The organism is Pedobacter sp. R20-19 (genome assembly GCF_000708265.2).
Taxonomy (GTDB): Bacteria; Bacteroidota; Bacteroidia; order Sphingobacteriales; family Sphingobacteriaceae; genus Pedobacter.
In genome coordinates this window covers 1-57671 of the sequence record NZ_JCKI01000006.1, presented here as the reverse complement: position 1 = coordinate 57671, position 57671 = coordinate 1, and the positions used below count along the sequence as shown (strand labels likewise).

Here is a 57671-nt window from a genome sequence, read left to right as displayed (position 1 = left end):
TATCACCATTGGGGTTAACGTGTGTAGGAATGGGATTGGCATAACTGAAAGGCTCCATATACTTTTTAAACTGGTAATTTGAAGTGGCGCCACCATCTTTGGTAAAACTCCGCTCAGTGCCAAAAAACATAAATTTGTCGCCTGGTTTTAAAATGGTTACCTCACGACGCTGATCTCCTGTTTCAAAAGAATCATAAAGTTCTTTAGTTGGCAGGTAATAACCCCAGCCGTTATAAATCCCCCAAGCCTTGTTGGTTAGCATTACACCCGGTAACTTACTGCCCCAACCTGTTCCACCGCCGTTTGGTGTACATACTACCGACCAAATGTATTCTTTAGACCAATTATTTGAGGCTTTAAATACATCGGCAAAATTAGTTAGCAAGTCATGCTGACCAGACCCAATCACCATATCAGCATATTTTGCTGCATTGGCGTAATCTTTTTTGAACAGGTATACTTTTGATAAATATGCCCAGGCAGCAGTTTTGTGTGCTTTACCATAATCTGTAGATTTCATTGCTGAAAAATTAGGCAAATTATCTGCGGCTTTCAATAATAATGAAATGATGTAATCATAGTTCTCTGTTACATTTTTTGCCCTTGGGATGGCCACAGATGCATCAGCATCCGGAGTTACAATGGGTACACCAGCTTTATCATTACCATAATTGGAAGCCAGCTGGAAATAAACCAACCCGGCGTTAAAATAAGCATCACCAACAATTTGTTTTTTCAATGTTTCATCCATTGCAATGGCTGGTACATGCGTAATGATATCATTTGCCCTTTTAATAATGGCATAACGCATACTCCATTGTGATTCGGTATAACCACCGCCTACATAACTCCGGTTAAAGTTTTTAATATTGTCTGCTTCCGGTTTGTTTCTACCCGTAACCATGTCATCGCTGGCATTAATAAACCAAAACATGCCACGACCATAAAAATCTTCTGCATTATAATTCTCATACATTCCGGCTTCGGCCTTGATGGCATCTTCCTTTGTTTTCCAGAAATTTTGTGCCGATGGAGATCCCTCTGGCGTGATATCCAGTTGTTTGGTGCACGAGGCGAAAGCCATAATAACAATCAGTGCCAGGTATTTTATATTCGTTTTCATTAAATTATAAATTAAAGATTAACACTTAAACCAAAGATGAAACTTCTTGCTTGCGGGTAACGCCCCACATCAAGGCCATTATTATCCATCCCGATTTCCGGATCGAAGCCTGAGTACTTGGTAATGGTAAATAAATTGTTGGCAGTGGCATAAACCCTTACCGCCCCGGTTTTAAGTTTGCTGGTGAGTGATTTTGGTAAACTATATCCAAGTGTTACATTGCGGATACGCAGATAAGATCCATCTTCAATATAGAAATCAGAAGCATTAAAGTTTCCATTGTTATCACTTGTAGAAATGATAGGCACTTTTCCGCCTGGATTTTCTGTAGACCACGCATCTAAAATACCAACCAGCTTATTGTAAGAAGGTCCGCTGGCACTATAGGTTGTTCTCTTTACCGCATTGAAAAGCTTATTTCCTTGTACCCCCTGTGCGAAGATATTGAAATCGAAATTTTTATAACTGGCGTTAAAGCTTAGTCCATAAGAGAAATCAGGATAGGCGCTCCCTGCGAAGTAACGATCTTTGCTATCAATTGATCCATCACCGTTAAGATCTGCAAATTTAAAATCGCCAGCTTTAGCATTTGGCTGAATTTTCTGTCCATTTGCATTTTTGTAATTATCGGCTTCTGCCTGGCTTTGAAAAATACCTTCCGTTTTTAAAACGTAATAGCTATACAAAGGCTGGCCTACAGTAATAGCCAGTGGAGCAAGCTCATTTCTAAAATTGGTACCTACAGCGATATTGGTTAATCCTGGCGCCAATTCCTCTACCTTATTATTAACTTTAGTTAACGTTGCATTTACAGAATAGGTAAATGCGGTGTTTTTAGCACTATTATAAGTTAAACCAAGTTCAATGCCTTTATCTTTTACTAAGCCTGCATTGATGGTTTGAGAAGTTAACCCCGCAGTGCCTAGCAAAGAACGGGTCAGAATCATTTTATCCGTTTCCTTAATAAAATAATCTGCCACCAAACTTAAGCGATCAAGAACTGTTACATCCAAACCTATATTGGTTTGTTTACTCTCTGCCCAGGTTAAATTTTTGTTGGCAAGAATAGTTTGAACATAACCGTTTTGCAGGGTTGGTGTTTGACCGAAATAACTTTGCGTTGCAGCCAGTAACGGATTAACCGCTGATGAAGATAAACTCCCCAGGTTACCTAAAATACCATAGCTTCCTCTTAGCTTTAATTCATTTAACCAGTTGGCTGATTTTAAAAACGCCTCTTTATTGATAGACCAGCCTGCTGAAACAGAACCATAATTTCTAAACCTGTTTTCTTTGGCAAGCATAGATGAACCATCTCTCCTGCCGATAAATGACAGTAAATATTTTTCCTTATAATTATAATTGGCCCTTAAAAACAGTGATGAAATGGCTTTAGCATCATAATAACTGGTAGAAGGTTGAATAATGGTGGCATTGGTTAAATAACGGTATTGATTAGACTCATCATCAAAGCCAGATCCGGAGGTATACAAACCATTGCTTTTAGTTTTCTGAAAGGTATAACCACCCGTTAAATCAATTTGATGAACTCCAATGGTGGTTTTGTAATTTAATACCTGTTCTGCTAAAAAATCATTTACCGCATCTGCTCTTTGTACCAAACTATTGCTTAATACTGGCTTTCCAACTTCCGGGCGTTTTGGTGTAAAACTTTTAAATTGGGCATCTGATTTGGTGATGCTCAGGTTTGATCTAAAACTTAAACCTTTAGCCAGCTGAAGGGTAGCATAAGGATTAACCACCAACACGTTGACAGGGTTATTGATGTCAATTCTTTTTAATTCGGCTACCGGATTAATAATATCTCCATAATCACCTGCATATTGTCCGCCAGGTAAACCCGCAAAGCTGCCATCAGCATTGTAGGGCGTACCATTCGTAGGATAATAAATGGCCGATAAAAGGGCACCTGTATAATCACTGCTGGTATTGGCTCCATTGCCATTGGTACTACTATAAGATAAGTTTTCACCCACTTTTAACCAGGGCGTAAGTTCATGTTCAGAATTGACTCTGAAATTATAGCGTTTGGTTTTGGTATTCAGTACAATCCCTTCCGCATCACGGTAATTGAAACTTAAATAAAAGGTAGATTTCTCACTTCCTCCGTTAATGGCTGCATTATAATCCTGAAGCAAGGCATTTCTAAATACCTCATCCATCCAATTGGTTCTGGTAGTTTGTCCGTCAGGATATTTAGTAAGATCAAATGCCGGCAAAATGGTAGTTCCGCCATTTTTTGCAGCAGTTGCAGCCACTTGAGCACGTTGTTGGGCATTTAAGGTTTCCAGCTTTTTCCAGGCACTTTGTTCTCCAACTTTGGCATCAAAGCTGATTTGCATTTTGCCTTTCTTGCCTTTTTTAGTGGTAATTAAAACCACGCCACCAGAAGCACGTGCACCATAAATGGCGGCAGAAGCATCTTTCAAAACAGAGATTGATTCAATATCATTTGGATTCAGATTTGGTGTACCGAGAAAAATAGATCCATCAATAACATAAAGAACACTTTCTCCATTAATCCCGCCTGCTCCTCTGATATTTATTCTGGGTGATGAAGTTGGATCGCCACCCTCATTGGTTACAATTACGCCTGGAGATTTACCTGCCAGCACTTCTCCAACACTATTTACAGATCGTGATGAGAGTTTATCCAAAGAAACCAAACTCACTGCACCTGTTAATGTTTCTTTCTTTTGGGTTCCGTAACCTACCACCACAACATCTGCCAAGGTTGATCTTTCCTCACTCAGTGTAATGTTAATAGAAACGTTATCACCTACTGTTACCTCTTTGGTACGGTAACCGATCATGGAAAAGGAAAGCACCGTTTGTGCGCCTACCTCAATCCGGTATGCACCATTTGCATCAGTGGTGGTACCACTTTGGGTGCCAACAACTTTAACGGATACACCAGGTAAAACCAAACCTGTTGAATCTTTCACCACACCTGTTATAATCCGGTCAGGTTTAATAAAAGTAGCATTATTCAAAATAACGTAGTTGCCCTTTTCTTCTACGCTTAGCCCTAACTTATCCAGCAAAGAACGTACGGGTTCCATTTGGAAATCGCCGCTGAGCTGGGTATTTGATTTTTGAAGAAGATCAGGATTATAAACAAAGCTTAAACCTGAAATACTTTCGATTTCACGAACAATTTCATTGAGTTTACGGCCTTTGCTGATCTTAATGTTTACTTTACTTTTGGCCAATCGCTGGGCCATGCTGGGCGAAGCCAAAAGTGAGCTGCAGAATATGCAGATGATTGAAAATGTTAGGCATGAATATTTCATGATCTGATAAAGAGATAAGGTCCTCCTGGACGAGGTTGTTTTCATTTGTTTGTTTGCTTATAAGAATTAAAATAGTATTGAATAAGTCTGTTGAATGCAACAGACAGTTTATGAAAGATTTAATTGTACATTATCGATAGATTTTAAATGTTTGGTGATTTTGATCTGAACTGAATTTGAGGTGGTGTAATGAGCAAATGATGTCGAGAATTTCTTCAGGTCGCTGTGCACTGTTAAATGTTGCCGTTGTTTTTAAGTTCACTAAGGCAGTTTGATGCAGCTGAATTTTAATGTTATATAGGTATTCCATCCGCCGGACAACCTGCATTAGTGTGGCTCCATTGAAATTGATTTCAACAGTGCGGACCTCACGAACAACATTTAAAATAGATTTACCAGTTACCTTATTAAATAAAAGTTTTTGATTTCTGGTTAGTGTTCCCAGCAGTTTATCATCATTTTTGATGGCCACCTTACCTGTTGAAACGGCAACTTCTACTTCTTTTTTTGCATGGTAGGCACGGATGAGAAATGAAGTTCCCAATACGGACACATTTAAATGGTTGGGAAGCTTCACCTGAAAAGGTCTTTTTTCATCATGCGAAATGGAGAAAAATGCTTCTCCTTCTATAATAGATACCTCACGAGAATTGGCCTGGAATTTTTCAGGGTAAGTGATTTTGGCTAAAGGGTCTAAAGTGATTTCCGAACCATCACTCAGTATAATTTTTTTACGCTCCCCCGCTTGGGTTGAGGCCGTGATTTGTTTGTTAGGGATTTCATACCCAGTATGCTGTTGCCAGAGCCAGAAAGTAACAGAAGCAATTATTACTATGGCTGCGGCAATTTTAATCCAGTGTTCCAATAAGAAAGGTTTCCTGGTTTTCTGATAATTAATAGCCGATTGCAGTTTTTGAAACATCTTTTCACTGATGGCTGATTTTTGCTCAGCTGTAGGTGCCTTTTGATCTGTACCTAAGGCATCATACCATTCCGTTACCTGATCACACTCTTCAGGACTTGCCTCACCGTCCAAATATTTCGTTAAAAGTTGTTTTGCCTTTTCTTCGCTCATTTGTATAGATGTCGTTTCAAAACGAAAAGGGTACTAACCAAAAATGTTATCAGTAAGTTAAGTTTCGGTTAAGGCCGAAAAAACCAGAAAAAATCAGGACTGGAGTGAATTAAAGCCAGAAAAACACGATGATCAACAAATAGGATAAGTTCTCCCGAAGTATTTTCATTGCTGAGGTAATCTGGTTTTTTACCGTCTGTACAGAAACATTAAGTTCAGTTGCAATTTCCTTGACTGTTTTATCCTGTTCCCTGCTCATCGAAATCACCAGACGCATCCGCTCTGGCAAGAGTTGCATTATAGCCTCCACTTCTTTTGTAGTATCCTGAAAGATTAAATGTTCGTCAGGAGCAATCTCCCTCTTTTGATTCATCAGGATAGCATACTCCGCCTGATGACCATCTTTAATAGAACTGGATCTGTAATAATCGATAACCCTATTTTTTACCGCTCCATATAAATAGCCTGAAAGATTATTGGTCAAATCAAGTTTTTTACGTTTTTCCCATAAAGAGATGAAAATTTCCTGCGTCATATCTTGCGCAAGTGTTTCATCGCCCAGCTTTTTAAAGGCCAAATCAAATACCTTTTCCCAATGGGCGTGGAATATTTGCTCCATTGCGAAAGGATCATCGTTTTTTAATGATGCAATTAATATGTCGCTCAATACTTTTAGTTTGGTGCAGCAAAGCTAGTGAGCTAATATTCACTCCATATTAACTCATTATAAAGACTAATGCACCAAATCATTTACGAACGGAACTTATTTTGATGAGTATCTGTATAACAATTTCAAGACTATTTACATCTTAAATAAAACATAAAACAATGATTATCAATGAAAAATAAAATAATTTAAACATTATTTAATTATAAATGTTGGCTCTTTAAATCGAAAATAATCTCGGTTATTATATTTATTATTAAATCATTTATCATGAAAAAAATTTTTATCTCAAGTTTATTCTCAGTAGCATTATTTATGGGTGTTGCTCAGGCACAAATTCAAAAAGGTAATGTGATGGTTGGAGGAAACCTGGCAAATATCAATTTAGGTTTGGATAACCCTAAAGTTTTCAGTGTAGACATTACACCTAAAGCAGCTTGGTTTATCCAAGATAACGTTGCATTAGGTGGATATGTAAACTTTGGTTTAAGCACTACTAAAAATGCACCAACTACAACTAATTATGGTGTAGGTGCATTAGGCCGTTATTATGCTGGTAAAGATGTTGAAGTATTAAACCACGGGCGTTTCTTTGCAGAAGCAACAGTTGGTGTTGGTGGTACTAGCGTAAGCAGAGGTGGTGCTAATACAAATGGCTTAAACTTAAGCGTTGGTCCTGGTTTTGCTTATTTCATTACACCAAACATTGGTTTAGAAACCTTGTTAAAATACAATGGTTTAGTAGGATTTGGTAATACTACAGCTCAAAACAGCTTAAACCTTTCTTTTGGTTTCCAGGTTTATTTACCTGGACAAAGAACAGCTAACAAAGTAAAAGGCGATATTCGTAATTAATAACGAATAATACTACAGAAAAAGCCGGTATCGATCAGATTCCGGCTTTTTTTGTATTTGCCAATTTTTTAATGAACATTCATTAACCCTCAGCATTTATAATAACATTTGAAATGCGTTATTAAATCTCCAATTCCAAAACAGCTAACAATTCCTTTTCATCATCTTCCTCTAACTGAACGATGGCATGCAGCAGGTTAAAAATACCTTCCTTTTCATTAGTCTTTAGCGCCAGATCAAATAAGCGGATCATCATTTTCTTTTGATCGATGCTTAAACTGCTAAATAATTTCGGTTCTACTTCATATAATACTTTAATTAGATTAATTAATTTGGGCTTAATAACCATTTGCTCCCGATCAGTTATATCTTTTGGAAAGATTCCATCCTGCTCAAAGCTATTTATTAAACGATCAGCATATTCCCGCAAAAAGGGCTTACGCTTATTTTTCAGGTAATCATTTAGTTCTTTAATTAAAAAACGATATTCAGGAGCAGATTTTGCGGCACCAAACAACGCTACTTGGCCTTCATTTTCAAAACTTTTAAAATCAAAATCCCTGAAAAAGTCACTGTTAATGTAAACGCTATGAAAATAATCATCACTTTTTTTATTTAGTGTGGTATAATCCTTATAAATCTCTTCACCACCTGCCAGAAAATAGTATTTAGAAAGTTCTTTATGCAAACCTTCTTTCCAGTGTACATATTTGATATGAAATCTAAATCCAGTATCTGGGTAAACGAGTTCAAATTCCTCCATACTTTTAATATTTGAAGAGAAATCCAAAACATTTCCATTGATCAGTACCTGCATTTTTTTATGCCTGTTCAATTCAATAAACCAACAAAATTCATTAATTAAAAAGGGAATCACACCTTGCTCCAAATCAAGCTGACCAATATGCAGGTTCGTAAACGTAACTACAGTACCCGTTATTTGAGTTGTATTTGGCACTTCAACCGCTTCATAATGATTTAATCCACCAGCATTAATTTGTATGGTTCCCTGATGAAAACCTTTCTCATCCTGGTAAGTGGTATTCCAGGTAGCATTGTAGGCAAAAGTGAAAAAGGTAAGTCGGCCAACACCATTTCGCCCATGCATTTTAGAAGTATGCTTAGGGGCAACAATCTGAATGGCCTTTTCGGATTCAAAAAATGGATCAAACTTATGTTTCAACTTATTAAAATTAATACCATAGCCATTATCTGCAATTTGAAGACTATCCAGCCTTCCAAGTTCATTGGTTACATAATCAATCTTAATGACATCAGCATTGGCATCAAAACCATTCCATATATATTCTGCTATCGCTTGCTTTTCATTATAATTTCGCAGTACCTTTTGAATACCCTTTGCGGTAATGTTAACTTTTTCAGACATTTATTACTAAATTAATTAGCAAATATAATCAAACATTCATATAAATTAAGCGGTTTATCTATATTGAATTTGTTTACCATATTTCGTCAGGTTATTTATTGCAAAGTTTTTAAAAAAGGCTCTATGACGTTACAGTGCCATATGATGGTTGGTTTTCTTAGATAAAAGCCATCATTTTTTTTAAATAAAAGCTGTCTGTTTTCTTTTTTTATATTTATTATTGTAGATTTTATTCAAATATTTTTCCCCCAATGAACATTGAGAATATTTATGGTGACCAGAAGTGGGCCTCCTTTGGTGGGCAATCTCCATTAATTGCTGTTTTTAAATCTTTTCATCACCTTAGTCCCGAAATTGAAGAGGTGATCAATGACCAAACTTTTCCCGTTAATTTCGCAAAGAACAAACACATCGCATCTCCTTTAAAGCGAAATAAATATATTTACCTGATTCTGCAAGGTGCTGTTCATGGTTATATTAAAATGGGTAGCAAGAAAATTACTACCTGGATTGCTGCGGAAAATGAGCTTGCTGGCACCATCAGAAACTTATGGGAGGATGTAATTACTGATGAATATATAGAAACCATTGAAAACGTAATAGCCATTGCCATTCCTCATAGTATGTCGAAATTATTGTATGAAAATTATCCCATTGCCAACTATGTAGGCAGAAAGATGACTGAAATCTATATTAAAGGTGCATCTGAAAGAGCCTTTATTGTCAGATTACCAACGGCATTGAAACGCTACCAAAGGTTATTGGTTTCTTATCCACACCTGATGAATAGGGTTCCGTTAAAATATATTGCCTCTTTTATTGGTATGCGTCTTGAAACACTCAGTAGAATGAGAAGTAAAGTATAAACGCATTACACATTTTTTAAATTCAAAATATAATGAATATTATCCTTGCCTCAACCTCTACCCTTTTTGGTGGAACTTACCTGGCTTATCTCAAAAAAGAGATTGTTAATCTTTTTACGGGAATTGAAGAAATTATCTTTATTCCATTTGCCAGACCAGGCGGAATTTCATGTGATGAATACACAGATAAAGCCAGAACTTTTTTTGCTGAACTTCAGATTAAGGTCCGCGGATCGCACGAATTTGATGACCAGATCAGAGCCATCCAGGAGGCCAAAGGCTATTTTACCGGTGGCGGAAATACATTTTTACTGGTTAAAACGCTCCATGAAAATGGTTTGATGGAAGTTTTAAAAAGCAATGTAGAAAATGGTAAAGCCTATTTGGGCTGCAGCGCTGGAAGCAATATTGGTGGACTTAATATGAAAACCACAAATGATATGCCTATTGTTTATCCGCCATCTTTTGATTGCATGGGATTGGTTCCCTTTAACATTAATCCTCATTACCTTGATCCAAATTCTGATTTAAAACATAATGGCGAAACCAGGGAAACCAGAATTATGGAATTCTTAACCCAAAACGACATTAAAGTAATTGGTTTAAGAGAGGGCAACTGGATCAGAAGGATAGGTGACCGGATCAGCACAGAAGGTACTGAAAAAACACGAATTTTTGAGAGAAATAAAGCTCCTTATGAAATTGAGCCTGGCACGGTTCTTTAATTTTCTAGCATACTATGGAGTGGGTATTTAACACTTGGTATGACTAAAACTTCAGGTATTGATTACATTTTAAATGACTGGAAATAAACAATATAAACTTTGCTTTTAATATCGACTTTCTGTAAATTGGTATAACCAAATATAGAAATCATGAAAGTGCTCAAGAAAATTGAAAACTGGGGAGATCAGCATCATCCCCAATGGATTGATTATTTCAGAATATTGTTAGGCATCATTCTCATCTGGAAAGGAGTTGATTTTTACATCAACATGGAAGCCTTTAACCATTTAATGCGAGGCGCTATGCTGGGTACGGCATTTAGCATTAGCCTGGCAGCTCACTTTATTATTTTAGTCCACATTATTGGTGGCGTTGCTATTGCGCTGGGTACGCATACCAGATTATTTTGCCTGGTTAATTTGCCCATATTAATTGGAGCCGTATTTTTTATTAATATCTCCGCGGGTATATTTAAACCATACTCCGAATTCTGGTTTTCATCACTGGTATTAATCGGATTAATTTGTTTTATAATCGAAGGCAATGGGGTATTGGCTGTTGATAAAACACAAGCCATTCCACAATAATTGAAGTTAAACAAGATCTAAATCACCTTAAAAAGTGAATGATACCGCATTATTTTGCAAATTTGACTTGATTTTTCAATAAAAATTAAACGCTAACTTAATGGTTAACAGGCACTAATATTTTTTATTGAATATTAAAGGTAAAATCATTTGCAGATTACGATCAACTTTGTACTTTTGCAGCGGAGAGCTGGCAGAGTGGTCGAATGCGGCAGTCTTGAAAACTGTTGACTGTAATAGGTCCGGGGGTTCGAATCCCTCGCTCTCCGCGGAACAAAATTAAAAGCCTGAAATTAATGATTTCAGGCTTTTTCTGTTTTTGAAGATACCAATTTTTGTGCGAATTCCCATCCTATAGGTGAGTGATTCGGTGAGTCAATTACAAAACAGAAATGACTCAACGAATAGCGTTTAAAAACCTGACATTGAATAGGTTATAAGACTAAACATCTTGATTTCTAACCACTGTAAAGCTAAGTTTGCATCGTTGTATCAAGGCAAACAAGGTATTTAGCACGTTTTTGCCGCTCTCATGTTCCTTGATTGCTTTTACAATCTGGGATTCCGTAAACTTAATTCTTTTCATATTACCAATTAAAATTAATAGTTTTTCCAATAGCCTCGCTGCGCTCGGTCTAGAATTCTACTTTTAACTGGTCTGAATTTTGGGAAGTGCACAAATCCATTGGAAACATAAAAATGGCAAAGAGTTTATTAATCACTTACTTCGCCGTGAGAATAAAACAAGAAGTGGGGCATCTTGTAGTAGATTAGAAAAAGGAACGCACCAAGACCTAACAAAAATGTTAAATATCATTAAAAATGAAATACCTGTTGAATTCGAAATTTATATTGTTCAACCTGGACTTTCGAAAGCAAATGCATCTGAAGATATTTTAACGCTTTTAGCTGTAACTGATACCTATATGAAAGAGTTTGCAGATATTAATCTGAAAGTGATCTCAAGCTCATAAACAATTATAAGTTTTTAATTATGAAATTAAAAACTTAGTGATAATCAAAATAAATTTCAGAATAAATAGTTTATCATCACTATTTATTCTGATCAAGGCGGGGAAATAGTCCATTTTAACTATTAACAATAGCTTGTTCAATGTCTTCTTTGATGAAAATCCATTCTTTGTTTCTCAGGCAAATTGGATCTGGGTCGGCATCGGCTCCTTTAAATTCGGTAAATTTTTGATGGATTAATCCCTCATCATGTGTCCACTCGAAACGTTGCCGATGCAGATCTTTCATGTGATTAATACTATATTGGTTCAAGGCTTCGTGCAAGTCCCAGAAATCTTTCTTTCTTCCGCCTCTTTGAACTACATCTACTTTCATCGCAATAATTTCTTCTACGGTAGCTAATCTTAAACCGTCTTCTGTTATGGCCTGCTGAAAAAAGGGATCCATGGAGTAGTATACATCAAGTTTCACAGCATTATCCTTATCTGTTCCAATCAGGTAGGATTTTCCCATACCGGGGTTACCACCAAAATTTCCTTCTACATATCCAAAGGATGCTTTTAGAAAGTCTTCAATACGATCAAAATCAATGGAGCGATAAGAGGCATCGGTAAACAAATCGATATCCACCGACATTCTATGTCCTAAATGCAGGCTTAAAGCAGTGCCACCTACGAGCCTGAACTTAAGGAATTCCTCAGACTGCATCAATATAATCAGGGTGTTTTTTAACAGTTCATTTACAGTGTTCCAATACAACATACTATTTTAGTTTTTCATGCAGCATTACTGGAATACTATTGCCATTAATGTTGGTGCTACCTGTAATTGCCTTTACTTTGTCTTTTCCATAAAAACTTAGTATTTCTTTTTTTTCATGGTTATTCCCACGTTCAAATATGCGCTGAATAACATATTTATATTGTTTCTCCCAGTCAATTTTATTGATATCTGTATCCCAAAAGAGTATTTTTCGAATAATGGATAAATCTGGATGCTCTTGGGATTCCTCTTTCTGTTTTTCCTTTTTGATTTCGTAATATGCCTGTAGAATAAGCATTGTGCCTTCTTCCAATCCCAGTGCTTTATCAATCTTTAAAGATAATGCAGGCGTCATTCCACGCTTACCTTTAGTCACCTCATTTAGTGTCTGCGGATATTCGTGGAGCGAAAGTGCAAAAGGGCCTTTTTTGAGTTTTCTCTTTTTAAGTTCTCGTTCCAGAATCATTCCAGGATGTATTCCTCTATATTTTTCGAGTGTCGCTTCCATGCTACAAATATAAACATATTTTAATAAACAAAATTGTTTATTAAAATATGTTTATATAATTATGATATATCTAAATCATAGAACTCATCAAATTTCAATAATTATAGGGCAGCCCTTCAATATGGTGCTTTTTAAAAACTTTTGATAGTTTCTCAGATCTAATAGATAATTTCATTTTCTGTCGCGGTAAATTACTGATAAGCAGCCAATAATTAGATATTAGAGGCCAACATAGATGATGACACTCTAACACCATCCTACATACTCATCAATCACCATTAGTCGCTCTTTTAACCTAAATATAGTATCCAATTACGCAGCGGATAAAACATTTTGGCTAATCAATAAGGTTTCAATACGATGAATTACTCAGAGATAAAAGATTATTTAGATAAATAAAAATAGAATAGCGCCTTAACGATCTGGCTCATCGATCGCTTTCCTGTCACCCAATCCGATATGCTTTCCCGATCAACCCCCGTGTCAAAAGCAATTTGTTTTATTCTAACACCCTTTTCTTGCATTTTCTTTTCTATCCACAATGTATTAACTACGTTAGCCGGAGATGGAAGATGTGTTTGTGTGGTTACAGCAACCTTAAAATTGGGCAATATTTTCTTAAAAAGATCCTGTGTTCTTTTAACAAGCGTAGCCTCAGTCGCGTACTTTCCAGAAAGGGTTTCGTTTTGGGTGGTTTGTATTTCTAACGTATGATCACCAACGGCCTCAATAGTAAAAATAATATTAGACTGCGTTTGATGTCTTGCTGCTGCCCCCTCGAGTTTAAGAATAGCTTCAGGGGTTAAAATACTTTCAAGCTTCTTGATATCTTTAATCATTTAATTTTAACCAGTTTTACTCCATATGGTTTTATATTTCTTTTAACAAGGAGGAAGGCTTCCGCTGCTCCCCTAATTATTTAAGGGATACTTTTGATCATCGTTTCTTGGAAAGAAAAAAGAACTGTATCAGAAAACAAAAGTAAATCGGCAAACTTCCATTGGAAAAATAAACCCAAACTTTATTGTTTTTGCAATACGATATATTTATCACCGCAATCAGCCAATTGTTGGTAATAGTTCATTGAATTGCCATAATTTTGAATGGTAATTGCGTTCTCCTGAATGGCACCCTGAATCCCAACAGGCAACGCTAAATCCTTTTCTTTAGGTTCGCCCTCATCATCTAATGCCCCTTCATATTCGCTCCATTCTATACCTTCAAGAGTGATGAAATAACCATTTCCACTCTTATCCGCTTCAAGTGAAAGCTTACCCTTTAATGTTCGGCTTTCTGATTGAAATGTATAGCGATACTGATCAGAAGTCTTTTCGATGGTAATTTTCATCATACATTTCTCAGCATTTTCATACTTATTGATAACCACGTAAGTTCCTTCAATTCCTTCCGGAGATGCGGCTTGAGATACAGATTCCTGAGAAACAGCTTCACCAATTTTTCCAGATCTGGAGGAAGGTTTATTGGTAAGCGTGCTGTCCTTCGCTATGGGGCTACCTGGAGGGGTATAAGGTTTCTGATTGTTCTTACAGTTGGATAATACCGCAAGCAGGAAGAACATTAATAGAGTGCAGAAGATTTTATTTTTTAACATATGTAGGTCTGAAAAAGGAACTCCTTAGCACAACTAAATTAGTTAAATGATTGCCGATATGCTAAAGGTGTTTGATTTGTTTTAGCTTTAAATAGCTTACTAAAAGATTGTGGATACTCAAAACCCAATTGATAGGAAATCTCGCTGACAGACAAAGTGGTTCCTGTTAAGCTATCTTTAGACAAGTCGATGATTTTATTTTGTATGAGCTGCTGAGTAGTAATTCCTGTAAGCTGTTTTAATAAATCACTCAGATACCTTGTTGATAGGTTAAGCTGCTCTGCCAGATAACCAGCCGAAAAGTATAAAAGGTGATCAGAACAAAAGTAGCTCAATGTCGGAACATTGTATTCGAAAATCAGTGTTGAAACCAATATGATGATCTCAAAAAATGAAGCAATGTACTTCCACTTTAATAAGCCAATACCGAAAGCGGGGTTAAATACAATTGGCCTAAACCTCATTTAAGGGCGAAACGATTATTGGATAACATAATCAATCACATCTGTTTCAGATAGCCGAAAATATCCCAACGCATAATCACCGGCCACATCTTTATTGTAGATATTCCCTTTCGCATTAGCGGCAATCGCCTGAAATGGATTTGCACCGGCAACATTTTGAAGCGATAACCTCATATAGTTGAAGTAGGGTTTAGATATGCCCTCTAACCTGATCTCAACCACATCACCACGTTTTAAACGCTCTTCTACAATACTGGCAGACATTTGAACACCCTTGTAAAATTTATCCTCAAAAACAGACAGCTGAGGGATTGGAGTATACGGCGATTTAAAAACAGTCAGGTACTGATTATCGGTATTTGAAATATCAGTATATAGCATCGTAACTTCCATTTCATCTCCGGCAAAACCACCATCCTCATTCTGTATCACCTTTGATATTTCCGGACATTCAATAAGCCTTTCAGTTGCCGAATATTTCTCCCCTTTATAAGTGATGTTCAACTCATAATTTTCGCCAAGCCTGGCATCAAAATCCTCACAAACGTATTCACCAGGAACTGTCTTTGGAACGAAATTAAAGACTAAACCCGCACTGTTTTTTACAGTGACGCTGCTGGCATCAGCAACGGGTGAAGCCTGACTGGCATAATAGGGAGTGGATAGGGATAAACGAATAACCTGATGATTCCCCAAAGTACCCTTAACCCAATTGATATCGGCCTCCACCACTAATTTAGGAACTGCAGTTTCCAGGTCTAATATAACAGTCTTCTCACATGACGAAAAAAGGATCAGGTAGAAAAACATAAGGGCGATGAAAGTGGAAGGTATTGGTTTCATTTGAATTTGAAGTTATAAGTAATAGCTGGTACAATACCAAATATGGAAAGCCTTACCGATTCGCTTTGGTAGGTATCCTCATTCTGACCAAAGTTTATGGAAGACGTATTTTTTCGGTTATACAGGTTATAAACGCTTAAAACCCATTCGCCCCTAATCCTTTTGATGGATGTGGGGTTTGGAATATAAGACACTGAAAGGTCTAAATGATGGAAGTCGGGCAATCGATAGGCATTCCTCTGACCATATATCGGAACTTCTATTCCGGCATAGTTAAACTTGCCCACCGGATAACTGGTTGGCCTGCCCGTTTGGTAAGTAAATGTTGCGCCAATGGATAGTTTATCGTTAAGTTTATAAAAAGAGGTCAGTGAAAGCTGATGAGGTTTATCATAATTAGTGAGGTACCACATGCCATTATTAATCCCTGGCTCATTAGGCTTTGCACCTTTCGTTTGTTGCTCCGTTCTGCTTAAGGTATAAGAGAGCCAGCCGGTAAGCTTTCCATAATTTTTTCTGAAAAGGAATTCCACCCCATAGGCCCTAGATTTACCATTCAGGGTCACTTGCTCGAGTGCATCATTTCCTACAAGATTGGCACCATCAATATAATCCAATCTGTTTTGGATTTTTTTATAATAGGTTTCCACCTCCATCGAATATTGATTATTATTGAAATTACGGAAATAACCTACCCCTATTTGATCTGCAATTTGAGGTTTGAAATATCTATCACTGGGCACCCAAACATCTACAGGTGTTGGTGAGTTACTATTGGAAATCAGGTGCAGATATTGAGCAATTCTGTGGTAACTGAATTTGATGCTCTGCTGAGTATTCAACTGCACCGATGCAGCAAATCTGGGCTCAGGGTATATAAATTGATCCACTATTTTACCACTGGCAAAAGCCTCTACCGCAGAGGGCTCCGCAGCATTGTAAATGCCAAGCTGCTGATCATATACTACCGGACCTGAATCGTACAAATTGAGATTGCGTCCCCCCATCCTGAAGAATGAACTGATGCGAAGGCCGTAACTGAGACTTAGCCAGGGATTGATCATCTGCTCAGCCTGGATGTAAGCCGAAGGTTCATAGGAATTTTTATCCACAAATTTTAAGGCATTCACTGGCGATCGGTCACCAAAGGGTACAATTTCCCCTGGCTTAATGCGTTGATAGATCACGTTCAAGCCATAACTTAGCTTAAAGCGGTCTGATGCAGTATGTACAATGTCATACTGAAACTTTGTACCATTTATGCCAGCGGTCCAGTCTAACCCAATCGCATTGATCCTTAATCTGAAATCATATCCTGAATATACAGCAGTCAGCGTGCCAGTGGTTTTTTTCGAAAAGTCATGTACCCAGCTGCCATTGATAAAAGCATTGCCATAATTATTAATAAAGTTATCACTAATCCCTAAGGCATCGCTTCCAAGGTAGCCGGAGAGTGATACACGGTTATTAAGGCCAGGCCTATAATCTATTTTTGCATTCAGATCATAAAAATAAGCTGTATTCTGACTTCCGGTAAGTTTGAGAAAAAGGTGAGCATACGAGCTCCTGCCCGACAAAAGCATAGCACCTCTATCCTGATCAAAGGGAACCACAGTAGTCAGCCTGCTGGTAATTAAACCAATTCCACCACTAAGCTCAAAGGCAGGTACGGTCATATCTCTGGTGCTAACATCCAGTACCGAGGATACCCTTCCACCATATCTGGCCGGAATGCCACCTTTATATAAAGTCAGGTCTTTGATGATATCGGGGTTGAATACGGAGAACATGCCAAGCAAGTGGGATGAGGTAAAAACTGGAGCTTCATCAAGTAAGATCAGATTCTGATCTGCAGTACCGCCGCGGACATTAAACCCTGATGAACCTTCGCCAGCATTGGTCACACCTGGAAGTTGCAGAATGGCCTTAAGCGGATCTACCTCACCAAATATGGCCGGGATCTGGCTGATCTCTTTCATCGTTAACCGATTTTGGCTCATCTGTGGCGTTTTAATATCAACAGCTTTTGTGGTCCCCATCACATTAACTTCCGTTAATTGTTGAAGGTTTTCCAGCAGTTGGATATTTCGAACCACCGTTCCCTGAACATCAATTTCAACGGCCTGAGAAACATAACCTACATAAGCGATTTGAAGGCGATGAAATCCTTTGGTGAGGTTAAGTAAATATTCTCCCCTATCATTAGAAACAGTATTTTGGTTCTTGCCAACTACCATGATGCTTACCCCTGGCAGCGGAAGGCCTGATTTACGCTCCGAAATAACACCCTTCACAGAGAATTTTTGTTGAGCATAAAGCGGAATGGTATTTAAGAAAAACAGTATGATGAAATAAAGCAGCCATTTAGCGTTTGAATTTAAAAGATTGATCATGAATTGGAATGGTAAGCTCATTTTTGTGTGATATTTTTACCAGGAAACTTCAAAATCGGCCTGCCCCGTATAGCCTGAAGAAAGGTGAATGTAGCAAGCAGGGCATAGATAAGGGCAAGCGCGAATGTCCCTTTCGTGTTCTTTATCACGTACCAGGAAAGAATCGGGATGATTTGCAAGGCGTGCATCCCAATAAAATGGGCAACGCGAAGATCACCAATCCGGGTGCTCCACTTCACAAGCGGCAGCCCCTCATCATCTCCAATTTGGCCAACGCTATGGCTGAGCCTGGCCCCCATCAAGCCTCCCTCAAGCGCGAAGATCACGAAAAGAATAATGCCCAGCCGTATGGCCCATAGGTAATAATGTGGCATTGGCCTTACCTCATCTGTGAAAAAGAGAATGCCTATATAAAGTGTCCAAAGAGTTAAGATTACTGCGGCTACCCCCATCAGTATCGTCATGGTAGCATAAAATGATGAGCTGGTATTAAAATGTGACAGCTGCCCTTTTGCAGCCTGAACAGAAATGTATATGATCTCAAAACCAAGCGTAATGATTACGACCCAACTGTAGATGGTTACAGCCCCCTGAGATTTTAGCTCGAAAGCATACCAGGCCATCGTCCATGAAAATAATGCAATGGATATGGCAAACTTAAAAGGCTTTAACCATGCATTACTGCCTGCAATCACGGCGTCCGAAAATTGGATCAAAATCAGAAAGGCAATGGCCGCTATAATATTCAACAATCCAAAGCTAAAAAGCAGGCTGTTTCGTTCAATTAAAATTTTGATCATGAATTGGGTTTAAATTTTAAATGTATTTGAAGTCATTATTGGTTACATCATACGCTATAACGATCCTTCATCATCTTTTCTTTAATTGGTACGTTCATATCTGACGTGGCCCTTAATCTTGACGCTTACAAAAGTACCAGCGATAAAAATCATTAAATAGCTATATTCGCCTTAAAAATAGTCCGATCCAGTTAAAATGATTCTTGAAATTAATTGTGAAAGCCCAGAGGGATTAATTAGTGCGATTGCTAAAGCTATTGATGCTCCTGTAGTTGATGGCACCATGCAAATTCCGCCACTTTACGGAACGGGATATATTAAGGGAATAGCTATACCCAATGGCCCTACCATTATGATCCGGCAATATGAGCTAAAAGAAGAATTGAATATTTCTACGAATGCAACTGGAGCAAGCAGTATTGTGCTAACCTTCCATAACATCTATCACGACAAGGATGACAAAAAAAACCAGAAAACATCATTGCCTTTTGCCCAGATCGAATCAGGAGGTGTAGACTATCAGGAACTCTTTTCTTCCAAAACAAAGTTCAATACCATCATCATTATGATTGATGTAGAACAGCTCAGAACGCTGATTAATCCTAAAAACGACCGTACGGAGATGCAGGATATACTCTTCAGCAACAAGCCATTTATTTTTGAAGAGCTAATCTCTCCTGAAATGCATAACGTTGCTAATCAAATCCTGACAACAGTAGCTCCGCCTCACTTACGGGATTTTTTTTATCGGATTAAGGCCGAGGAATTAATTTACCTCCTGTTTTCAGTACTAGAAAAACGCGATAATTTATCAGCATACCCGCTAAACAATGATGACATCAAAAAAATCTATCTAATCAGGGATAAGGTGATTGAAGACCTCAGTGTTAAACCGAACCTGATGCAACTTGCTAAAATTTATGGGATGGGTGAAAGCAAAGTTACCCGACTCTTTAGGCAAATTTTTGGAAACAGCATTTATAACTATTACCAAACGTTTAGAATGGACTACGCTGGCAATCTCATTAAAGATAAAAATCTTTCTATAGCAGAAATTGGGTATCAGTTAGGTTTTTCTAATCTAAGTCATTTTGCCCGCCTGTTCGAAAAACACCACGGCTTGAAGCCTAAGAAGTATGCAAAAGTTAATTAGAGCGATATTTTGTTCAACCGTTTATTCTATTCTCAAGCTTCATTTTCGCTGTTTTTAAGTTATTTAGTTGGGAATGATGCCGTGCAATACCCACATTCAGACGTGTAGCCAAAATAGATTTAATCTTTGATGCTAAGTGAAATTAATATGGTGCTTTAAAAACTAAAATAAACTGGAAGTGTTTATAGTAACAAAATCTAAAAGCCTTGTCACCCAAATCACTACTAAAAACCCTTCTAAGAACTGCTCCAAATCAACCACCATTTAATTTTGGAACGATTTTGATTTTAGCATAGAGTACGCAGATTACTGATGAAAATAGATCAATACTGACCAGATCATTTAACCATATTAATAATAATGAAATACATTCTAATTATCGCTTACTTCCTTTTCCTCATCCCTAAGGCACATTCACAAATAAAACCAGTGCGAGTAGGATCACATTCTTTTACTATTCAATGGATCAGTTTTAATAAAACCAATCCGGGTAAAGTATACATCAAGAGTATTGGCGACGAAGAATACAGTATTGAAGGGGAACAAAGGGATAAAAAAACGAAGGAATACGTAACCATTAAAGGAACATTTCTGAACCAGGGACGGACTTTGAAATTTAACGGAACTATTATTTCAAAAATAAATTCCATTAATGGTGGTCAGCCCTGTGAACTTAACGGCCTTTCTATATTTAAGGCTAGTGGAACCAGAAAGTACTGGAGGTTGCAACAAATGCTCAATTGTGATGGTGAAACCACAGATTATATAGATATCTTTTTTTAGAATTAATTAATAATAAAACCCAAATATCATTGAATCAATAACTATGAAAAAAAATATACCCTTTGCATTATTAATGCTTATTATCATTTCTGTGTTCACACTTTCTTGCAAGAAAAAACCAATTGATGAACCAACTCCGGCAAGCAATTGTGAAACAAAATACGAAGTGATTTACGGAGATTTAACAACAGTCTCTGAGACAGCCCTTTCGAATTATGAAAATGGTCAAATCAAATCAATAAGCAGCAGCAGTGCAAAGTTCAATTTTGAATATGCTACAGACAAGGTAAAGGTATTATCTTCTGGCGTACCGGCCTATCAAATTGATATTGCTAACAACCTGGCCACGAAAGTCACGGATTTAAGTAACCAGTCTGAACAGCGCATGACTTATGATGGAAACCGAAATTTAATTAAAATAGAAGCCTATCTAAACAACAATTTAACTGATACCAAAATCCTTACTTACAGCAATGGCAATCTTGCTACCTTAACCCAAACCTATCCTGAAGATCCTTCAGTAAAAAGAGTCACCACCTACAGCTATTCAAATGATGTTGCCACAAAAACTGACACCGATACGCGTTATTTAGTTTTTGGCCCAATTGAATTTACCATTCCGTTATCTCTTACCGGAACTATTTCCAAAAATATCTTATCAAGTAGCTTATATACGTATACATCCGGAAACTTTCGTTCAGACATTACAAAAACATACACCTATACCCGTAATAGCAGTGGTGTAGTTAATAAAACTATAGAAAATACTCATTCATTAACGGTAAGTAATGGCGTGCAAACACAAGATGAAAGGACAAAACAAACCATTTTGATTAACAGTACATGTAATTAAGGCTGTTTCGAAAAAGGTTAAAATAAATTAAATGATTTTAATGCGGATAGGTCCTTTAATGCGATTCACATCAATAAGTATCCCTTTTTGTGTTATGGCTACTTTGCCTTGATGATGCAAATCAATAGCAACCTCAACAATGTGTTTCATGTGTTTTCGCCAATCATCAGGGAATAGCATACGGGCAATTTCAGACGGACAGGTACTTTTTTGAGGGCCGCGTTGTATCGCTGTAGACAAAATGGTTGCTGATATATCTGGAGGCCCTTGCATAGGATGCTAACAAATAAATCCAGTTATTGATTTGAGAAAAAATCAAATATTAAAAACTTGATTACTTTCTCAAACCTGTTGATAATCAAAATATCATCTTCTTCAACTAGCACTTAAAGATATATAGATTGTTTCCCGCAGATCTAAGATAATTAAAGGCGCAGATTGAAATAGCATTTAATATATCATCCTCTTAAATCTGCGCTCCTTATCTTCAAAAATCTGCGGGAAAATAAAAATTGGTATTTCCAGTCATGTCGAAAGTTACTAAATGATGATGACCGCAATAGGCTAAGGCTATAGGATATCCCTTCCAGTCCTATTGCATCCCTAAGGCATGATAGTTGCATTTTATTGCATGTTTAAAAATCTGTAAAGCCATAATCCAGTTAAACGTTAGATCGCTTTTAAAGATAACAATCTATGCACATCTTACGTGTTGTTAAATGATCTACAAAATCTCAATACCCTTCTCCTCAAATACTTCGAAAATTTCTGCATTAATAATACTCCTTGTTAAATCAGCTTTAGAAATATCCTTGCACCAAAAATAAATGTTAATGTTGCTGTTCAACTTACTTACCGGACTAATCATAATAATCGGTTCCTTACTGATAAATACATTACTATTATCTATAATAATTTCCCTGATTAGGCTAACCACCTCCGTAGAATTAAATGGTTTAGCAATAGATAAGGAAAGATCCACACGCATTTGATTGTTGCTCAGCGTCCAGTTGATGATGTTATTCGATAAAATAGAACCATTTGGAATGATAATCTCAGCACCTTCATCACTTAGTAAAGTACTGGCCCGTACCCCAATTTCCTTTACCCTACCCTTTTTATTGCTTAACTCTACAATATCGCCGATACGGATGGTTTTATCAAAAATGAGGATGATCCCTGATACAAAATTGCTTACAATATTCTGTAAGCCTAAACCAATTCCAACACCCAGTGCACCAAGAATCACAGTGATTTTATCGATAGGTAATCCAGATGCAGCAACCGCAATCAAAAAGCCACCAATCAACAACACCAATCGGGTAACCAACAATTTAGAACGCTCACCCTTATTATCATCAAAACTATCATCTCCGGTATCGCCAAAGAAATAAGCAATGTACTTTTGTAAGAAGTTGGCAATCCAGATAATCCCCAAAAACAATACAATACCTCCAAAAGTAAAAGAGAAACTTCCAATAGTTCTTTTTTCAACTAACACCTCCATTACCGATTCATAAAGTCCGTTAAAAACATTAAGGTTAGTGGCAAATATCACAAACCAAATGATCGTAGCACCAATACCCGTTAATTTTTTAAGACCAGAAATTACAGGTTGCCAGTCAAAATACTCCGGATACCCCTTACGAATTCTGCTGCTTTTCATTTGTAATAAAAAGGCTTCTACCACAACTTTGGCCAGGATGGTCAGCGATATGGCATTAAGAAGCGAACTTACTCCTGTTGAATAAAATATTTGTGTAAGGGTAAAACGCCCAAATAAATTGCAGAAAACAGCAATAACAGCAAAGCCGGTATAAATGAAACCAGTTACCAGAATCATTCTATACCTTTTAAGGTTTTCGTCAAGCATTTTCCAGATCAAGGCGCCATATGCAACTGAACATAAACTCAAAAACAAGAGCAGCCAGCGCTGGTATCTTGGTGGCATACCTAAAAGACGTAAAAAGACAGGAGCCAGCAAAAGTACCACAAACAGGCACCAGTAATAAAATAATTTGGAGCCCAGTTTTTTTCTTAAATATATAGAAAGTACAATGGCCAGTAGTACCTGTACAGCTTCAATATAGAGTGCAGGAGCCCTAAGGTCAAAGATTGGTGCCAACGCAAAAAGCATAATCAATGTAATCAAATAGGGCTGCGGACTGATTAATGTAAAATCATCAAGGGCTTCTAAACGGCCATGTTGCTTTACACTTCGAAAATTAAAAAATACCCAGAAAAAGAATATTGCACAGGTAAAAAACAAGAGCACACGGCTACTTCTGGTATACACAAAATAATAGCCAGATATTTCCTGTTCTCCCTGAATAAATCTGCGGAAACCCATACTTTTATTTGCCGGACGATTTACTGTTTCCCAAAGATAACGGCGCTCTTTACCAAAAGCTCTAATGCTTACCGCATCAAGCTGGCTATCCGTAATGTACATTAACTCCTTAATATTAATTAAGTTAGATGAGGTTCTTGCATGAAGATTATTGATGGATAACGTTGCTGCTTTAATTAAACTATCTGTTACGGCACGTTTCTTCTTTAACTCTGCAAACTGATCTTTAAATAAGATACGTAATGCAGGTTGTGTAAACACCTTACGAAGTACGGTATCTTTTCGGAGATTCAGGATTTCCGTTTTTAATGCCCTTAATTCTTTTTCGTACTCATCAAGGTCAGACAGACAGTCCTTATTATTACTTTGTAGCTCATCCAACAGGGTCTGGTCCATTTGCAGGTTCTGAAGATTTAGAGATCGTTCTTCTTGAGTTAATCTGCTTTTAAGGAGCGCAAGTGCTGCTTCATCCTGGGTTAAATGTGCTTCCATGGGCTTAAGCTTTTTAAAAGAGCCTATGGTTACCGGAACTTTATTAATGGCTTCGAACACCTTCTCCAAATGCATCAGATAATCGCCTTTGGTTAAGGTTGCAGAATCAGAAAGAATAGACACATCCTGATCCTTTTCCATTATTTGTGCTTTTTGCGCAAATGCATGGCCTGAATAAAAAATAAGCAGTAAGGTAAGGTAGATAGCCGCTATGGAAAAGGTCTTTTTTATAATCATTTAAATATCGAAGTGGAGGATCTGCTGACTGGTGACACAACAGTCAAACATAACGAATTCAATTGATTTTATAAACGATGGAATTTGCATTTTGATATAGGGGCTCTCTGGTCTTGTAGCTAATAATATATCATGAAGGTAATGTACCTAAGCTTGCTGAAAAAGATTGCTTCTCCTAAAGGTTTAGGCAAGCTGTCGCACCTCCTTGCAATAACGAAATTCCTTGTAACCCACAAACCATTTAGCAATCAATTGTGCTATTTGCACACTTTGCGAATGGATTCTTTTTTCAAGCTTAAAATAAATTTTGCTGATTGGCAGACATGATTAATTCTGCTACGTTTTTAACCTGAAACTTCTGCAGCAGATTTTTCCGGTGGGTATCTATCGTTAATGGACTCAGAAATAATTCTTCGCCTATAGCCTGACTGGTTTTCCCCTGAGCAATCAGTTCAAGAATTTGTTTTTCGCGTTTGGTTAGCCTTGGTGCTGCGAGCAATTCATTTCTTGATGGTCTACTCAGAATTTCTGTTACTTCTTTACTATAACAGATGCCGCCTTTTACAGCTTCAGCAATGCAACGTCTGAGTTCATCCAGAGAGCTATTTTTAAGCAGGTATCCACTTGCCCCATTCTGTATCGTTTGCACCACAATGCTCCGCTCCGTTCGGTTACTTAGAATTAAAACGATTACAGATCTATACTTTTTCTTAATCTTCAAACAAAGATCCATGCCATTCACATCCGGCAGCGTAATATCCAATAAAATCAAATCTACCCTTTCCAATTCCAGATACGACATAATATCGGCCCCATTTTGAAAGCCTCCTATCAGTTCAATATTTGATTCGTTTTTTAATAGATTTTTCAGCCCTTCAATCACAATTGGGTGATCATCAACAATGACCGTTCTTAACTTATTTTGTTGCATCTATATTCAGTTCAATGTTTATCGTTGTGCCTTCCCCTATACCAGAAAGAATTTCCAGCTGGCCATTAAAAAAGTCTACCCTATTTTTGATGCTTTTTAAGCCCATCCCCTTACTTTTTTCCTGCTTCGTGCGATCAAAACCAATGCCGTTATCTTCAAGTGTAATCAGAAAAACTTGTGCATCCTGTGTACATTGTAAAATGATGCTTGATGCACGTGCATGTTTTATTGCATTCGAAAGCAATTCTTGCACAATCCTATAAATATGAAGCTGAATGGCAATAGGGATATTGGTTTCAATGTTAAAAGCTTCAAAGGCAATCTGCAAGTCATCACGCATATGAAATTCACATAGATCCTTTAGGGCCACTTCAAGTCCGAAATCGAGTAGCGTTTCTGGCACCATGTTCCGGGCAATTCTACGAAGCTCACTCACGGAAGTATCTAACTGGCCAATAATTCGATGCAGGTCTTTATCCTGAGAAACACCAGGCTGGGTATCTGTCCAGCCAGATAACCCAATTTTGACACCTGCCAGCATCCCACCCAAACCATCGTGTAAATCTCTGGCTACACGTTCCCGTTCATGCTCTTCGCCATCAAGCATAGCCTTTGTTACTTTAAGCTGCTGTTTCTGTTCCATTTCACTCAACTGCTGTTGGTAATTAATTTCTTTTTGTTCTGCCAGTTTTGATCGGTTTTTGGCAATTACAGCAACAAAAACTAATGATACCAGCAGAAAAAGGCACCCTAAACCAAGAGCCAGATTGTAGAGGCGATTATTCCTCGCATTAAGCAGTGCCTGTTTATTTTGTGCCTCTAACGAAGCTATTTTTTGCTGGTTCTTAACACTCCTGTATTTGGTTTCCAACTCATTGATCTTCAAATTTGTTTGATCACTGTTAACGCTATCATTTACCATACGGTATTTGCTTAACCAGGTGTAAGCTTCTTTATAATCATTTAACTTCGCACTGGTTTTGGCTAATTCTCCATAAATCGTAGCCTTATCAATCATACTGGCTGTTAACGTACCTTCCTTAATAATATCCAGTAGAATTTGCCTTGCCTTTTTATATTCTTTTTGCTTCCCGAAAATTTCATACTTACTAAATAAGAACATCTGATAAAGCTGAGTTTGGTGATACTTTTTAGCCAGAACAATACCTTTTTCAATGCTGGCTAGTGCTTGGTTAAAGGATTGAATAGTAGTAAAATAGAGTGTCTCATTATAATAATAAAGCGTATAGTTCACTGATTCCGGGAATGGTTTTAATAGTGGGTATGCTTTATCTAACAATACTTTGGCCTTTTCTGCATGATTTTCATAACAGTAAATACTAACGCCACCAAGGTAGGCAAATAACAGGCTGGTTTTATCCTTTTTAGCTTTCTCCAGCAAACTGATTGCTTTTTCATTATACAGCGTAGCCTTGGCAAATTGAGAATTGTTCATTAAAATGGTGGCCAACCGGGTATAATATTGAGCTACCTGAGTGGGATCTCCGGTTTTTTCTGCATCAGGGATGGACTTTTCAAGCGTAAGTTTTGCAATAAAGCCATAACCTTTATCCATATTCATGATCGCATAATTATACCATGCTGCTGCCCGCTTGGCGTAAGCCATTTTTGTAGTAAAAGGAGCAAGGGCATCTGCCGCTTTTTTGAAAGCTACCGATGCCTTGGCTTTGTCCCAGTTAAAGTAGTATTGTCCTTCATAGAAATAAGAAAGTGCTTTAGAATAGGAATCCGTTTTTGCAATTTTCCTTCCGGCTAAGAGATAAGATTTACTCTTCAGTGTGTCTTTAAATTTCCAATAATCTACCAATAGAAAATTAGCATTGGCTTTTGAGCTATCTGCACCCGATGCTTTCAAAATATTTTGCAGGCTATCCAGATAATGTTTTTCATTAAGTGGAATCTGTTGCTGGCAGAATGCCTGATAAGCACCTAAGAGGCAAAGTATAAATAGAAATAATTTTTTCATTAATTTAATAACAGTATAACTGCATTGAGCAACATTTATAGCATGCAATCACTATTTAAAGGCTCAAAGCTTATGTGTAAATATCAGTCATAATTTGTAAGCAACCATAATTTTGGCCATATGCGGCGAAAAATACCTAAAAACCAGTAGAAAAAAAACGATGAATTATGGTATTTATTTAAAGAATGACTTCTAATAATTTTGTTTAAGTCTCCTAAATAAGTAAAACAAGATAATATAGCCAATCATCAGTATTGCTCATGCTATGATTAAATTACGTGTTAAAAGCGCTCTTAATACTTAAACATAACTTATGACGGAAGACCACTATTGTAATTTTTAATCAGGAACTAATTTTATAACCATGTTGAAAAACATTCTATTCATTTCGTTGGTCACGTTTATCCTGCTATCAGGAAATAAAGTACATGCACAATTAGAAGGCTTGCTGCAAAAAGCAAAAGATAAGGCAGAAAAGGCTATAGAAAAAAAGGTAACAAACAAAGATTCATCCCATAAGTCTAAAAATAATCGTACGGATGGTGAGTTTGATTTTATCTCCGGAGACTCCTTAATTTTTGCTGAGAATTTTTCAAAATACGCGAAAGGAGCAACAGCAACCAGCATCAAAACAAATGGAGCAGCAATAGTGATGACAGCAGAAAGTGAAAACGGTAAATGGATGCTGTTACGGGATAAAGCAATCTATAAACTGACTAAACCCATCAGATATCCAAAGCGATTTACTTTAGAATTTGACATCCTCGCCTCCGGCGATCAAATCAAGGATATTGCTCCTTTATCATTTGGCTTTACGCCTGATAACAGTGTTCAGGATTATACCAGCAATGCGGGTGCTTACGTGGAACTTCATTATTATGATACCAATCAGGTTAATGTCGGCAATAGTAATCCGAAAAAATATGTTAATACTACTTTCGATCTGACGGAAAGCTTAAATCACCCTATACATGTAGCCATGCATGTAAATGGAGAAAACATGACCGTATACCTGGATAAAACTAAACTTGTAGACACGGAGCTATTTACGCCTACTGCTGCTAAGAATTTTTACATCACTGCACCCTGGGAGTATGAAAATGGAGCCAAAGTAATGATAAGCAATATCAGAATCTACGGTTTTAGCAAAAATAAGTAGATCGGATGCTACCCTCACCTCACCTAGTCCAATTCTTATCGGCAAGCTTTACCAATGCCCGTAGTATATATTTAAACTAATGAGGCTATTATAATATATGATCATAATGGTGTTATAATGACCTCTGCCCTTATGGAATGCAGCTTAAAACCGACTGACGTTTCATACGGCTTTGAAATTAGCCAGTGGTGTTGATGCTATTTTTTTTCTCAATAATTTAAAAAGAAAGTATTTACCCCCTATCTAAAGACTTTATATAGATTATTTTAAAGCAGCAATATTAAATACGAAATATTTCGTAGATTAATGAAGATTTTATATTTTGCCGACGTTGCCTGATGGCGCACAATCAAACCTAAACCAATTTAAATCATAAAAATGAAAACTTTAATCACCTATTTACTCCTCTTTCTTTCTTTTTCTACACTACACGCTCAGGATTTGGCATGCAATGATCGCAAAGCCATTAGCGAGAAACTAAAAATGATTCGCGAAGCTGATCAGGGAATCAGGAGCAGAGTTATTAAGGAAATGGCTACAAAAGATCCGGAAGCAATGAAAAAAGTTGCCCTGGAAATGAAAGCCAGCGACAAACAAAACCAGCTTTTTATCGGATCATTTTTAGATCGATGTGGTTGGCCAAAAGGACTCAGTGCTGAAGAAAACAATACAATTTTTCTAGTTATTGATCATGCTGATACGGCATTTATGGCAAAATACTTTCCAATACTGAAATTACAGGCAAATCAGGGCATTGTTGCTAAACGTGACTTGGCAACGTTACAGGATAGGATGCAATTGAGAAGTGGAAAAAAACAAACCTATGGTACTCAAACTCTTAAAACGGGTAATATCGTTACTATCTGGCCTATTGATGATCCCCAAAATCTGGATGAACGCAGGAAAGAAATGGGTCTTTTAACCATTAATGAATACATCGAACTTCTTAAAAAAACATACCAGGCTGAAGTAATATGGGACAAGGATTTAACAGTTGAAGTTGCCCAGGAGAAAATGCGTAAAAAGAACCAGTAATTAATAAATTAAGCTTACGAAGTTTCCCTTCTGCACAAGCGCTCTAAACTTCGTAAGCTAATTTTCGTTATTTTGAGGAGGCACTAATGGAGTGATTGCATCATTTACTATCTTAAGCACGCTGATCTTATTATTATTTAGAATAATTAAAAATAAATTTCTAATCTCGTTTTAATTTCTTTCTTTTGCGACAACTAAGAATTAATCTAAATAAGATGAAGAAAATTTTTACCTATTTATTTAACTTGAGCCTGCTTTTAATTTTTCTAACCAGTATTAGCAACGCTCAATCAAGAAATGGATCAATATCAGGTGCCATTAAAACTAGTGATGGCAATCCAGCTCCTTTTGTAAGTGTTGGCTTAAAAAATACTTCCAAAACAACACAAAGTGATGAAAAAGGAAACTTCACACTAAAAAATATTTCACCTGGAAATTACGTATTAAAGATTTCAGCAATCGGCATTTCTGCACAGGAGAAAAATATTTCTGTTGTGGCTGGCGAAAACGCAGAAGTTTCATTATCCATAGCAGAATCGTCATCACAATTGGATGAAGTAGCCATAACTGGCTACAAAACGCCCAACAAAAAACCAGTGAACCTGGGGAAGATTGCCATCGCACCGATGGATCTTCCCCAGGCTGTACAGATTATAGGCAATCAGGTTATTACAGATCAACAGGCTAACCGTTTAAGTGATGTACTTAAAAATGTTAATGGTGTGGCTTATGGAGAAAATCGCGGATCAGTAAGTGGTGAGACTTTTTTCGCCCGTGGTTATAGCTTAGGCACCAACAACGTGTTTAAAAACGGTTCTCGTGCCAGTAGCGGAGGTATGCCTGAAACCAGTACTTTAGAATCAGTAGAAATATTAAAAGGGAGCGCTGCTTTACTTTATGGTGGCGTAACTGGTGGTGCAGTGGTTAATATGGTGACCAAAAAACCTAAGTTTGAGTATGGTGGCGAAGTATCAATGCGTGCAGGAAGTTACGACATGTACAAACCCACAGCGGATATTTACGGACCAATATCTGAAAAACTGGCATTCCGCTTAATTGGCACCTATGAAGATGCAGCTAGTTTCAGAAATTCTGTAAAATCAAACCGGATCTATGTGAACCCTTCATTGCTCTATAAGATCAGTGATAAAACAGACATTTTGCTTCAAGGGGATTATTTAAAAAGTGATATGACACCCGATTTCGGAATTGGAACGGTTGAAAATCAAATCGTTGATATTGGTCGTGGTGCATTCGTAAATGCACCCTGGGCTTATAACAAAACGAACACTGTAACCTCACAATTAAACATTAATCATAAGTTTAGTGATACCTGGAAGTTAAATGTTTTAGCCAATTTTCAATCTTACAACCGGAATTATTTTAGTGCCGAGCGCCCATTTGCTGATACCAAAGTGGCAAGCAATCCTCTTCCATATGGTTTTGCAGCCCGTAACGTTACCCGTTCTAAAACAAAAGAGTTTACCTATAACGAACAAATTAACCTGAATGGTTTCTTTAAAACCGGAAGTGTTACCCATACCTTATTGGTTGGTGCAGATGCAGACCAGTCTCGTACTACAAGCGGTGGCTTCACTTTTAATAATAACCTGGCTACGTTCAATTATGGAAATGTTAACCTATTGGATCCAGCTACTTATTTTGGATCAGGAATCGAGCCGACCGCAAACATGATCACCCAAACTTTTGCACCATTGTATCGTATGGGTACTTTTGCACAAGATTTAGTATCTATCACGGATCAGTTTAAAGTACTTGCCGGAGTGCGTTACACTTTTCAAAAAACACCGCGAACGGTTTCAACTAATTTAGCCACAGGTGTACAAACACTCAGTGTAAACAACTTAGACAAATCGAAAGTAGAAAGTGCTTTCACGCCAAAATTTGGATTAATTTATCAGCCATTAAAAACAACTTCAATTTATGCAAGTTATGCCAGCAACTTCATTCAGAATACGGGTACCGACATTAACCTTGCTCCTCTTGACCCATCAACAGTTGATCAATATGAAGCTGGAGTTAAAAATGATCTCTTCAAGGGCAGACTTTCTGTTAACTTAACCGTATATAGAATTGCAAATGATAAATTTGCACAGCAAGCACTTTTAAATGCTCAGGGTGCTCCAAATGGCGATGCAAACATTAAAGAACTCAATGGAAAAACATTAAGCGATGGTTTGGAACTTGACATCACTGGTACCATTGTAAAAGGCTTAAACTTTATTGCAGGCTATAGTTACAACTATATTCGCTATACGCAAACGCGTGATAAAACAGTTTATACCGTTCCGGCGCCAACAACAGCACAGCCTAACGCAACCAGAACCATTACATTAGGTGGCATTATTGAAGGCCAGCGTTTAGTAGGTTCTACTAAAAATACAGCAAACGGAACGTTATTTTATACTTTTCAGGAAGGAAGTGTGAAAGGATTGAAACTTGGTGCTTCTGCTTACTATACCGGAGCAAGAAACGGCGGATACAATGATTCTAAAATTCAGGCGTACAGCAGGCTGATTCCGTTAAGTGCCTTTACTACGTTTGATTTCTCTGCTGGTTACAGCTGGAAAAAACTTTCTTTGCTGGCAAAAATTGCCAATATCACCAACGAATTAAATTATTTCGTTCATGAAAACTACAGTGTAAACCCTATTCCACCGCGTCAGTTCATGACCACATTATCTTATAAATTTTAATCGATAGATCAATTATTTCGAAGGCTTCAAAGTGTTTAAAATGCTTTGAGGCCTTTTGTGTTTTAGATATATGGTTTCCAGAATTGCTTTCTTAAATTTGAATATCAATTACCAAATGAAACACCCATTGAAAATTAAGCTGATTACCCTCCTCCTGTTGTTAAATTGTGTTGCCTTCGGACAGACCTTAAGAAAAAGAACAACACTCTTGATGGGAAGTAAATTTGAGATTACCATTGTCGCCAAAGATGCACAAACTGCTGAGGCTAATATTGATACGGTAATTCAGGAAATCAGTAAAATTGAATACCTCATCTCTGATTGGAAACCTACCTCGCAAATCTCACAGGTAAATAGCAATGCGGGTATCAAACCTGTTAAGGTAGATAAAGAAGTATTTGATTTAACCCAAAGGGCGTTGAACCTATCGAAAATTACAGGTGGTGCTTTCGACATTAGTTTTGCAGCCATGGATAGAATCTGGAAGTTTGATGGCTCCATGACAGAGATGCCTACTGCTGAAGCCATCAAAAAATCAGTTGAAAAAGTTGGCTACAAAAACATCATTCTTGATAGCGTCAACTCCACCATTTTTCTCAAATTAAAAGGAATGAAAATTGGTTTTGGTGCGCTTGGAGAAGGCTATGCCGCTGATCGCTGTCGAAATATGATGCTTAAGAAGGGCATTAAAGCTGGAATTGTAAATGGATCGGGAGATATGAGTACCTGGGGAAAACATCCTAAAGGTAATTATTGGACCATCGGGATTACCAACCCTTTTCACAAAGATAGTTTATACGCTATAGTCCCTTTAAAAAATGGTGCCGTAGTTACTTCCGGTAGTTATGAAAAATTTGTCGTCTTTAATGGAAAAAGGTATGCACATATTATCAACCCAGTTACTGGCTACCCTGCAACAGGTTTAACCAGCGTTACCGTCTTCGGACCAGATGCCGAACTCGCAAATGGTTTTAGTACTTCTATGATGGTTTTAGGGAAGGATGCAGGTTTAAAGTTTATCAATCAGTATCCAAAATTTAGCTGCATCATGTTTAGTGATGATGGCCAGGTTTATCATTCTGATAATGTTAGTGATAAAATAATAAAAAAATGGAGGAAGAAGCTGTAAGTCGAAACATCAACTTGCGAAGTTTCAAAGGCCAAAAGCCCGGCAGAACTTCGCCAGTTTCAGACGAGAAACCTAAGACATCCATTGAGACTGACGAAGTTTTCCTTTCACACCATCCACCTAAACTTCGTAAGTCGAAAAATCAACTTGCGAAGTTTCAAAGGCCTAAAGTGTGGCAGAACTTCTCCAGTTTCCAAAGCTAAAGCGTAAGACATCCATTTGAGACTGACGAAATTTTCCTTACACACTATCCCACCGAAACTTCGTAAGTCGAAATAATAAATTACTCAATAACAATCCATTAAAATCTGCCCTCTCGACTGGTAAAAACTAACGCTTTGATTTGAAGATTGCTGACAGGCATTTTCTAACCAATCAATTACATCATTCTGCATCGCCAGTGAACCGCAAAGCATCAATACACCGCCATCATTCAACGCTTCATAGATAAAATTAGCATCCTTAGCCAGCAAATCTTTTACATATTGCTTTTCACCTGCTCTGGAGTAGGCAATATTTAGTTTAGTCAGTTTGGAAAGTTCTGTCTGCAATGCTTTTTCATAAATCGCGAAAGATCCGGAATCTTTAAAGCCACAATAGAGATGAATATTTCTGCCTTCACCGTGTTGGTTTAACATACCGAGGAATGGGGCAATACCAGTACCATTTGATACCATGATCACTGTTTTTGCCTTTTCAGGAAAATGGAAATGCTCGTTTCTGATGATTACAGCTTTTAACACTTGACCGATTTCCAGGTTATACAAGAACCCAGAACCAAGACCACCGTCATGCAATTTCACACTTAATTGTATGTCCTTACCTATTTTACCGATGGAATATTGTCTTTCACGATGATCATTGGCTGGATAAATGGCAAGCAAATCACCCGAAGTAAACCGCTTTCTGCCTTTCAACTTTAAACGAATGATAAAAGAGGTTTCAGTATTTGTAAAAACCGTCTTTCCTACTACTTCAAACTGCTGTTTTTTAATAGGTTTTGCTTCTAATAATTTAGATATTGGACTGAGTTCCAAACCTGAGTGTTGTGCCCATAAAGTAGCCCATTTATTAAAATCTTCAGGTGAGCGGTCATTAACAGTATGGATTTCAAGTAATGGTTTTGCCCAAGATTGGTGGGCCATTTGATTATTTACTTCATAACCAAATTTACAGAAATCTGGATAGGCATGGGCACCAAAAGCCACTACTGAAAAATCTATGGTATGGCTTTGTGGATATTTTTCTAATAAAGACTTAAATTTTTCAGCGTTTGCTGGCGATTCGCCCTGACCATAGGTAGAAGTAAAAACCAATAATTGCTTCGCCTTTGGAAATATTTTATAATCGTTTAGCTCAGCAATGTAAGAGGTTTTGCCATTTTTTAATAGCTGCTCATGTATTGCCCTGGCAAATCGGAAAGTAGTTCCATTTTCTGAACCAACCAAAATAATAAACGCTGCCTGATCTGATTTATACTTATTTTTAATCCTGCCTGAACTGCGTTTCCACCAAATCACAAAGCCTGAATAAATAAAAAATAAAATATTAGCCGAAGCAATAGCCAGGATGATGGCCCAAACAGCACTGGCCCTCCCCGTATGCAAATCCAGGCTTAGGTTGTTCAGTAGTGTGGCGTTTGAATACGGCTGTGTGGTCAGAATTTCTCCTGTAATCTGATTAACCGTAATTTCCTGGTTATTAAGTTTCAATGTGAAATAATCTTCCACATCTTCAGAAAAAGGAAATTCAATGGATTGAACCTCACTTAGGGGAATGTTTTTGAATACCTTAAAATCAGATACCGTTCTTTTTGGAACAGTTTTAAGTGCATCGAAATCAACTTTATGTGTAATCTTTTGTTCCTTAATGATCCCAAATCTTTGCAGCGATAAAAATGTACCACTTAAAGATATGATGATGATCGGAATCAGCATTAATCTGCCCAATACCACATGATAATATTGTGCAAAGCCATCCTTTATAATTTTACCGAAAAACTTTTTAAAGCCTCTCTGGCGTTGTATGATCAGTATGGTACCGGAAGTGGCAATTAAAAATAGAAAAAAAGCAGTTAGTCCAATAAAAATCCTTCCGGTTTCATGTAAAAACAAAGAGCGGTGCAGCGTGGTTACCCACTGAAAAAATGCATTTTCCTTACCCACCTTTCCTAAGGATTTTCCTGTTGCCGGATCTACATAGAAATTTCCAGATTGATCCTGAAGGTCTGTTCCATTGACCACCACAAACTGATTGGCATCTATGGTTACCTCACCAATATCGGTATAGGACTTTTTAAGTTGAGGGATAACTTCAGCTACTGTTAATTTATCGAAATCCTTCGATCGGTAAGACTCGGTTTTTTCCGTAATAGGCTTGAAAGACAGGATGATCCCCGTAACGGAAGCGAGGGTTATAAAAAGAAAAGAAGATACCGCCAAGGCTAAGTGGCTGTATCTCCAGATGGATATTGTCATTGAATAAGCTTATTAATTTGTGCTTAAGCGTACGTACCTGATATATCCTGTACCTTCGGTTTTAGCAGCCAAACCTTCAGTAGTTAAGGGGATTTCGATATCTTTTTGATAGTATTTATTATCTTCAACAGCAGTTTCAAAGCGCAGTTTGTAACCTTTGTTAATTTTATCAGTTTCAATATCCAAAACCGTTACACTGCGGTCACCTCCCGTTACGGAGGCACCGGTAATTGCACTGATATTGGTTGGTTTTTTCTTGTAAGCTTTGTGCCATTCTTTTAGGTCAGGATACCATTTTTTATCAGAGCCCATTACATAAAGCGTTTTTTCATAAGCACCTTTAGCATCAATTAACGATACAGCAATGTAAGCGCCTTCACCAACATAATTGGTCATTTGCACCATGCATTTATACTTTGTTGTTTTTTGGGCGATACTGATTGCAGGAATTGATACCACTAATGTTAATGCCAGGCATAATTTAAAGAAGCTATTCATTTTATAATTTTAAAAAGTCGATTGATACTTTATTCTTGGTTAAAAATTCATTCTCTGCCGCTAAATCATAAGGCGTTTCTTTAAAATCTGTGGTTGCATCTTTTTTAGCGCCAACAGTAATTAAATACTCCATCATCGCAGTATCTTTTGCCGTCATTGCTGCTTTATGTAAAGCGGTGTAACCTTCCTTATTTTTTAGGTTCACATCTACTTTATAATCTGCTACAAGCTTTGCTAACGCCAGATCATTTTTGGCAACAGCTAAATGATATAAAGAGTTACCATTGGGCTGAACCGCAGCAACATTAAAACCTTTATCAGTTAAAACCTTCAGTTTGGCATTAAAGTCTTCCATCCCGCGAGGACCATAACCCTGGAAAAGATAATAAGCCAGGTTATTACCTTCCTGATCAGTTACCTGAAGATCTGCACCTTTATCTAATAGGAATTTTACTACTTCGCCAGAATTGTTGCGAACAGCCATAGCCAAAGCAGAAACACCTTTTGCATTTTTTTGATTGATATTTTTCACCTTTGCGGCAAGTACTTCCAGTGTAGCCAAATCTCTGGTAAATCCGGCAGCATTGATAAATGCAGTATTGCCATCTTTATCAGCCTGGTTTACATCTACACCTTTGGAAAGGAAATATTGAATCACCTCTTCTTGTTTAGGTTTGCGCGAAAGATAAAACAAAGCATTTTCTCCATTACTGCCTACAGCAGTAGGTTTTAATTTAAGCCCTTCCAGATATTGAAAAACTGCTAAGCCATTTGAGGCGCCACGACCGCCTTGTGCAGCCATAATCATAGCGTTATCATTGTATTTTACACCTTTTGCAATCAGCTTATTCATCAATTCGATATTTCCACTTTTTGCAACATAATTAAAGGCCGTGTTTCCATTGGCATCAACACTGTTTAAACTCAAGCCTTTTGATACAAAATAGTCGGTCAGTGCAAAGTTCTTATCATTTGCAATAGCGATTAAAAGTGCATTTGCACCATCATGATTCAGGTCTTTTTTAAATTCAGCACCCTTAGAAAGCAATAAATCGTAAACTTTGGTATCTGCCTGACCACCAACAGCTGCAAATGTTAATGGTGTATAGCCATGACTATCCTGAAGATCTACCTTTGCACCATTTTTTAAAAGATATTCCATTACCGGAATATTGCCTTTCGATGCTGCCCAAAATAAATAGGTTCTGCTATCATGCGTTAGTTTATTCGCATCGTTGCCTTTTTGACCCAATAGATAAATAATAGATTCTTGTGGTGCACCATTATTAATGGCATAAACAGTGGCATCAAAAGACATCTGATTCAATTGAGATGGGCTATTGCCCTTTTCAATTTCGGATTTTATGGTAGCCAGGTCTGTATTTCCTTTCCAAAAGGACTGCTCCAAAAATGTGTTTTTTTGAGCTTGCGCCACAAAAGTAGCCACTGTTAGAATGGCAAATAGGATTTTTTTCATTTTGAGCTAAATAGTTTTGATTTAAATTCTTGAAGCGTAATCAACCTCAAAGCAATTTCGGCTAAGTTAACAAGAATCGTTCTAAATAATAGAATATGTCATTAAATTATTTAAATTAATAATCGCAAAAAAAATCAAAGCATGTCAATACTCAAAATTTAATCTTTTAAACTTATGACATTGGTAACCAGACGACTGATTTATTTGTAGCGAATTGGCAATGATAACCTGAACCAGATAATTAACAACTGTATTACAACACCCCGGCCTGTGTTTACCTCCCCCTCTGAAAGATGGGAATAGCGATTTTAATTCCCTCCGATGTATCGGAGGGTACACATAGGGCTAGGTGGTTTAAAACGACCTAGCCTGATTAAAACCCGAAAGGCTGATAAAAAGAAAAATAAACTTGATATCGCAGGAGTAATCTGGAATACCCTGCCATACTAAAAATAAAGAAAAGCTTTTCGGCTGAATTAAGACGTCGGTCTTAGAGAAGAGTACCAGTTAATGGGATGAGACCTGAGTTTCATTCCATCACTTTCTATGTGATAAAGGATAATCGGGTTACTAAAATCGACAAATCGTTCTACCTTTTTGGCAAGTTTGCTTAAAAATTCTCCGCTCGATATGCCCTCCTTTAAGTGGACATAAATTACTGAAGCAGTTTTAAACTCAAAACGTTCTACCACTCCTGGCCATTCAGCTTTGATTCTGTTAAGAAATGTGTTGATTTTTGTATCATTTTTTAGATCTTCCATACGCTTAAAAATTCTGATAACTAAATTTACCAATTAATTCTAAAAACGAATAATTGTAACAGAGAGTATACACAAAATCTAGTTATCTAATCCAAACTATCAATATTACAATTGGATGCTGATCTAAACCTATCATTATTTCGGTTCAATCACATCTTTTAAGATTACCCAAACATTTTCTGCAAGGATTTTATCCCCTTCTGCGGTTGGATGGATTCCATCTTCCTGATTGAGTTTTGGAACACCACCTACTTTATCTAAAAGGAAAGGAACCAATGCCATATCATTTTTCTTCGCCAGGTTAGGAAAAATATTTTTAAAATCTTCAGCATATTTAGCCCCCATATTTGGTGGAACCTGCATACCAGCCATCACCATTTTTACATTTGGGTATTTAGTTTTTACACTATCAATAATGCTTTGCAGGTTTTTAGTGGTTTGAGCTACAGGCAATCCACGCAAACCATCATTGGCACCCAATTCAAGAACAAATACATCAATAGGTTGTTTTAACAGCCATGAAATTCTGCTTTTTCCTGCCGCAGAGGTTTCTCCACTCAGCCCGCCATTAATTACTTTATAAGGCATTTTTAAAGAATCAATCCGATTCTGGATCAATGCGGGATAAGCTTCCGTAGGGTCAAGGCCATAACCTGCTGTTAAACTGGTACCAAAAAAAAGTATATTTTTAACCTTTGCATCATTAGCCTTACTCGTACTTTGGTCAACTGAATCTAAAGTTTGATTGGAATTTACCTTGCTTTGTTTATTTCCACAGGCAGCAAAAAGCATTGCCAAAACAAATAGGCCTGTTAAGCGTTTTCGTAACATCATATGTAATTCTATCTCTAATTAAAACCACTACCTTAACAGATCAGGTGCGGTTATGTTTGGCAAATATCCATATACAAATCTTAAAACCCAGTCGATTGGAAAGTATTCTAAATATCCGGAACGTTAATAAAATTTATCAGAGTGCAGGGCATGAGCTTAGCGTATTAAATCAGATTAATTTTTCTATAGCACGTGCTTCTACCGTGGCCATCACCGGCCCTTCAGGTAGTGGAAAAACAACCCTATTGGGTTTATGTGCGGGCCTTGACCGAGCAACAAACGGCACTGTAGAACTTAATGGCATTGCGCTTGAAAAACTTAATGAAGATGAGCGTGCTGCGGTGAGAAATCAATATGTAGGTTTTATTTTTCAGAATTTCCAGCTCCTACCTACTTTAACCGCTTTAGAAAATGTGATGGTACCACTGGAATTACGTGGTGCAAAAAATATCAAGGCAAGGGCGCTTGATTTATTGGATAAGGTTGGCCTTGCTGATCGGTCTCACCATTATCCCGTTCAATTATCTGGTGGCGAGCAACAAAGGGTATCTTTAGCCAGGGCTTTTTCAAACCAGCCAGCAATTCTTTTTGCAGATGAGCCTACCGGAAATCTGGATGCTGAAACAAGTGAAAAGGTAATAAAATTACTGTTCGATCTGAACAAGGATGCTGGTACTACGTTGGTTATTGTAACACATGATCTGGAACTTGCCGCCAGAACCAGCAGAACCATAAAAATTAAGGGCGGTATGATTGTTTCTGATGAAAATCCAGGTTATGCAGAATAAGCTCCCTAAACAAAGTATCCAATTATCCTGGCTGTTCAAAATGGCCTGGCGGGATAGTCGCAAAAACCGATCACGCCTGTTTTTATTTATTTCATCTATCGTTTTAGGCATTGCGGCGCTGGTAGCTGTATATTCATTTAAAGATAACCTACAGCATGATATTGATGCACAGGCAAAAGAACTTACCGGAGCTGATCTTGTTTTAGACAGCAGAAAGGGCGTAAGTAAAGCGATGCAGAAAATGCTTGATACGTTAGGAAACGATCGCTCGCAGGAGAAAACCTTTGCCTCTATGATTTATTTCAAAAAGGGTGGCGGCAGCAGATTAGTGCAAATGAAAGCCTTACAAGGCGATTATCCTTATTATGGGACACTAGAAACCCTTCCTGTGGAAGCTGGCCATCAGTTTCAATCCGGTCAGGATGCACTGGTGGATCAAACACTGATGTTACAGTTTGGGGCGAAGGTTGGTGATTCATTAAAAGTTGGCGACATCAGTTTTAAAATTCTGGGTACGCTGGTTAAGGCTCCCGGACAAACCGGGATAGCAGCAACAGTTGCCCCAACGGTTTACATCCCCATGCAGTTTCTGGCTAAAACCAATCTGATTAAAACTGGGAGCAGAATCAACAATAAATTTTACTACAGATTTGATGATCCTTCAGGTGTAGATGAGTGGGTTAAAAAACACGAAACTAAGCTTGAAAGTGAAGGATTTGATGCAGACACAGTTGAATCCCGCAAAGAACAAACCGGAAGATCATTTAAAGATGTCAATCGCTTTCTGGCATTATCAGGCTTTATCGCTTTGCTTTTAGGCTGCGTGGGCGTAGGCAGTGCTATTCATGTTTATATTCAGGAAAAACTTAGTGCTGTAGCCACACTACGCTGCCTGGGTTTGAAAGCCCGACATGCCTTTTTTATATACCTCATTCAAATATTTTTTATCGGTTTGGTGGCCGCAGTTCTCGGTGCAATTTTGGGTACCTGTATTCAGTTCCTGCTGCCCATCGTGCTTAAAGATTTCCTTCCGGTGGAAATTACGATGCAGGTTTCCTGGTCGGCAGTAGCACAAGGCATTTTACTAGGGCTGATCATTTCTATTCTTTTTGCGCTGCCTTCCCTATTATCCGTAAGAAAAATATCGCCACTAAATGCCATCCGGATTTCCTTCGAGCGTACAAGTAAAAAACAAGATCCATTCATTTGGTTGGTTTATGTACTTATGGTTGCATTTGTAGTAGGCTTTACGCATTTGCAGATGAAAAACTGGATACAGACCCTTGCATTTACTGTGAGTATTGGTGTTGCTTTTTTACTTTTAATTTTACTTTCGCAAACATTAATGTTTCTGGGCAGGAAGCTTTTACCAGATTCCATCAGTTATTTGTGGCGGCAGGGTTTTGCCAATCTTTATCGCCCGAATAATCAAACACTAATGCTAACCGTTTCTATCGGCTTATCTACTGCTTTTATTTGCACCCTGTTTTTTGTTCAGGGAATTTTAATGAGCCGGGTAACACTTTCTTCAGGCAGCAACCAGCCAAATATGGTGATGTTTGATATTCAGAATGCGCAAAAGAAAGGTCTGGACAGCCTGACCAAATCGTTCAAATTACCTTTAATGAACCAGGTTCCGGTGATTACGATGCGGATTGAAGAAATTAATGGCAAAACCTCCCGTGCAGATACAAGTAACCGCAGGGCATATCGCAATGAAATTAGGGCAACTTACCAGGATAGCCTCACGGCAGCAGAGAAAATTGTAGCAGGAAAATGGATCGGAAAAGTAAAACCCAATGAAACAGTTTACATTTCTCTTGATCAGCGTTATGCACAACAGATTAATGTCGGCATTAACGATAAAATCATGTTCAATGTTCAGGGAATGATGATTCCTACCGTGGTTGGAAGTCTTCGTGAAGTTAACTGGAGTAGAATGCAGACCAATTTCAGGGTAGTTTTTCCGGCCGGAATTTTAGAACAAGCACCTCAATTTCATGTTCTTATGACGCGGGTACCATCCAATGAAGTATCTGCTAAATTTCAGGGTGAAGTGGTTCAAAATTTTCCAAATGTATCCGTAATTGATTTAGACCTGGTACTTAAACTGCTGGACGAATTGTTGGGTAAAATTGGATTTGTCATTCAGTTTATGGCAGGTTTTAGCATGGTTACAGGCTGGATTGTATTGATCTCTTCAGTTTTAACCAGTAAAAATCAGCGTACCAAAGAAAGTATTTTACTCAGAACAATGGGAGCCAGTAAAAAACAAATTCTTGCTATTAATGCAATTGAATACTTTTTTCTGGGTGTTTTTGCTGCTGGAGCAGGATTAATTTTGGCCATAGGTGGGAGCTGGGCTTTAGCAAAATATACATTCGATGCTGTATTTATACCTCCCTTCCCAGCTACCCTGTTACTCTTCGGTTCTGTTATTTTATTGGTACTAGTTACCGGAATCCTGAGCACCAGGAGTATCCTGAATCAACCGCCATTAAAAATTCTAAGAACAGGGAGCTAAGCTGAAGTGTTAACATCGCAAAAACCCAGGGTTAAATGTTAAACAACCAGAAACTTTTTTATGGAAAGGGTGTTTTTTAAGCAAATTGAATTAAAGCATGAATCATAAGCTTAGAAACATCCTTCTTTTAGCTACGTTAGGGATTATCGTGATTAGTTATGTAGGTTGCGGGGTGTCTATACCTAAAGGTGCAAAAGCCATAAAACCTTTCAAGAAAGATAAGTACCTTGGTAAATGGTACGAGATTGCCAGAATGGATTTTAAATTTGAGAAAGATTTAAATAATGTTACCGCAACTTACTCGGTTGAGGATGGAGCAATTAAAGTAGATAATCGTGGTTACAATTATGTGCAGAAAGAGTGGAAACAGAGCATCGGAAAAGCAAAATTTGTGAATGGTGAAGATGAGGCCAGGCTTAAAGTTTCTTTCTTCGGGCCATTTTATGCTGGTTACAATGTCATTGAAATTGATTCTGATTATCAATATGCCCTTGTAGCCGGAAACAGCCTGGATTACCTTTGGATTTTATCAAGAAAGCCAACCATTCCAGAGGAAGTTAAAGCAGCCTATTTGAAGAAAGCAAAAGAAATTGGCTACAAAACCGAAGACCTGGTATGGACAAAACACGATCAATAATTGAACACGATTGATTTTAATTCAATCTAAACTACTTGGTAACGATCTTCTTTCAATTCTCAACAAAGATCCTTTAGTGTAATCATATTCATTACTTTTGATTGATGATCAGATTAAATAGTGAAACGCCAAATGATGTTCTTCAGGAAGTGAAGATTGGCGACATGGTTACCGATACCTTTAGTAAAACGGGCTTAGTTGAAACCATTGAGGTTAGTGATGATGGTTTATATAAAATTTACGAATATCATCTGGTTACAGGCAGAACAATCACCATAAAAAGGTAAATTGCAGTTCAACCCTTAATCTAACCATGTCACTTTTCATTCTCCTTTCCGGCATTTTGCTGTTGTTTATTCTGATTTTAAAGAAGATAAACCCGATGATTGCATTAATCGGAGTGGCCATTATCACGGGATTATTTCTGGGGATGCCAGCTTCAAAAGTGATGAACTCCATCAGTAATGGAATCGGCAGTACTTTAGGCAGCATGGTCATGGTACTTGCTTTAGGTGCCATGATGGGCAAACTGATCGAGGATAGTGGATCAGCCAAAAAAATTGTATTCATCCTGATCAAAGCATTTGGTAAACGAAATATCCAATGGGCGGTTTTGCTCACCGGCCTATTGGTTGGGATACCACTGTTCTATAATGCTGGCTTTGTCGTTTTAATTCCGTTAGTATTCGCCATTTCTGCCGCTACGGGATTATCAAAATTATACATTGGGCTGCCTATGGCCACTGCACTTTCTGTAACTCACGGTTTTTTACCACCACACCCCGGCCCTGTTGCTCTTGCAGGTATTTTCCATGCAGACATCGGTCAAACCCTGATTTATGGTTTAATACTAAGCTTACCCATTGCGGTGATTGCCGGAATTTATTTCCCCAGGTTAATTATGAACAAGATCCAACCTGCCATTATTAAGGATTTTGTTATTGAAGAAAGCGAGGATTTACCTGGTACTGCAAAGAGCTTTCTGACCGCACTGCTTCCGGTATTTTTAATAGTAGCCGGAACCATTGGCAGTGGGTTAAGCAGCGATTATACTGGCAAATCAATTTTCATTTTTCTTGCAGACCCTACGGCTGCCTTGTTAATTTCAGTGATGATTACACTTTTCATTCAGAATACCAGTATAGAAAAGGCAATGGAATCTTGTGCAGAAGGGGTAAAAAGTATTGCCATGATTATATTGATTATTGCTGCAGGTGGAGCATTTAAGCAAATTTTAATCGACAGTGGCATGGGTGAAACGGTAAAACAATTAACGGGAAATCTCAATCTTTCTCCCTTATTATTGGCCTGGCTAATTACGGCATCACTTCGTGTAACTTTAGGCTCTGCTACAGTTGCAGCTGTAACCGCATCTGGAATGGTCCTTCCGTTGATTGGCGCGCATGCCTCGCCAGAATTGATGGTTTTATCTGTTGGGGCAGGAAGTTTGATGTTTTCTCACGTAAATGATACGGGCTTTTGGATGTTCAAAGAATACTTCAACCTCAGCCTTAAACAAACATTTGGAACCTGGACCATGATGGAAAGTATTGTTTCCGTATTAGGCTTAGCTGGCGTGCTGATCTTGAATTACTGTTTAGGAGGTTAGGCTCTACCGACATTCATAATTTAGAAACTTTATAAGCTAAACTATTTGGTTATCATTGCGAGAAGCTTTTTCAGTAATAAAAGCAATCTCATCGCGATCAAAGAGCAGAGAAACTAGCGCACTAACCTAACGAAGTGTCGTCATTGCGAGAAGGCTCTTTCAGCCGATGAAGCAATCTTTCTTATAAAATGAGATTGCTTCGTACCTCGCAATCAAGACCGTTCATATTTGGCATTAATAAGAGAGTTTTCCCAGCTCCTCGTCATTTCGAAGAAGCTTTTTCAGCGACGGAGCAATCTTTCTTACAAATGAGATTGCTTCGTGCCTCGCAATGACGTTCACAAAGGAAAGCCCTGTAAATCTCACCATTTAATAATTATATAAACATTTCCAGTAATGATGTAAAGCCGGCAGCAACGTTAGTCTTAATTTTGTAACCACACAAATAAGACCAACACTAAACATGAACATCAAAATACCATTAATTACCTTGTTCCTTTTTGGATTTGCCATAAGCGCAAGCGCACAGCATGAAATGCACATGATGGGCGATTCTAGTAAAAACGATACTACCCAAATGGAACACAGCATGCACCATATGAAAGAGATGAAAACTGAAGTACCCATGAGCCATGCCTACTCCTTAAACTTACCCATGCAAAGAAATGGATCAGGAACTGCATGGTTGCCAGATGCTTCGCCCATGTATGGTTTAATGTTACACTCCAAAAAATGGATGTACATGTTACACGGAAATGTAGCCCTGCGCTATACTAAACAAGACATAGCAGACAAAGGAACCCGTGGAGGAGATCAATTTGATGCACCAAACTGGTTTATGTTTATGGGGCAGCGAAAAGTTGGTCAAAAAGGTTTATTTCATTTCAGTTCCATGCTTTCATTAGATCGCTTTACCGAAGGTGGTGCCGGATATCCCCTTTTGTTTCAAACCGGAGAAAGCTGGAAAGGAACACCTTTAGTCGATCGCCAGCATCCACATGATTTATTTTCAGAACTTTCTGTTGCTTATACCTATGCCTTCAACAAAAAATCTGATTTAACTTTTTACCTGGGATATCCCGGTGAACCAGCCTTAGGTTCAGTTGCTTTTATGCACCGTCCATCAGCCCTGGCTAATCCCGATGCGCCAATATCTCACCACTGGAATGACGGAACGCATATTACCTTTGGAGTGGCAACCATCGGCTACCGTTATGATAAAGTAAAAATAGAAGCTTCGTCTTTTACTGGCAGAGAACCCGATGAAAACCGCTTCGATTTTGATAAACCACGATTTGATTCTTACAGCGCAAGGTTATCTTATAATCCGACCAAAAACTGGGCGCTGCAGGTTTCGCATGGCTGGATTAAAAGCCCGGAAGCATTACATGATAATGAAGATGTAAACAGAACCATAGTTTCTGCCATTTATGCGCTACCACTTGGTAAGGAGAAAAATATCAATGCCACAGCACTTTGGGGTTTAAATAAAACTAAAGGACATGATGGCGAGAATGCCGTATTGCTGGAAGGTGCTTATCGGATTAAAAAACTTTCATTATATACCCGGTACGAATACGTGCAAAAATCTGCCGAAGAACTCAATCTGAATGAGGCTATTTACGGCCATGATGCTTCTGGCGTTAATGCCTTAAGCTTGGGCATCAATTATGACATTTTGAATTTTAATAAATTCAGAACGGCATTGGGTGCACAAGTTTCTTATTATCAAACGAATGCAGCGCTCGATCAATTGTATGGGAAAAATCCTGTAGGTGCACAAGTTTTCATCCGTATTTATCCGAATCTGATGAAGATGTAATACAAATTACACGTTGGTCGGGATTTTTAATCTCGATCACACTAACTGCGGATTTAAAATCCGCAATTCATAGAGGCGGGATTGGAGATCCCAACTAACGATAATGCCATGAATAAATATTACAATTTAATCTCGATCTCATTAACTGCGGATTTAAAATCCGCAATTCATAGAGCCGGGATTGGAGATCCCGACTAACGATATTACTGTAAATAAATATTACAAGTTATGCGTTGGTCGGGATTTTTAATCTCAATCCCAATAATTTAATCTTTCGCTTAACGCAAAGCTTTAAAAATGGCCACTAGATCTTCTTCTCCATATCTACTTTCCGCATCTTCAAAAGTTTTTAAGGCTGTTTTAGCTAAAGGCGTTGAAATGCCTTCATTTTTGGCTAACCTTAAATCTTTAACAATATGTTTTAAGGCAAAGGCAGCTTTATATTGATCATTTAAAATGGCATCACCTTTTATTTTGGTGTAAACATTACCAATAGCTGCCTGGCCAATCAGTTCCAATAAATCTGATGTTTCAATTCCCTTTTCATTCGCAAATAAAATGGTTTCTGCTAAACCTTGAGTGTATAAAGCCAGTAATGAGTTAATTGCCAGTTTGGCTTGGTTTCCGGCACCGGTTTCGCCAACCCATTTGCTTAATTTCCCCAATTGATCGAGGATTGGTTTTACCCCTTCAAAGGCTGATTGTTCTCCGCCAACCATAATCACTAACTGACCCGTTTCAGCTTGTTTTACACTTCCCGAAACCGGAGCATCCAGATAGTGTGCATTTCGCTCCTTACACCTGGAAGCCATCCTTTTAGCTATTTCTGGCGAAACCGTACTCATATTAATGATGGTTTTTCCGGCTAATTCAGTCTTTAAAAGCCCGTCTTCAGCCTCAAAAATAGCTTCAACGGCTTTGTCATCAGCCACCATTAAGATGATCACATCAGTTTCTAAGGCCAATACTTGCGGACTATTTGCTACCCTGGCACCCATTTCCGCTAATTTATATTCCTTTCCCTGGCTTCTGTTGTAAACGGTTACCGGATATTCTGCTTTTATCAACTGCTCAGCCATGGGGATGCCCATATTTCCGAGGCCAATCCATCCTATTTTTGTTTTGCTCATTTTATAGTATTTTGATAATTAACAAATTTGATAAAGAAATGGTTGAAATACCTTGTGTTTGCATTATTTTTTTTAATGCTGTTGTTCAGATTTATAAGCCCAAATAGGCAAGCAAAAATGAAATGTGCAAAACATGAAAATGATAATGGCAAAGGAAAACATAACTTTAAAATTCAATTGGAAAACAATGAGCTATTTACTTAAAGACTTGTATTCACCAGCATTTTACGATAGATTAACTACCGCATTGACTTCTACACTGCCAGATTTTGATCGGCAAAAGTTTCTGAAAGAAATATTTAGTGACGATTTCATTTCCAAAGAATTAAAGGAAAGGATGAAACATACATCCAAAGTACTTTACGGTTTTTTACCTGCTAATTATCCCGAAACAATAGAAATCATTAAAAAAACAATAAAAGAACTAAGGAAAGAAGGCATCGGTGAAGATGGATTGGCTTACATGTTTTTACCTGATTACCTGGAAACCTATGGGATTGATTATTTTGATGAATCTGTAGACGCCCTGGAATTTGTAACGCAGTTTGTGAGTTGCGAGTTTGCTGTTCGTCCTTTTATTTTAAAATATGGTGATCGAATGATTGCTAAAATGCAGGAATGGTCTTTACATGAAAGCCATAAAGTAAGGAGGCTGGCAAGCGAAGGGAGCCGCCCGCGTTTGCCTTGGGCAATGGGTATTCCTTTTTTAAAGAAGGATCCAGGTAGTATTTTACCGATTTTGGAAAACCTAAAGCAAGATTCATCGGAATATGTTAGAAGAAGCGTTGCAAACAGCCTGAATGATATCGCTAAAGATCATCCAAACCTTGTGTTAGATTTTGCTAAAAGTTGGTCGGGCTTAAGTATAGAAACAGATGCCATTATTAAACATGGATGCAGAACACTGCTTAAACAAGGCCATCCAGAGATTTTGAAACATTATGGATTGAATGATGAAGGTATTTTATTGAAAGACTTTAAAGTTTTAACCCCTAAAGTAAGCATTGGAGAAAGCCTGGCTTTTTCTTTTTCTGTTAAAAACGAAAATCCAATGGCGCAAAAAATCAGGCTGGAATATGCAATTTATTATAAGAAACAAAATGGACAGAATACCAAAAAAGTCTTCAAAATTTCAGAAAGAATTTATCCGGCTGGTGCCGAAGTAAGCATTGTGCGAAAGCAAAAGTTCGTTATCATCACTACCCGCAGATTTCATTTAGGCGATCATCAAATCGCTATGATTATTAATGGTGCAGAAAAGGAAAGTTCAAGCTTTGATTTATTGGCTTAACCCAGCATAGTAATCAACTGGTCTAACAATGGAATCTGCCTGTCTTTAATAGCAAGAATGGCTTTTTCATAAGTGAACCAATCGCCTCTGTCTACCTCTACAAAGCTTTGCATTTTACCCGATTTTGGTGGCCATTGCATTTCGAAGGTATTGCTATGCAGGGTGGTTGGATCAAGATCTCCTTCTACAGCCCAGCATAAAACCTTTTTACCACCTTTCTGAATAATTGGCTGTAGTTTAATAAAATCACCACTAATCTTTGTGCCTACTTCTTCTTCAAATTCGCGGATTGCCGCATGGAGTGGTTCCTCATTTTCATCAAGTTCACCCTTAGGTACAGACCATACACCTAAATCTTTTTTAGCAAAAATTGGTTCGCCAGGATGGATCAGAAAAAATTCCAGTGCTGCTCCTGTTTTTTAAAAAGTAATAATCCTGCGCTTTGTCTCATATCATAAGTGAATTGCTCATCATTTAATACAATGATAGGTTAATTAAGTTTGATGGATGGTTTCCAAAAACTTGTTTGACTACATCATAAACTAAAAACTTACCACTAGCGCTAGTTTCTTTCATCTTCGATTAAAGAATTTAAAGCTGGTTGGTGAGACACCAACCAGTAGGCTTAAAGGTCCTGAATCAAGTTCAGGAGAACTATCCCTTAAGTAGTATCGACATTGCAAGGCACGACGCAATCTACGATGAAGATTGCTTCAGCAAATGAAGAATTTGCTTCGCATCCGATAGCTATCGGATGACGGTTTTTGAGGGAATTTTTAAGTGGAATCCTCAACCCCCATCATGCTGAATTTAGCGCCATGCTGATCCGATAGTTATCAGATTTATTTAGAACAGCAACTATTTTAATCAGATCCTGAATCAAGTTCAGGTGCACGAGTCTTCGAGGGGAATCAAGTGAGGAAGACCAGCGAGGGGGGTGTTCGATAAGCAAAAAGCCGCTTCCAAATTAATTTGAAGCGGCTTTCACCTAAACCTATGTTATGCGATACACTATTTTTTAGCAGCCGCTTTTTTAGCTTTGTGGTGGTGTTTTGTGTGTACTTTTTTAACGGTAGTTTTTTCTGTTTTTGCTTTAACTGGTTCTTTTGTTTGTGCACTTACTGCGTTTACAGAAAAAGTAGCTACCAGGGCGATCATTAAAATTTTAATTGCTTTCATGTTGATATTTATTTATGGGTGAATAACCTTGTTTATTGTTTAATAAATTTCTAAATATCAAATGAAGAATTCATGAACTTTATTTTACTCGTCATTTTAAAGTGATTGAATACGATATGAAGCTGCTTAAGCTACTTCATATCGTATATCTATTTGCTGATGATGCTAAACTTAACTATTGATTTTAAAACTTTGTGATTTTAAACTCTGTCCGTCTGTTAAGCTGATGATCAGCTTCTGAACATTTTACACCGTTTGAACATTTGTTTAACAACATAGATTCACCATAGCCCTTGGCCGTAATTCTGTTTTTATTAATACCACGATCAATAATATATTGTACAGCAGAATTTGCCCTGCTTTGAGATAACCATTGATTATACTGGTCATTCCCACGACTATCTGTATGTGAGCCTAATTCTATCCAGATGGTTGGATTATCCAGCATGATTTTCACCAGCTTATCTAACTCAATTGCGGCATCCGGACGAATGTTCGATTTATCGAAATCGTAATAAATATTATCAATCCTGATGGGCTTATTAATGATGATCTGCTCCAGGTATAAATCCCTTTTTATTTCTGTACTTGCGGTTAAATCACGGGTAGTTAAACTAGAATCATCAGATCTGTAACCTGTTTTATCAGCTCTTACTTCATAATCTGAAGCCTGATCGAGATTAAATTTATAGTTTCCGGTTGAATCGGTTTCCACTTTTAATTCTTGCCCATTTATTTTTTTCAACGTAACGATGGCTTTGGCTAAAGGTTGTTTTGAATGGGTATCCATTACTTTTCCAACCAACCACAAAGCGATCACTTTTTTAGGTAAGAAGCTGTAAATATCATCACTTCCAATTCCATCCGTACGATTTGAACTCAGGTAGCCTGTTTGATCATTGCCCTGGATATAAGCAAAATCATCTTGTGATGAATTGATGGGATAATGCAAATTAACAGGTTCCGTATTTTTTCCGTTTGAAAATTTTGCGACAAAAATATCCAAGCCTCCCATTCCAATTCTACCATCAGAACTGAAGAAAAAATTTCCAGCCTGATCCAGAACGGGTGTACGTTCGTTTCCTTCCGTATTTAGCCCTTTTAAATTTTCGGGTGTATCCCAATCTCCTTTCTGGGTTTTCCGACTTACATAAATATCTGTTCCTCCCATTCCGTTCGGCATACTGGAAACAAAATATAAGCTATTTCCATCGGCACTTATAAATGGATCGCCATTTGAATAGGCTTCTGCCTTATTGTATTTAAACGCTACCGGATCTCCCCACTTACCCGTTGAATCCTTTTTGCATGAATAAATTTCTAAGTTCAAAGTGGCTATACCATCTTTTCCATACACAGGTTTCTTCGGGATTTTAGTTAAGGTAAAATACATTTCATTGCCATCTGCAGTAAAACTTGTAGGCCCAATGTGGTATTCTGTTCCTGCATTAACAGGTAAATTGCTTACACTATCTTTGTCTTTATCCTCAATGAAAAGCCTTAAATAGCGGTTACCTGTCCAGCCGTAAACGTTACGATCGGGTTTCTTTGAACCATCAAACTTTAAAAACGGACGATGTGCACTTTCCTTATCTTCGCCCGGCTGACCTCTATCGGAAGCGAATACCACGCTATTTTGATACAAATGGGCACCCCAATCAGATTGTGGCGAATTCAGATTCTTTTTGTTTTCAATGGAAATGGCTACCGGTTTTTTGATCCATAGGAGTGCAGAATCACAACTCAGTTCCCAAAGTTTTTGCTGCTTGCTGGTTATCTGTTTATTTGCTGCGGCATATTTTTGATATTGTTCTTTTGCTTCGGTATACTTCATGTTTTGCTGAAGCGCTTTCGCATATTGAAGCACATTATCCACACTGGTTTCAGGCATACCAGCAGCGATGGCATACCAGCTTTCTGCTTGTTTATAATCGTTTACCAGACGGTAACATTTACCCAGCTGCTCTGCTGCATATAAGGTATTTTTTTTGTAATAAGCTTGTTCGTATAGATCAATGGCATTGATATAATTAAAAAGCTTGTATTGTTTATCGGCTGCATTTAATACATATTGTGCCGATGCAGGTTTGGTGATGAATACAAATGCTGTTAAAAAAAGGATAGAGAGTAGTAGTTTTTTCATGCTCGTATGATTTCATTGCCCTTAAGGCAGTCGTGTTTAAAAGAATCTGGGCGTTAACATCCGCATGTTTTTCTTATTAAAGAAATAGCCGATTGAAATTTCATGTGTACCACCACTATAGCCTTGTAAGGGCCCTATTGAATAATCGTAAGCATAACCAATTCTTAAGTTTTCGTTAGGAAAAATTTGAAGCGCTGCTACAACAGAATTCAGCTGGCTCAGATCCTTTTGCAGATAATCTTTACTATAAAGTTTTACACCGGTACGGTAAGAACCGCCTATCCATAACTTTTCTGCCAAAATCACGAAGGCATTCAGGTCTAAACTGGTAGGCCCTCCGCGGTCATCTTTTAACAGGAAGGATGGCTTTAATAAAATTTCTCTGGAAAGCGGAATCAATGTACCGGCCGTTAAGTAATAATGTGGCTTTGGCTGCGGAATAAAGGCATACTTATCAACATCAATATATTGTGAAACTAAGTTATCTGCTGAAAAGCCTGCATACATCCGGTTATTTGCAAAATAAACACCTGCCCTGGCATCAGGCAATATGCTGCTTTGCATACCTGTAGGCTGTTCCATTTCAACATCATTTGGATTTAACATGGCCCCATCAATACCCAATTGCACCACACCAATGCCTAACCCAAAGGCTAGCCTGGATGATCCATCTTTATTCATTGGAATGCGATAGGCATAATTCGCATAGATGGATTGATTGCGTTGCGCACCTAGCCTATCGCTTGATATCTGCAAGGCTAGCCCTACATTTCCATCATTGGCAATGGCATCAATAGCTACCGACATGGTTTTAGGCGCACCTTGAATTCCGGTCCATTGGTTACGGTAAAACTCATGGATGTTTAATTGCTCCTTATAACCCGCATAGGCTGGATTAATATAGATACCATTAAACATATACTGGCTAAACTGGGCATCTTGCTGCCCCTGTGCCAGTTTGGAAAATAACAACAGTATTAACAATACCTTTAATATTTTTTTCATCTGTATGATTTTGTTTTCTTTTATGAAGCTGCCGTGATTACCCCTTTTATCGTTTTTTATGAAAACATGCAAGGGTTCATCATTCCTGATTTATATCATTGCACCATCACTTGGTAAAGCCAGTGCCTTTTGGCAGCAGCAACTACTTCTTATTTTTTAAATGCCCTAATCAAGGTTACGTAGCCTTTAAATACCTGCCACCCTGCATCGGCATTGTCTTTTACCCTAAGCACATAATAATAAGTACCCTCATTTAAGCCCTCACCAGTCCAGTCATTTTTATAATTGGTTGCCTTGTAAACTTCATTACCCCAACGGTTTACGATAATGAGGTCATTTTCAGCAAAAAACTCCAGGCCACGGATCTGGAAAGTATCATTTGATCCATCTCCATTTGGCGTATATAAATTGGGAATCATCAGGGTTGATCCGGATACGGCGAGTTTGGTAAAGTAGCCACCATTTGCAGCCAGATCTGTAGACATTAAAATGTTATTTCTGGTATGCACACCTACGGAAGGATTGGTTCCTTTTACCGTTTCCCACTTGGCATCGCTCACATAACGGGCGATTCCGGCGTTGGCATCCTTAAACAGGTTACCATTAGTAATACTATTGTGCTGTAAAACCAGATTGGCCTGCAGGGACTTTGACCCGAAAATATGCCAGGTTCTATCCATCCCCAGGGCTGCATTTAAAATGGGTTTTCCGGCAGCAGCAATATCCTGCACACTGGCATATATTTTTTCTGCAGAAACTGGTGTAACGGTAGCTGGTGTATAATCATTTTCAGCTATACCTATCGGGAATACGAATGCATCAGCGCCCGCGTAATCTTTAATCATGTAACCCAAAGGCTTGTTTTCAGTCACCACCATTCTATCTCTGGAATAGTTAATGATTTTACCAGAAGTGTTAAAAGCAAGGTTGTTTCCGTTGAGTATAATATCTGCACGATCAGTTGCAAGATCCATGGTACCGCCAATATTTAGTGAGGCGGCCAGCGATCCGGCCGGGTTTTCGGCTTCATAACCTGGATTTTTTAAATCATTTAACACGATGTTTTCGGCATTACGGTGTTCTATCAAAAGATTAATAAAGGCACCGTTGTTTCCATCTATGTTGGTAGCGCCCGATGTCATGTTTTTATAAAAGGGATTGTTGCCCGGGTTATAAATCACGATCTTTCCCGTTCCGGTGAAGGTAGCACCGGGTGCAATCCAGATATTTTTACTGAAAATCTCCAGTGTTCCATCGATTACCCAATTGGCCTTTGGCCCGAAGTAACTTCCTTCTGAAAACCGGGTTTCGGTTGTGCCTGCAGAAATGGTTACGGTAGAATTATTGACTGTCATACTCCCAACTCCGGTTTGGGCATATAATTGACCACCAGTGAAATAAAGCAAGCAGCACATCAATAATCTATAGCTTTGATTTTTCATCTGTATCATTGTTTTTAGGGTAATGAAGCCGTCATGACTAATCATTCAATTTGTGATCTGAAAATCATGATGGTTCATATAAATGCCTTTGAATATTTAATTGGCGAGAAAAATGAATGTATTCACCACCAGGTATGGAGACCTGTTATCTAATGCCGTACCCGAACCACCTGATGGTACAGATGCAGAGCCCGATACGGTATGGGTATGCGCTCCTGCAGAACCTGTGTTTGCATCAGCCCCTATACCTCCCCATGAAGTTGGGTTACCATTACCTTGATAATGACCAGTACCATTATTATTCCTTGAGGTCCCACCTAGTAAAAATTGACCCTCTATAGCTGGATGCGCATGGGCACCTGCAGATGCTGCGGTACCACTAATGGTGCCTGAAAAAGTAATATTAGGTAAGTTGGCCAATACAAGGGTAAGAGAATTAAGTCCGCCCTTATCCCCCAAACTTTCTGAAGAACTTTTCGTTTTTAAAAAACGATCTCTTGCATCTGGCAAATTGTTACTAAAACCCAATGCATTGGCTGCAGCCTGAGCTGCAGCCGGGAGTGTGGAAATTGCCCTTCCATCTAAAAGGAACCAGCCTGCGTGATCTGCCGTTTTGAAGGAGTTTTTTAAATCTCCTGAAGCTGATGTGTTTTGTGAATCAGTTAACTTTACCCACTTGCTATTGGCAGGGGTATTGAGGTCTTTATTGTAATAATAATAACCTGGTGTTACATCATTAGTACCGGAAGTGGTTGTTGCCGTATTGTAAACCATTAACGCATGTGCAGGCGTATTAACGGTACTTACATCTGTTAGACCAGTTAACGCTACCCGTGGCATTAAGAAACCTTTGTTTGATGCCTCCAGTTCCAGTAAGGCACTTGCATCTTTACTGGTAGGGTTGGTTCCTATTTTCTGTGCCGTAGTTTGTGCCGAAGCCGCTATTCCAGTCATCGAAAATAAACTGATGAGGATGCTGGCTTGTATATATATTTTTTTCATTATGCTATTTTTTATTTGTGATTACGGGGTGAATTAATCGATTTTGTACCAGTCTGTACCATCACTTTGAATACGAATGGTACTGTTTACGTTCAGTGTAGTAAAGCTTGATGTTTCAGAAATTTTAATGGTTTCGCTAAACGTTAGCAAATTGCTGGTTTCATCTGTTTTACGAATTACTATTGTACGCCCTTTACTTGCATTTGCTGCCGGAAGTGTTAAAGTAAAACCTCCATTTGTAGCATTGGCTAAAATGGTGTTATCGTTAGCCTGCGTGGTGTAATCGGCCGTTATTTTAATAATATTACTCACTGATCCTGATACTGTTTTTAAAACTCCGTTTGCATCTGCTACTACTATTTTATCTGTTGAACTGTTTCCGGCATATGCTGATGAATTGATATTTCTAATTCTTACACCACCGTTACCTGTACTGGCATCGCCACCTAAATCAAGCAATTCCGTTGGTTTCGCATCACCTTCTGTTCCTGCTACACCAATAGCTGTATGTGCATTTTTAAGAATGGTTAACGCATTGCCTGGTGCACTTGTGGTTCCATTTCCAACCTGGAACAGGCCATCTGTAGCCACATCTGAAGAAGTGGTACCTGCTTTGATCGCATTTGCGGAACCAATAACAAATCCGTTTAAAGTATTGGCCGTGTTATCTGAACCAAATGCTGCTGAGCGGTTTCCTGCTGCAGTATTTCTTTCACCAAAAGCTACTGAGTTTGTACCAACCGTACCCGTATGCGCATCGCCTCCTCTTACCGCACCAAGTACATCAAATGCAACACCTGATTGTGCACTGTTTTTACCTACGGCAACAGTTCCCATCTGGTAGATGTTATCTGTATTGGCTTTTGCCTTATTGGAAGTACCCTGAACATTCCATGGTTCGATTGCTAGCGTAGAAATATCTACTGCATTGGATGCTATACCATTAACTGTTGAAGTTAATTTATTAGCTGAATCTAATTTTAAAGCATTTGAATTGATGATTTTGGCTGTAGGTGCAATTCCATTTACATCACTGGTTAAGGTGTTATCAGTTGAATTTAAAGTATGCGTGATGGTTTGAGGGGTTGATGCACCAGTGGCACCCGTATCTCCTTTATCGCCCTTATCTCCTTTATCACCTGTTGCCCCTGTAGCTCCTGTAGCTCCTGTATCACCTTTTGATCCTTGTGCACCAGCAGCTCCTGTATCGCCTTTTAAGCCTTGTGCTCCAGTATCACCTGTTGCTCCTTTATCACCCGTTGCTCCGGTTGC

At 38.0% G+C, this 57671-nt stretch carries 48 protein-coding genes, 1 tRNA gene and 1 pseudogene (1 of these 50 running past the window's edge); 21 read left to right on the top strand and 29 right to left on the bottom strand.

What is annotated here, in order from left to right; translation table 11 throughout:
* From AN34_RS14425 to AN34_RS14410, 4 genes are all read right to left on the bottom strand, one after another.
* Positions 1 to 1123 carry the 5' portion of a RagB/SusD family nutrient uptake outer membrane protein gene (locus tag AN34_RS14425; RefSeq protein WP_029286610.1) on the bottom strand. It extends 398 nt beyond the left edge of the window, so 1123 of the gene's 1521 nt are visible here — the first part of the coding sequence; the start codon lies at positions 1121 to 1123; its stop codon lies off the left edge, out of view.
* Between the two features lie 11 nt (positions 1124 to 1134).
* Entirely contained in the window at positions 1135 to 4482 is a 3348-nt protein-coding gene (locus AN34_RS14420; RefSeq protein ID WP_231625559.1) for a TonB-dependent receptor, read from the bottom strand.
* Positions 4483 to 4567: 85 nt separating this feature from the next.
* The gene (locus tag AN34_RS14415) at positions 4568 to 5512 is read right to left on the bottom strand and encodes a FecR family protein (RefSeq protein WP_029286607.1); all 945 of its coding nucleotides are present in this window, start codon (positions 5510 to 5512) and stop codon (positions 4568 to 4570) included.
* A 109-nt stretch (positions 5513 to 5621) separates the two neighbouring features.
* Positions 5622 to 6179: an RNA polymerase sigma factor gene (locus tag AN34_RS14410; RefSeq protein WP_029286605.1), complete on the bottom strand. Its 558-nt coding sequence runs from the start codon at positions 6177 to 6179 to the stop codon at positions 5622 to 5624.
* 270 nt (positions 6180 to 6449) lie between these two features.
* Here AN34_RS14410 and AN34_RS14405 point away from each other — a divergent pair, with 270 nt between their 5' ends.
* A complete protein-coding gene (locus tag AN34_RS14405) occupies positions 6450 to 7034 on the top strand; it encodes a hypothetical protein (RefSeq protein WP_029286604.1) in 585 nt (194 codons plus the stop codon).
* Between the two features lie 121 nt (positions 7035 to 7155).
* Here AN34_RS14405 and AN34_RS14400 read toward each other — a convergent pair whose 3' ends face one another.
* A complete protein-coding gene (locus AN34_RS14400) occupies positions 7156 to 8421 on the bottom strand; it encodes an ATP-binding protein (protein WP_029286602.1) in 1266 nt (421 codons plus the stop codon).
* A gap of 251 nt (positions 8422 to 8672) precedes the next feature.
* Here AN34_RS14400 and AN34_RS14395 point away from each other — a divergent pair, with 251 nt between their 5' ends.
* The 5 genes from AN34_RS14395 (at position 8673) to AN34_RS14375 (ending at position 11574) form a co-directional block, all read left to right on the top strand.
* Positions 8673 to 9287 (top strand): Crp/Fnr family transcriptional regulator, encoded by a 615-nt coding sequence (locus AN34_RS14395; protein WP_029286601.1) that lies wholly within the window; start codon positions 8673 to 8675, stop codon positions 9285 to 9287.
* A 32-nt stretch (positions 9288 to 9319) separates the two neighbouring features.
* Entirely contained in the window at positions 9320 to 10012 is a 693-nt protein-coding gene (pepE, locus tag AN34_RS14390; protein ID WP_029286599.1) for a dipeptidase PepE, read from the top strand.
* A gap of 150 nt (positions 10013 to 10162) precedes the next feature.
* On the top strand, positions 10163 to 10600 hold the full coding sequence (locus tag AN34_RS14385) for a DoxX family protein (RefSeq protein ID WP_029286597.1): 438 nt from the start codon (positions 10163 to 10165) through the stop codon (positions 10598 to 10600).
* Between the two features lie 184 nt (positions 10601 to 10784).
* A tRNA-Ser gene (locus tag AN34_RS14380) sits at positions 10785 to 10869 on the top strand.
* A gap of 396 nt (positions 10870 to 11265) precedes the next feature.
* Positions 11266 to 11574, top strand: a complete 309-nt coding sequence (locus AN34_RS14375) for a hypothetical protein (protein WP_029286596.1) — start codon at positions 11266 to 11268, stop codon at positions 11572 to 11574.
* A 115-nt stretch (positions 11575 to 11689) separates the two neighbouring features.
* Here the strand turns inward: AN34_RS14375 and AN34_RS14370 are convergent, their stop codons facing one another.
* The 8 genes from AN34_RS14370 to AN34_RS14335 all read right to left on the bottom strand — a co-directional run bounded on the left by AN34_RS14370 (position 11690) and on the right by AN34_RS14335 (position 18954).
* A complete protein-coding gene (locus AN34_RS14370; protein ID WP_029286595.1) occupies positions 11690 to 12334 on the bottom strand; it encodes a nucleotidyl transferase AbiEii/AbiGii toxin family protein in 645 nt (214 codons plus the stop codon).
* 1 nt (position 12335) lies between these two features.
* Complete coding sequence (locus tag AN34_RS14365; RefSeq protein WP_029286593.1) at positions 12336 to 12842, bottom strand: plasmid maintenance system antidote protein; 507 nt, start codon at positions 12840 to 12842, stop codon at positions 12336 to 12338.
* Positions 12843 to 13225: 383 nt separating this feature from the next.
* Positions 13226 to 13681: a helix-turn-helix transcriptional regulator gene (locus tag AN34_RS14360; RefSeq protein ID WP_029286592.1), complete on the bottom strand. Its 456-nt coding sequence runs from the start codon at positions 13679 to 13681 to the stop codon at positions 13226 to 13228.
* 182 nt (positions 13682 to 13863) lie between these two features.
* The gene (locus AN34_RS14355) at positions 13864 to 14454 is read right to left on the bottom strand and encodes a hypothetical protein (protein WP_051666582.1); all 591 of its coding nucleotides are present in this window, start codon (positions 14452 to 14454) and stop codon (positions 13864 to 13866) included.
* A 38-nt stretch (positions 14455 to 14492) separates the two neighbouring features.
* A complete protein-coding gene (locus tag AN34_RS22135; RefSeq protein WP_029286589.1) occupies positions 14493 to 14918 on the bottom strand; it encodes a helix-turn-helix domain-containing protein in 426 nt (141 codons plus the stop codon).
* 15 nt (positions 14919 to 14933) lie between these two features.
* Positions 14934 to 15761 (bottom strand): DUF4249 family protein, encoded by an 828-nt coding sequence (locus AN34_RS14345; RefSeq protein WP_029286587.1) that lies wholly within the window; start codon positions 15759 to 15761, stop codon positions 14934 to 14936.
* Positions 15758 to 18175: a TonB-dependent receptor gene (locus tag AN34_RS14340; RefSeq protein WP_197285528.1), complete on the bottom strand. Its 2418-nt coding sequence runs from the start codon at positions 18173 to 18175 to the stop codon at positions 15758 to 15760. The genes AN34_RS14345 and AN34_RS14340 overlap by 4 nt, the downstream gene beginning before the upstream one ends.
* Positions 18172 to 18954 carry a hypothetical protein gene (locus AN34_RS14335; RefSeq protein ID WP_029286584.1) on the bottom strand — a complete coding sequence of 261 codons (783 nt, stop codon included), beginning with the start codon at positions 18952 to 18954 and terminating at the stop codon, positions 18172 to 18174. Before AN34_RS14335 ends, AN34_RS14340 begins: the two co-directional genes overlap by 4 nt.
* Before the next feature lie 196 nt (positions 18955 to 19150).
* Here AN34_RS14335 and AN34_RS14330 point away from each other — a divergent pair, with 196 nt between their 5' ends.
* The 3 genes from AN34_RS14330 to AN34_RS14320 all read left to right on the top strand — a co-directional run bounded on the left by AN34_RS14330 (position 19151) and on the right by AN34_RS14320 (position 21743).
* Positions 19151 to 20107: an AraC family transcriptional regulator gene (locus AN34_RS14330; protein ID WP_051666580.1), complete on the top strand. Its 957-nt coding sequence runs from the start codon at positions 19151 to 19153 to the stop codon at positions 20105 to 20107.
* Between the two features lie 360 nt (positions 20108 to 20467).
* Positions 20468 to 20890: a hypothetical protein gene (locus AN34_RS14325; protein ID WP_051666578.1), complete on the top strand. Its 423-nt coding sequence runs from the start codon at positions 20468 to 20470 to the stop codon at positions 20888 to 20890.
* A 43-nt stretch (positions 20891 to 20933) separates the two neighbouring features.
* Positions 20934 to 21743, top strand: a complete 810-nt coding sequence (locus AN34_RS14320; RefSeq protein ID WP_029286580.1) for a hypothetical protein — start codon at positions 20934 to 20936, stop codon at positions 21741 to 21743.
* A 27-nt stretch (positions 21744 to 21770) separates the two neighbouring features.
* Here the strand turns inward: AN34_RS14320 and AN34_RS14315 are convergent, their stop codons facing one another.
* The 4 genes from AN34_RS14315 to AN34_RS14300 form a co-directional block, all read right to left on the bottom strand.
* A complete protein-coding gene (locus AN34_RS14315) occupies positions 21771 to 22016 on the bottom strand; it encodes a DUF3253 domain-containing protein (RefSeq protein ID WP_029286578.1) in 246 nt (81 codons plus the stop codon).
* Positions 22017 to 22467: 451 nt separating this feature from the next.
* Positions 22468 to 24726, bottom strand: a complete 2259-nt coding sequence (locus AN34_RS14310; protein ID WP_231625558.1) for a mechanosensitive ion channel family protein — start codon at positions 24724 to 24726, stop codon at positions 22468 to 22470.
* A gap of 391 nt (positions 24727 to 25117) precedes the next feature.
* Entirely contained in the window at positions 25118 to 25753 is a 636-nt protein-coding gene (locus tag AN34_RS14305) for a response regulator transcription factor (protein ID WP_029286575.1), read from the bottom strand.
* On the bottom strand, positions 25740 to 27740 hold the full coding sequence (locus AN34_RS14300) for a sensor histidine kinase (RefSeq protein ID WP_055726072.1): 2001 nt from the start codon (positions 27738 to 27740) through the stop codon (positions 25740 to 25742). Before AN34_RS14300 ends, AN34_RS14305 begins: the two co-directional genes overlap by 14 nt.
* 364 nt (positions 27741 to 28104) lie before the next feature.
* On the opposite strand from AN34_RS14300, the gene AN34_RS14295 reads away from it, so the two are divergent.
* From AN34_RS14295 to AN34_RS14275, 5 genes are all read left to right on the top strand, one after another.
* Entirely contained in the window at positions 28105 to 28899 is a 795-nt protein-coding gene (locus AN34_RS14295; RefSeq protein ID WP_029286572.1) for a hypothetical protein, read from the top strand.
* Positions 28900 to 29277: 378 nt separating this feature from the next.
* Positions 29278 to 29934 (top strand): DUF6624 domain-containing protein, encoded by a 657-nt coding sequence (locus tag AN34_RS14290; RefSeq protein ID WP_029286571.1) that lies wholly within the window; start codon positions 29278 to 29280, stop codon positions 29932 to 29934.
* Between the two features lie 215 nt (positions 29935 to 30149).
* Positions 30150 to 32651: a TonB-dependent receptor gene (locus AN34_RS14285; RefSeq protein ID WP_029286566.1), complete on the top strand. Its 2502-nt coding sequence runs from the start codon at positions 30150 to 30152 to the stop codon at positions 32649 to 32651.
* A gap of 115 nt (positions 32652 to 32766) precedes the next feature.
* Positions 32767 to 33780, top strand: a complete 1014-nt coding sequence (locus AN34_RS14280) for an FAD:protein FMN transferase (protein WP_029286565.1) — start codon at positions 32767 to 32769, stop codon at positions 33778 to 33780.
* Complete coding sequence (locus tag AN34_RS14275) at positions 33762 to 33983, top strand: hypothetical protein (protein ID WP_036677296.1); 222 nt, start codon at positions 33762 to 33764, stop codon at positions 33981 to 33983. The genes AN34_RS14280 and AN34_RS14275 overlap by 19 nt, the downstream gene beginning before the upstream one ends.
* Positions 33984 to 34067: 84 nt before the next feature.
* Here AN34_RS14275 and AN34_RS14270 read toward each other — a convergent pair whose 3' ends face one another.
* The 4 genes from AN34_RS14270 to AN34_RS14250 form a co-directional block, all read right to left on the bottom strand.
* On the bottom strand, positions 34068 to 36257 hold the full coding sequence (locus tag AN34_RS14270; RefSeq protein ID WP_029286563.1) for a PepSY domain-containing protein: 2190 nt from the start codon (positions 36255 to 36257) through the stop codon (positions 34068 to 34070).
* A 12-nt stretch (positions 36258 to 36269) separates the two neighbouring features.
* Positions 36270 to 36755 (bottom strand): DUF2271 domain-containing protein, encoded by a 486-nt coding sequence (locus AN34_RS14265; RefSeq protein WP_029286561.1) that lies wholly within the window; start codon positions 36753 to 36755, stop codon positions 36270 to 36272.
* A 1-nt stretch (position 36756) separates the two neighbouring features.
* On the bottom strand, positions 36757 to 38232 hold the full coding sequence (locus AN34_RS14260) for an ankyrin repeat domain-containing protein (protein ID WP_029286560.1): 1476 nt from the start codon (positions 38230 to 38232) through the stop codon (positions 36757 to 36759).
* 896 nt (positions 38233 to 39128) lie between these two features.
* Complete coding sequence (locus AN34_RS14250) at positions 39129 to 39827, bottom strand: arylesterase (RefSeq protein ID WP_231625557.1); 699 nt, start codon at positions 39825 to 39827, stop codon at positions 39129 to 39131.
* 95 nt (positions 39828 to 39922) lie between these two features.
* Between AN34_RS14250 and AN34_RS14245 the strand changes: the two genes are divergently transcribed.
* The 6 genes from AN34_RS14245 to AN34_RS14220 all read left to right on the top strand — a co-directional run bounded on the left by AN34_RS14245 (position 39923) and on the right by AN34_RS14220 (position 47207).
* Complete coding sequence (locus AN34_RS14245; RefSeq protein WP_029286550.1) at positions 39923 to 40615, top strand: ABC transporter ATP-binding protein; 693 nt, start codon at positions 39923 to 39925, stop codon at positions 40613 to 40615.
* On the top strand, positions 40605 to 43139 hold the full coding sequence (locus AN34_RS14240; RefSeq protein ID WP_029286548.1) for an ABC transporter permease: 2535 nt from the start codon (positions 40605 to 40607) through the stop codon (positions 43137 to 43139). Before AN34_RS14245 ends, AN34_RS14240 begins: the two co-directional genes overlap by 11 nt.
* A gap of 97 nt (positions 43140 to 43236) precedes the next feature.
* Positions 43237 to 43776 (top strand): lipocalin family protein, encoded by a 540-nt coding sequence (locus tag AN34_RS14235; RefSeq protein WP_029286544.1) that lies wholly within the window; start codon positions 43237 to 43239, stop codon positions 43774 to 43776.
* A gap of 104 nt (positions 43777 to 43880) precedes the next feature.
* Entirely contained in the window at positions 43881 to 44063 is a 183-nt protein-coding gene (locus AN34_RS14230) for a hypothetical protein (RefSeq protein ID WP_029286543.1), read from the top strand.
* Positions 44064 to 44089: 26 nt separating this feature from the next.
* Entirely contained in the window at positions 44090 to 45385 is a 1296-nt protein-coding gene (locus AN34_RS14225; RefSeq protein ID WP_029286541.1) for a gluconate:H+ symporter, read from the top strand.
* Positions 45386 to 45848: 463 nt separating this feature from the next.
* Positions 45849 to 47207, top strand: coding sequence for a hypothetical protein (locus AN34_RS14220; RefSeq protein WP_029286536.1), 1359 nt, complete (start codon positions 45849 to 45851; stop codon positions 47205 to 47207).
* A gap of 278 nt (positions 47208 to 47485) precedes the next feature.
* On the opposite strand, the gene AN34_RS14215 is transcribed toward AN34_RS14220, so the two are convergent.
* Positions 47486 to 48337: an NAD(P)-dependent oxidoreductase gene (locus AN34_RS14215; protein WP_029286535.1), complete on the bottom strand. Its 852-nt coding sequence runs from the start codon at positions 48335 to 48337 to the stop codon at positions 47486 to 47488.
* 187 nt (positions 48338 to 48524) lie between these two features.
* Between AN34_RS14215 and AN34_RS14210 the strand changes: the two genes are divergently transcribed.
* Positions 48525 to 49628, top strand: coding sequence for a DNA alkylation repair protein (locus AN34_RS14210; protein WP_029286533.1), 1104 nt, complete (start codon positions 48525 to 48527; stop codon positions 49626 to 49628).
* Here the strand turns inward: AN34_RS14210 and AN34_RS14205 are convergent.
* The 7 genes and pseudogenes from AN34_RS14205 to AN34_RS22045 form a co-directional block, all read right to left on the bottom strand.
* Positions 49625 to 49999, bottom strand: coding sequence for an NUDIX domain-containing protein (locus tag AN34_RS14205; RefSeq protein WP_231625564.1), 375 nt, complete (start codon positions 49997 to 49999; stop codon positions 49625 to 49627). The two genes, AN34_RS14210 and AN34_RS14205, sit on opposite strands and share 4 nt — an antisense overlap.
* Before the next feature lie 640 nt (positions 50000 to 50639).
* Positions 50640 to 50807, bottom strand: a complete 168-nt coding sequence (locus AN34_RS21700; protein WP_157263319.1) for a hypothetical protein — start codon at positions 50805 to 50807, stop codon at positions 50640 to 50642.
* Positions 50808 to 50991: 184 nt separating this feature from the next.
* Positions 50992 to 52950 (bottom strand): OmpA family protein, encoded by a 1959-nt coding sequence (locus AN34_RS14200; protein WP_029286532.1) that lies wholly within the window; start codon positions 52948 to 52950, stop codon positions 50992 to 50994.
* 36 nt (positions 52951 to 52986) lie between these two features.
* The gene (locus AN34_RS14195; protein WP_029286530.1) at positions 52987 to 53955 is read right to left on the bottom strand and encodes a type IX secretion system membrane protein PorP/SprF; all 969 of its coding nucleotides are present in this window, start codon (positions 53953 to 53955) and stop codon (positions 52987 to 52989) included.
* Positions 53956 to 54104: 149 nt separating this feature from the next.
* Positions 54105 to 55397: a gliding motility-associated C-terminal domain-containing protein gene (locus tag AN34_RS14190; RefSeq protein ID WP_197285527.1), complete on the bottom strand. Its 1293-nt coding sequence runs from the start codon at positions 55395 to 55397 to the stop codon at positions 54105 to 54107.
* A gap of 96 nt (positions 55398 to 55493) precedes the next feature.
* Entirely contained in the window at positions 55494 to 56399 is a 906-nt protein-coding gene (locus AN34_RS14185) for a hypothetical protein (protein WP_157263318.1), read from the bottom strand.
* A 33-nt stretch (positions 56400 to 56432) separates the two neighbouring features.
* Positions 56433 to 57671, bottom strand: a pseudogene (locus tag AN34_RS22045) (hypothetical protein); the annotation flags it as partial.

Bases quoted from the DNA above. Each gene is read 5' to 3' on its own strand.
- AN34_RS14420 (WP_231625559.1), bottom strand. From the start codon at position 4,482: ATGAAAACAACCTCGTCCAGGAGGACCTTATCTCTTTATCAGATCATG.
- AN34_RS14415 (WP_029286607.1), bottom strand. From the start codon at position 5,512: ATGAGCGAAGAAAAGGCAAAACAACTTTTAACGAAATATTTGGACGGT.
- AN34_RS14405 (WP_029286604.1), top strand. From the start codon at position 6,450: ATGAAAAAAATTTTTATCTCAAGTTTATTCTCAGTAGCATTATTTATG.
- AN34_RS14400 (WP_029286602.1), bottom strand. From the start codon at position 8,421: ATGTCTGAAAAAGTTAACATTACCGCAAAGGGTATTCAAAAGGTACTG.
- AN34_RS14395 (WP_029286601.1), top strand. From the start codon at position 8,673: ATGAACATTGAGAATATTTATGGTGACCAGAAGTGGGCCTCCTTTGGT.
- pepE (WP_029286599.1), top strand. From the start codon at position 9,320: ATGAATATTATCCTTGCCTCAACCTCTACCCTTTTTGGTGGAACTTAC.
- AN34_RS14385 (WP_029286597.1), top strand. From the start codon at position 10,163: ATGAAAGTGCTCAAGAAAATTGAAAACTGGGGAGATCAGCATCATCCC.
- AN34_RS14370 (WP_029286595.1), bottom strand. From the start codon at position 12,334: ATGTTGTATTGGAACACTGTAAATGAACTGTTAAAAAACACCCTGATT.
- AN34_RS14365 (WP_029286593.1), bottom strand. From the start codon at position 12,842: ATGGAAGCGACACTCGAAAAATATAGAGGAATACATCCTGGAATGATT.
- AN34_RS14360 (WP_029286592.1), bottom strand. From the start codon at position 13,681: ATGATTAAAGATATCAAGAAGCTTGAAAGTATTTTAACCCCTGAAGCT.
- AN34_RS14355 (WP_051666582.1), bottom strand. From the start codon at position 14,454: ATGTTAAAAAATAAAATCTTCTGCACTCTATTAATGTTCTTCCTGCTT.
- AN34_RS22135 (WP_029286589.1), bottom strand. From the start codon at position 14,918: ATGAGGTTTAGGCCAATTGTATTTAACCCCGCTTTCGGTATTGGCTTA.
- AN34_RS14345 (WP_029286587.1), bottom strand. From the start codon at position 15,761: ATGAAACCAATACCTTCCACTTTCATCGCCCTTATGTTTTTCTACCTG.
- AN34_RS14340 (WP_197285528.1), bottom strand. From the start codon at position 18,175: ATGAGCTTACCATTCCAATTCATGATCAATCTTTTAAATTCAAACGCT.
- AN34_RS14335 (WP_029286584.1), bottom strand. From the start codon at position 18,954: ATGATCAAAATTTTAATTGAACGAAACAGCCTGCTTTTTAGCTTTGGA.
- AN34_RS14330 (WP_051666580.1), top strand. From the start codon at position 19,151: ATGATTCTTGAAATTAATTGTGAAAGCCCAGAGGGATTAATTAGTGCG.
- AN34_RS14325 (WP_051666578.1), top strand. From the start codon at position 20,468: ATGAAATACATTCTAATTATCGCTTACTTCCTTTTCCTCATCCCTAAG.
- AN34_RS14320 (WP_029286580.1), top strand. From the start codon at position 20,934: ATGAAAAAAAATATACCCTTTGCATTATTAATGCTTATTATCATTTCT.
- AN34_RS14315 (WP_029286578.1), bottom strand. From the start codon at position 22,016: ATGCAAGGGCCTCCAGATATATCAGCAACCATTTTGTCTACAGCGATA.
- AN34_RS14310 (WP_231625558.1), bottom strand. From the start codon at position 24,726: ATGGAAAAGGATCAGGATGTGTCTATTCTTTCTGATTCTGCAACCTTA.
- AN34_RS14305 (WP_029286575.1), bottom strand. From the start codon at position 25,753: ATGCAACAAAATAAGTTAAGAACGGTCATTGTTGATGATCACCCAATT.
- AN34_RS14300 (WP_055726072.1), bottom strand. From the start codon at position 27,740: ATGAAAAAATTATTTCTATTTATACTTTGCCTCTTAGGTGCTTATCAG.
- AN34_RS14295 (WP_029286572.1), top strand. From the start codon at position 28,105: ATGTTGAAAAACATTCTATTCATTTCGTTGGTCACGTTTATCCTGCTA.
- AN34_RS14290 (WP_029286571.1), top strand. From the start codon at position 29,278: ATGAAAACTTTAATCACCTATTTACTCCTCTTTCTTTCTTTTTCTACA.
- AN34_RS14285 (WP_029286566.1), top strand. From the start codon at position 30,150: ATGAAGAAAATTTTTACCTATTTATTTAACTTGAGCCTGCTTTTAATT.
- AN34_RS14280 (WP_029286565.1), top strand. From the start codon at position 32,767: ATGAAACACCCATTGAAAATTAAGCTGATTACCCTCCTCCTGTTGTTA.
- AN34_RS14275 (WP_036677296.1), top strand. From the start codon at position 33,762: ATGGAGGAAGAAGCTGTAAGTCGAAACATCAACTTGCGAAGTTTCAAA.
- AN34_RS14270 (WP_029286563.1), bottom strand. From the start codon at position 36,257: ATGACAATATCCATCTGGAGATACAGCCACTTAGCCTTGGCGGTATCT.
- AN34_RS14265 (WP_029286561.1), bottom strand. From the start codon at position 36,755: ATGAATAGCTTCTTTAAATTATGCCTGGCATTAACATTAGTGGTATCA.
- AN34_RS14260 (WP_029286560.1), bottom strand. From the start codon at position 38,232: ATGAAAAAAATCCTATTTGCCATTCTAACAGTGGCTACTTTTGTGGCG.
- AN34_RS14250 (WP_231625557.1), bottom strand. From the start codon at position 39,827: ATGATGTTACGAAAACGCTTAACAGGCCTATTTGTTTTGGCAATGCTT.
- AN34_RS14240 (WP_029286548.1), top strand. From the start codon at position 40,605: ATGCAGAATAAGCTCCCTAAACAAAGTATCCAATTATCCTGGCTGTTC.
- AN34_RS14235 (WP_029286544.1), top strand. From the start codon at position 43,237: ATGAATCATAAGCTTAGAAACATCCTTCTTTTAGCTACGTTAGGGATT.
- AN34_RS14230 (WP_029286543.1), top strand. From the start codon at position 43,881: ATGATCAGATTAAATAGTGAAACGCCAAATGATGTTCTTCAGGAAGTG.
- AN34_RS14225 (WP_029286541.1), top strand. From the start codon at position 44,090: ATGTCACTTTTCATTCTCCTTTCCGGCATTTTGCTGTTGTTTATTCTG.
- AN34_RS14220 (WP_029286536.1), top strand. From the start codon at position 45,849: ATGAACATCAAAATACCATTAATTACCTTGTTCCTTTTTGGATTTGCC.
- AN34_RS14215 (WP_029286535.1), bottom strand. From the start codon at position 48,337: ATGAGCAAAACAAAAATAGGATGGATTGGCCTCGGAAATATGGGCATC.
- AN34_RS14210 (WP_029286533.1), top strand. From the start codon at position 48,525: ATGAGCTATTTACTTAAAGACTTGTATTCACCAGCATTTTACGATAGA.
- AN34_RS21700 (WP_157263319.1), bottom strand. From the start codon at position 50,807: ATGAAAGCAATTAAAATTTTAATGATCGCCCTGGTAGCTACTTTTTCT.
- AN34_RS14200 (WP_029286532.1), bottom strand. From the start codon at position 52,950: ATGAAAAAACTACTACTCTCTATCCTTTTTTTAACAGCATTTGTATTC.
- AN34_RS14195 (WP_029286530.1), bottom strand. From the start codon at position 53,955: ATGAAAAAAATATTAAAGGTATTGTTAATACTGTTGTTATTTTCCAAA.
- AN34_RS14190 (WP_197285527.1), bottom strand. From the start codon at position 55,397: ATGAAAAATCAAAGCTATAGATTATTGATGTGCTGCTTGCTTTATTTC.
- AN34_RS14185 (WP_157263318.1), bottom strand. From the start codon at position 56,399: ATGAAAAAAATATATATACAAGCCAGCATCCTCATCAGTTTATTTTCG.